Genomic DNA, 56793 nt, shown 5'->3' on the forward strand with positions numbered 1-56793 from the left:
GGGGCGTCTGCATCAGGTCGAGGAAGCGCTTGCGCTCAGCAGCCAGTCCCTCCGTCCGGTCCATGCGAGTGGCATCTTCCACCGCGTCGATGGCGGCCAGATGCGAGACCTCACCGCGATTGCGGGCACGCACCTTCTTGCGGGTGGCCTCAAAGACAGCGGCATCCGCAACGGGGCGGTGGCGCAGGCCGGTCGCCACGGGGCGGCTGACGGAGCCTTCTGCCACGGCGCGGACCTTGTCCTTTGCCGCTGACAGCAAGTCAGCCGCAGGCACCACGGCATCCACAATGCCGAGGGACAGCGCTTCGGCAGCGCTCACCTGACGGGCGGTGGTGATGATGTCGAGGGCCGCTTCCACGCTCGCAAGGCGCGGCAGGCGCTGGGTGCCGCCAGCGCCGGGCATCAGGCCCAGCGTCACTTCCGGCAGGCTGACCCTGGCCGTTTCAGCGGCAATGCGCAGATGGGCGCCGAGGCCGACTTCACAGCCGCCGCCGATGGCCGCGCCATTGAGGGCGGCTGCAATGGGCTTGGCGCTGTCTTCAATGGCGTTGATCACGTCCGGCAGATAGGGGGGCTGCGGTGTCTTGCCGAATTCGGTGATGTCGGCACCGCCGACGAAGATGCGTCCAGCGCCGGTGATGACGCCGGCAATGGCGTCACTATCCGCCGCCAGCCGCGCCACCGCCTCCAGCAACCCGGCCCGCACGGCCTGCGACAGTGCGTTGACCGGCGGGTTGGCGATGGTGATCACGGCAATGCCGTCCTGAACTTCATATGAAACGGGAGTGGTCATTGCGCCCCTCTGTTATCTCTCCGCACGCCGGCGCAACTTGCATGACCGGCGCCACAAGTTCAACCGGCCAGAGGGGGGATGCTGCCGAAAGCGCAGCCTGCCGGTGAGAGACTTGTGAAGCTGAGCTACACAAGTCTTGAATTTTTCAAGACAGCTTCTGCCGCCGCCCGGTGCTACGCCTATTGCAAGGGCTGACAAGTGCCACTGGGAGGAAACACATGAATGCCGGTTACCGCCATCGGGCGGGTGCGAATGTTTCGCTTGAATTGCGTGCCTGGAACATCCGCCGAAAGGCGCTGATGATGGGCGAAGTGCAGGGGCAGGGCTATATCGGCCAGGCGCTTGGCATCGCCGATGTGCTGGCCGCGAGCTATTTCCACGCGCTGAACTACAAGCCGGAAGAGCCGGAGTGGGAGGGGCGTGACCGTTTTCTGCTCTCCATCGGGCACTACGCCATCGCCCTTTATGCGGTGCTGATGGAGGCGGGTATCCTGCCGGAAGACGAGCTGGAAACCTATGGCATGGATGACAGCCGCATGCCCATGTCCGGCATGGCCTCCTACACCCCGGGCATGGAAATCACCGGCGGCTCGCTGGGGCAGGGCCTCGGCATTGCCGTTGGCATGGCGCTTGGCCTGAAACGCAAGAAGAACCCTGCCTTCGTCTACAACATGATGTCAGACGGAGAGCTGGGCGAAGGATCGACCTGGGAGGCCGCCATGTCCGGCAGCCATCACAAGCTCGACAATCTCATCTGCCTCATCGACTTCAACAACCAGCAGGCGGACGGCAAGTCCACGGAGATGCTGTGCTCCGAGCCGCTGGATGCCAAGTGGGAAGCCTTCGGCTGGCACTGCCAGCGGGTGAATGGCAACGATCTGGAGGCCGTTGTTGCCGCCTTCGATGCCGCCCGGGCGCTGAAGGAGCCCCGGCCCCGCGTCATCATCTTCGACACCACCATGTGCAAGGGCGTGCCCTTCCTGGAGAGCCGCGAAATCACCCATTTCGTGCGTGTGGAAGCTGATGAATGGTCCAAGGCACTGGCCGTTCTGGAAGAAGGAAAGCCCCAATGACCCTCGCCTCGATGGCCCGCAAACATGAGCCGCGCAAGGTGCAGCTGGCACCGGACGGCTCGCGTATGGCAACCAGCGCCATGATCGCCTCGCTCGCCGCTGAAGGCTATGACACGGTGATGGCTCCCTTCGGCCACGCGCTTCTTGATCTGGCAAGGCAGAACGAGCGCGTCGTCGGCCTCTCGGCGGATCTGGCGAAATACACGGACATGCATGTGTTCTCGCAGGCGATGCCCGAGCGGTTCTATCAGATGGGCATGGCCGAGCAGTTGCTGATGTCGGCTGCGGCAGGTCTGGCGCGGGAGGATTTCATCCCCTTTGCCACCACCTATGCGGTCTTTGCCTCGCGCCGGGCCTATGACTTCATCGCCATGGCGATTGCCGAGGAAAACCTGCCGGTCAAGATCGTCTGCGCCCTGCCGGGCCTGACCACCGGCTATGGCCCAAGCCATCAGGCGACCGAGGATCTGGCGATTTTCCGCGGCCTGCCGAACATGACGCTGATCGATCCCTGCGATGCGGATGACATTGCCGGAATGGTGCCGCAGATCGCCGCTCACAACGGGCCTGTCTATTCCCGCCTGCTGCGCGGCAAGGTGCCCAGCGTGCTGACCCGCCACAAGCCGGACTACAAATTCGAGCTGGGCAAGGCCCAGACAATCCGCGAGGGCAAGGATGTACTGGTGATCTCCACCGGCTTCATGACCATGCGGGCGCTGGATGCTGCCGTTGCCCTTGAGAAGGACAATGTGGATGTGGCGGTGCTGCATGTGCCGACCATCAAGCCGCTGGATACGGCCAAGATCCTTGAGGAGGCACGCAAGGGCGGACGGCTTGTGGTGACGGCAGAAAACCACACGGTCGTCGGCGGTCTGGGAGAGGCCGTTGCCGGCCTGCTGCTGACCAATGGCGTCACCCCGTCCTTCCGCATGGTGGGCTTGCCGGACGAGTTCCTGGAAGCCGGCGCCCTGCCGACGCTGCACGAGATGTACGGCCTGTCCGTGGACAAGCTGACTGCCCGGATCAGGTCCTGGCTCTGAACCAAACGGAATAGCCGAACAGGAGGAGGAATTCATGGGTCTGTTGAAGGGCCGTTTTGCCGTCATCACCGGGGCCGCCTCGCCGCGCGGTCTGGGCAAGGCAACGGCACAGCTTTTTGCCGAGCATGGCGCGACCGTTGCCATTCTGGATCTCGATGCGGCGGCTGCGGAAGCTGCTGCTGCGGATCTGGGCGCCGGGCACGTGGGGCTTGCCTGCAACGTCACTGACAAGACGGCCTGCGAAGCCGCCGTGCGCGAACTGGAAAGCCGCTGGGGCCGTGTCGATGTTCTCGTCAACAATGCCGGGATCACCCAGCCGCTGAAGATCATGGACATTGCACCGCAGAACTATGACGCAGTTCTGGATGTGAACCTGCGCGGCACGCTCTACATGAGCCAGGCCGTCATCCCCGGCATGCGGGCGCGCAAGAGCGGCAGCATTGTTAACCTAAGTTCGGTTTCGGCGCAGCGCGGCGGTGGCATCTTCGGCGGACCGCATTACTCTGCTGCCAAAGCAGGGATTCTTGGCCTGACCAAAGCCATGGCCCGCGAACTCGCCCCCGACACGATCCGTGTCAACGCAATCTGCCCCGGCTTCATTGCCACCGATATCACGGCTGGAAAGCTGACACCGGACATGAAGGAGATGATCCTTGCAGGCATACCCATGGGCCGGGCCGGAACGGCTTCCGATGTGGCGGGATGCGCGCTGTTTCTGGCCTCTGACCTTGCAGCCTATTGCACGGGCACGGAGGTGGATGTGAACGGGGGCTCGCTGATCCACTGAGCACTTGGCGCGGCGGTGGATGAAACCGGGAGGAGAACCGTTTCATCTGCCAGAGGCCGCAAACCGAAATTCAAACGGGAGGAAATCCGATGAAGGGAATGATCTATGTAGTGCTGGCCGCTGCCACCATGCTCAGCAGTGCTGCGCAGGCCGATGAGGTGATCTTCGCCCACGGTGCCAATCCTGGCAATCCGCGCTATGTGGCGGCCGAGAAGTGGAGCGAGCTTTTTGCCGCCTGCAGCAACGGGGCTCACAAGGTCAACCTCGCGCCATCGGCCACCATGGGCGATGATGTGGAACTGCTGACCTCTGCCGTTGGCGGCGTCATTCAGGTCACGGCCAACAGCCAGGGTGCCATGTCGCAGATGGTCCCGGAAATTGGCCTTCTCGGTCTGCCGTTCCTCTTCAACGATCTTCCCGCTGCCTGGGCGGTGCTGGATGGCGAAGTGGGAGACATGCTCGACAAGCGGGCGCAGGATTCAGGCCTCAAGATCCTCGGCTTCTGGGACAACGGCATCCGCAACGTCACCCACCTGACGAAGAGCGTTGCCAATCCGGCTGACATCAAGGGCATGAAGATCCGCACGCCGCCGGATCAGATGACGGTCGCCATTTTCGAGGCCCTGGGTGCCTCACCGGCGCCGCTCGCCTTCTCGGAGCTTCCCAGTGCGCTGCAGGCCGGTGTTTTCGATGGGCAGGAAAACCCGCTGACCAACATCTATTCGGCCAAGCTGCACGAGATCACGCCCTATGTGACGCTGACCGGGCACAAGTACGAATCCACCCCCGTTGTGGCGGGGCTTGCCTGGTGGGAAAGCATCGACGACGCCACGAAGAAATGCGCTCTTGATGCAACGGCAGAGGCGGGCAAGCTGCAGCGCAGCCTGTCGCAGGAAGGTGACCAGACCCTGCGGCCGAAGATGGAAGCGGAAGGCGCCAAGTTCTTTGACGCTGACAAGAAGGCCTATCAGGCGGCGACCGCCTCCGTATACGACAAGTATGCGGCCCAGTATCCGGATCTGGTGGCGGCCCTCAAGAAAGCGGCGGGCCTGTGATGAGCGCGGCTTCATCCGGCGGGGAGCGGATGAGCGGGGAGGGGCGGCAGCGCCCCTTCTCCAGCCCGCCCTTCATGAACCATCTGCGCAAGGTGGTGGTGCTGCTGGACTGGAGCGGCTGCCTGATCGCAGTGGCATGCCTTGCCATGCTGTTTGCGGCGCTGCTGGTGAACGTGATCCTGCGCTATTTCTTTGGCTCGGGCATCGCATGGGCCTATGAGATCCACGCTCTGCTGCTGCCATGGATGGTTGCTGGCGGCATGGTGATTGCCTCGGCACGGGGCAGCAACATCGCGATTACACTGCTGCCGGAGATGCTGAGCACGAGCCAGCGGCGGGTGCTGCGGTTCATCATCAACGCGGTGATTGCCGTCATCGCGGTCAGTGTCCTGTGGTCCGGACAGCCGATCCTCAAGGCCTCGAAATTTCAGTCCCTGTCTACGCTGGGGATCAAGCAGATCTGGGGCTATTCCAGCATGGTCTATGCCTTCGGTGGCATGGCCGTCATTGCCGTGATCGAGGCCACTGCGGCGCTGCTCCCCGGCAATGCTGCGCAGGAGGGGGATGGCCGGGCCAGCTTCTCCTGACGGCCGGTTCGCGCTTCTCCAGAATTCAGATCCTGAAAGGAAACGGCCATGACCGCTCCGCTCTTGTGGATTTTCATCATCCTGATGGCCATTGCCGTTCCCGTTGCCCATGCCATGCTGGGCGGTGTGGCTGCTGCGCTGTGGCTGGAAGGCAAGCCGATGGCGGTGATCATGCAGCGGCTCTACACGCCGATGCAGAGCTTCCCGATGCTGGCCATCCCGTTTTTCATCCTGGCTGGAAGCCTGATGATGTCCGGCCGTTTCGGGGTCTATCTCGTCAACATTGCCCGCCTGCTGGTGGGGCACATGAAGGGTGGCCTCGGGCAGGTGTCCATCATCGGCTCCGTCATCTTCGGCGGCGTGTCGGGCTCTGCGGTGGCGGATGCCACCGCGCTGGGCAATGCGCTCATTCCCGTCCAGAAGAAGCAGGGCTATCCGGCCGGCTTTGCGGCGGCAATCAATTCGGCTTCCTCCACCGTCTCGGTGCTGATTCCCCCGTCAATTCCGCTGATCCTCTACGGGCTCGTCGCCAATGTCTCGATCATCAATCTGTTCGTCGCGGGCATTTTGCCGGGGGTGATGCTGGCGGTGGGCATGTTTGCCGCCGTCTGGTTTGTGGCACGCCGCAAGAACCTCCCGCGCGCGCCGCTGGACGGCGGATTTTCGGCCTTCCGGAAGGAAATCATAGCTGCCATTCCGGCCATGCTGATGCCCGTCTTCGTCATCGGCACCCTGCGCTTTGGTGTTGCCACACCGACGGAGGTGAGCGTGCTGGCGGTGGCCTATGCCTTTGTCATCAGCGGGCTCATCTACCGGGATCTTTCGGTGTCCATCGTCTGGCGCGCCTGCATCGAGACGGCGGTGATGACCGGTGCAGTGATGTTCATCATCATGGCTTCGTCCACCATCCAGTGGCTTTTGACGGCCGGGCGTGTGCCGCAGGATCTGGCCTTGTGGGTGACCGCGACCTTCTCGGAGCCCTGGATGGTGATCCTCGCGCTCAATATCGTGATGCTGATTGTCGGGGCGCTGATCGATCTGCCGGCTGCCGTCCTGCTGCTGGGGCCGCTGTTCGTCACGATTGGGCAGGCCATCGGCCTTGATCTGGTGCAGCTTGGGCTGATCATGGTGGTGAACCTGTCCATCGGCCTTTACACCCCGCCCGTGGGCACGACGCTCTTCATCTCTGCGGCGATAGCCAGGGCGGGCATAGGCGAGGTGATCAAGGCGCTGCTGCCGTTCTATCTGGTCGCCATAACTGTGCTGCTGATGATCTCGTACCTGCCGTTCCTGACCATCTACTGACAGGCGGCCTGTTCAGGGTGTCGTGTCAGGGCCGGGGCCGATCAGCTCCGGCCCAAGTCCTTCGCGGAAATGGCAGCCGAGGCTGGTGAGCAGGGCACGGGCGCGGGTTTCATGCTCCTGCGCTGCCCCTTCAAGCCAGCTCGAGAACCGCGAGACAATGCGCCGGTTGAAGTGTTTCGGCGGGCAGACGAGCCAGTAGGCGGCAAAGTCGATGACGGGGAAGTCCGGGCAGAAGGGAACAAGCTCCCCGCGCTCCAGTTCCGGCAGGCATAGCGTCAGACTGTCCAGCGCCAGCCCGCCGCCCTGGCGTGCCAGTTCGATCGACATGGACGAGCGGTCGAAACGGAATTGATAGCTGAGACTTGGCAGGTTGATGCGGTTGGCCGCAAGCCACAGGTCCCAGCGGTAGAGCATCTTGACGCTGTCGATGAGCTTTGCATGCGCCAGCTGCTCCACCGGGTCCGGCGAGATGGCCTGCAGCGCACGCAGGTAATCCGGGCTGCAGAAGGGCAGCACCAGATCATTCATCACCGGATTGACGGTGAGGCCCGTCCAGCCGCCGAGGCCATAGCGCAGGTCAAGATCCACCACCTCCGTCTCGAACACGGTGAAGTCCGGCGTTGCGTCGATGCGGATGTTCCATTCCGGACTGGTGCTGGCGAAGGCGGCAATGCGGGGCCCGAGCCAGCGGACGCCAAAACTGGGGCTGACGCGGATCGTCAGGTTCCGGAGGTCCCGCTGCCGGACGATGGCCGAGCGGGCATTGCGAATGGCGGCGAAGGCCTGAGTTGTCGTCTGGAACAGGCGGTCGCCATCCAGCGTCAGCACCAGACGCCGCTTTTCCCGCCGGAACAGGCGCACGCCGAACTGGCTTTCGAGCAGCCGGATCTGCTGGCTGACGGCAGACGGGGAGACGCCCAGCTCCTCAGCCGCCCGCGTGACACTGCCCAGCCGCGCCACGGCCTCGAAATACTCGGTCGACTTGAGATTGATGTCCCGCATGGGCGGCAGACTAGATCAGTCTGGACTGGCTGTAAAAGGCAATCGCTTCAGACAGATGTGCCTTTTGCTCAGCGAGGTTTGCGGTCCGCCGGCTTGCGCTCCAGCCTTTCGTAGGCGCCCAGGATGAAGCGCTCGGCCTGCTGCAGATAGGCTTCCAGCTTTGCCGAGGCTCCGGCCGCATCACCAGCGGTCAGCATGTCGAGGATGATCTGGTTCTGGTCCACATAAGGCCCATGCAGATATTCCGGATCATGCAGAAGGCCGAAGACGAGACGCAGCTCGGCGGAGACCTGCGCATAGAAGGCGGAAAGGCGCGGGCTGTCGGCGAGCTCCACAATGGCCGAATGGAAGGCGATGTCGGCGCTGCCGACGCTGAGCCATTCCCCGGCTTCACGGTGGGCGCGCGCGGCGTCAATGGCGGCCTGCATTTTCGCCACGGCCGGGTGCAGCGGATGGGCACTGGCAAGGGCAGGGCATTCGATCAGGCGGCGGATGCGGTAGATGTCGACAATCGTCGACATGTCCGGCGTGACGACGAAAACGCCCCGGTTTGCCTCGTGCCGCAGCAGGCCTTCCTTGGTGAGCAGGCGGAACACTTCGCGCAGGGTGTTGCGGGAGACCTGCATGGTTTCGCAGAGCTGCACCTCCGACAGGTGACTGCCCGGTGTCAGCACGCCGTCGATGATCTTCTGCCGCATGCGCCCGGCAACAACATCCGCCAGAGGCTGCGCGTGTTCGTCTGCCGGAGCCGCAAGGCCAGCCGGTCCGGGTTTCTTCATGTCTGCTCCCTGCGGAATGGTTGTCAGGCCATTCTTTCCTGCCCGGTTTCCCCGGTTGCCCTTGCGGACCGGAGAATCGTGTGTCCGGGCAAACTATGAGGCACTGCGCACCGCTTCAAGCGGCATGCGTGCGCCTGCCGGTCATCCTGCTGCATGCATGTGCAAACTTGCAGTATTTGCTAAAATTGTAGGCGTCAACATGCCACATTGCAGTGCAATGCAATAAAGTTGTTCAACAATATGGACAAGCCTGTTCGCCTTTGCTACGCCTTGAAGCAAGGGGAGGGCCATGCTGTCCTCCTGTCAGGGTTGCGTGGCAAGGCAGGGCAGATGCGGGTGATCGACCTCAACAGCGATCTGGGCGAGAGCTTCGGTGCATGGACCATGGGCGATGACAGCGCCATGCTGGACATCGTCAGCAGCGCCAATGTGGCCTGCGGTTTCCATGCGGGCGATCCGGCCGGTATCCTGCGCACCCTGAAGGCTGCTGCCGCGCGCGGCGTCACGGTCGGTGCTCATGTGGGCTACCGCGATCTTGCCGGTTTCGGCCGCCGCAATATGGACCCGTCCAGCGAAGAGCTGACCGGCGACGTGATCTACCAGATCGGTGCCCTCAAGGGGCTGGCAGCGGCTGCGGGGATGCAGGTCACCTATGTGAAGCCGCATGGCGCACTCTACAACACCATCGCCTTTGATGCCCGGCAGGCCGCTGATGTGATCCATGCCATCAAGGCGGTGGATTCCTCGCTCGTGCTGGTGGCGCTGGCGGGTTCACCGCTGATCGCGCAGGCCCGTGCGGCTGGCCTTGAGGTGGTTGGTGAGGCTTTTGCCGACCGGGCCTATACGCCGGATGGCAAGCTGGTGTCGCGCCGCGAGGCGGGCGCCGTGCTGCATGATCCGGAACTCGTTGCCCGGCGGATGCTGCAATTCGTCTCCGAAGGAACCGTGGAAGCCATCGATGGCAGCCTTGCCCCGGTCGATGCCCAGTCCATCTGTGTGCACGGGGACAGCCCGGATGCGGTCGCCATGGCCCGCCGGGTGCGCGAGGTGCTGGAGGCGGCCGGTCACCGCATTGCCCCCTTTGCCGCGGCGGGCAAGGCCTGAGATGGCGGTGCACCGGTCCATGCGGGTGCTGATGCTGCGCGAGGGCGCAGTGCTGCTCGAACTTGCCAGTCTCGATGTAACGCTTGCCCTGTTTGATGCTCTGGAAGCCGATCCCGTGGCCGGGGTGCTGGAGATTGTTCCGGCGGCCCGCACGCTGCTGATCACCCATGATCCGCTGACCATTTCTGCCGAACAGGTGGCCGCCGAGGCCGTTGTGCGGCTCGGCATGCCCCGCAAGGCGGGCGCCGCCGAGGTGGTGGAGATTCCCGTCCGCTATGACGGGGAGGATTTGGGCGATGTGGCGGAGCTGCTGGGCATTTCCACACATGAGGTGATCCGCCGCCATGTGGAGGCTGATTATCTCGTTGCCTTCACCGGCTTTGCGCCGGGCTTTGCCTATCTCAGTGCGCCTGACGCCGGTTTGCATGTGCCGCGCCGCGCCTCACCGCGCACCCATGTGCCTGCGGGCGCCGTGGGGCTGGCGGGCGAATTCAGCGGCATCTATCCGAAGGTGAGCCCCGGCGGCTGGCAGCTGATCGGCACGACACCGCTCGCCATGTTCGATCTTGGCCGCAAGCCTGCCGCGCTGCTCCAGCCGGGCCAGCATGTGCGGTTCCGCGATATGGCGGGAGCCACGGTTCATCCGGTGGCGAAGATCCCCGCAGAAGATGCGAAGCCTGCCGCCGCCGCGCTGGTGGGCGGGATTGAAGGCCTGCATCTGGACGTGTTGAGTGCCGGGCTTCCGGCGCTGTTTCAGGATCATGGCCGTCCCGGACTGGCAGCGCAGGGCATCAGCCGCTCAGGCGCGGCGGACCGGGCCAGCCTGTCGCTGGCCAACCGCATTACGGGTAATCCGGCAGACGCCGCAGCTCTCGAAATCGCGCCAGCCGTCTTCTCCTTCCGCGTGAGCGGCCGTGCCGTGATCGCGGTGACGGGTGCGGAGCGGGCCATCACCATCCAGCCGGAGCGCGGGCCGCGCATTTCCGCGCCCATGAACCGGCCTCTGGCGCTGGAGCCGGGCGACCGTGTGACGCTGGAAGCGCCCACGGCGGGCCTGCGCAGCTATCTCGCTCTGCGCGGCGGTTTTGCGGTTGAACCGGTGCTCGGCAGTGCTTCGGCAGATACGCTGGCGCAGATCGGTCCTTCTGCGGTGACGTCCGGGGCGCGGCTGCGGGCGGCATCCGGGATGAAGCTCTCAGCTGTCGAGCCAGAGGCGCTTTCCGCCTTCGCCATGCCGCGCGCCGGGGAAACCATTGTGCTGGACGTGGTGCCGGGGCCGCGTACGGACTGGTTCACGCCTGTCTCTGCCGAACAGTTCCTGAAAACCTCGTGGGCGGCGACGTCTCAGGCAAGCCGCACAGGCCTGCGTCTGTCAGGGCCGGTGCTGGAGCGGGCTGTCACGGGCGAGTTGCCGAGCGAAGGTACGCTGCGAGGCGCCATTCAGGTGCCTGCCAATGGCCAGCCGGTGCTGTTCCTTGCCGATCATCCGCTGACCGGCGGCTATCCGGTCATGGCCACGGTGGCGGCGCATCATCTTGATCTGGCCGGGCAGATACCTCCCGGTGCCTTCATCCGTTTCCGGGCCGTCCGTCCCTTCACGGCCTATTCCCTTTGCGCAGGTGACACTCCATGAAAAAAGTGCTGATTGCCAATCGCGGCGAGATTGCCGTGCGCATCATCCGGGCCTGCCGGGACTATGGCCTCGCCTCCGTGGCAGTTTATGCAGATGCCGATGCAGGGGCGCTGTTTACGCAATTCGCGGACGAGGCCTATGCCCTCAACGGCGCTTCGCCGAAGGATACCTATCTCGACATCGCCAAGCTGATCGCCATCGCCCGCCAGTCCGGTGCAGATGCGGTGCATCCGGGCTACGGGTTCCTGTCCGAACGTGCGGAATTTGCCCGTGCGGTGATGGACGCAGGCCTCACCTGGATCGGGCCGGACCCGCAGGTGATCGAGGTGCTGGGCGACAAGCTGCAGGCCCGGCGCATCGCCCAGAAGGTGGGCGCACCGCTGGTGGCAGGCAGCGAGGGCGCGCTGTTGAGTGCTGCCGAAGCGCTGGCCTTCGCCCGTCAGTTCGGTATGCCGCTGGCCATCAAGGCTGCCCATGGCGGCGGCGGGCGCGGGATGAAGATTGCCCGGCATCTGGACGAGGTGGAGGAGCTGTTCGAGTCCGCCACCCGCGAGGCTGTTGCCGCCTTTGGCCGGGGCGAGTGCTATGTGGAACAGTTCCTTGACCGCCCGCGCCACATCGAGGCGCAGGTTCTGGCCGACAAGCACGGCAATGTGGTGGTTGTGGGCACGCGCGACTGCTCCCTGCAGCGCCGGAACCAGAAGCTGGTGGAGGAGGCGCCCGCGCCCTTCCTGAGCGCTGCGCAGCGCGAGACGATCCACCGGGCCGCGCGCGATATCTGCGCGGAAGCCGGCTATTCCGGCGCCGGGACGGTGGAGTTCCTGCTGAGTGCCGATGGGCTGATCTCCTTCCTGGAAGTGAACACCCGTCTTCAGGTCGAGCATCCGGTGACGGAGGAGACCACGGGGCTTGATCTCGTGATCGAGCAGTTCCGCATTGCCGAGGGGCAGCGGCTCTCCTTCACCACGACACCGGAGCCGCGCGGCCATGCGCTGGAGTTCCGCATCAACATCGAAGATCCCGGCCGCGGCTTCCTGCCGTCTGCTGGCGAAATCCGCCGCTGGCGCGCGCCGTCGGGTCCCGGCGTGCGGGTGGACAGCGGTGTGGAGACCGGTTCGCTCATTCCGCCGATGTTCGATTCCCTTTGCGCCAAGCTGATCGTGCGCGGTCCCACCCGCGACAAGGCCATTGCCCGCGCCCGCCGTGCCCTGGAGGAATTCGTCATTGAGGGCGTGCCTTCGGTGCTGCCGTTCCACCGGGCGGTTCTGGAGCATCCGGACTTTACCGGTGCCGATTTCGAGGTCCACACCCGCTGGATCGAAACAGATTTCGCCGGAACTCTGGAAGAAGCTGCCCGCCCGGATGCGCCCGCCACCCGTCCGCTGCTGCGGGGCCGGATCGAGATTGATGGACGTCTGGTCGAGGTGGGTATCCCCGATGGCTTCCTGTGCCTTCTGGGGGCGGTTTCTCCCGTTGCCGGTGATGGCGGCGGGGAGGCCGAGGACGCTGGCGCCGTGCGGGCGCCTGTCGCCGGAACGCTCGCCCATTGGGCCGTTGAGGAAGGGGCCGCTGTTGAGGAAGGGGCCGTTCTGGCCATGATGGACGCCATGAAGATGGAAACCGCCGTCACCGCGCCCTGTTCCGGGCGTATCACCGGACTTGCAGCCGCAGGCTCCACGCAGGCTGCCAATGCAATCCTTGCCCGTATCACGCCCGCAGTGGCACAGCCGGAGGCCAAGGCATGACGCTTTCAACGAGCCCGGAAACCCCGCAGGCCGCAGCGCCGCTCCTGACCATCGATGGCCTGACCGTCCGCTTCGGCAGCACAAAGGTCATCGAGGATCTGTCTTTCTCGGTTCAGCCGGGCCGCACGGTTGCGGTGGTAGGTGAATCCGGCTCCGGCAAGTCGGTCACGTCCCTCTCCGTCATGCGGCTTGCAGACATGATGGGCGCAAGCTTCGATGCGGGGCGTATTCTCTTCGGTGGCCGCAATCTGCTGGAGACGTCCCAGAAGGACATGCGCAGCATTCGCGGCAAGGAGATCGCCATGATCTTCCAGGAGCCGATGACCTCGCTCAATCCGGTCTTCACCATCGGTGACCAGATCAGCGAAGTGCTGATGCTGCATGAAAAGAGCAGCAAGGCGGCAGCCCTTGCCGAAGCGCAGCGCCTGCTGGAAATGGTGCGCCTGCCCGATGCTGCCGAGCAGATGAAGCGCTATCCGCACCAGCTCTCCGGCGGCATGCGCCAGCGGGTGATGATCGCCATGGCGCTGGCCTGCCGGCCCAAGCTGCTGATTGCCGACGAGCCGACCACGGCGCTGGACGTGACCATTCAGGCGCAGATCCTCAACATCCTGCGGGACCTCCAGAAGGAACTCGGCATGGGGATGATCTTCATCACCCATGACATGGGCGTCGTCGCGGAAATGGCCGACGACGTGGTGGTGATGTGGAAGGGGCGCAAGGTGGAAGAAGGCCCGGTGGGGCAGATCTTCAACAGCCCGCAGCATCCCTATACCCAGGCGCTTCTGGCCGCCGTGCCGCGCCTTGGCAGCATGACGGGTGAGGACTTCCCCAAGCGCCTCGCCGATCTTGCCGGAGCTGACGGCAGCATGGTGGGCAAGCAGGAGGAGCGGGTGCAGGACACCGCGCGCTATGACAGCGCGCCGCTCCTGTCGGTCAAGGACCTGTTCGTGCGCTTCGATGTGCGGCGCAACCTTCTGGGCCGCACGACGCACCGGCTGAGTGCGGTCTCCAACGTGTCGCTTGAGATCTATCCGGGCGAGACGCTGGCACTCGTGGGCGAGTCCGGCTCTGGTAAATCCACCATCGGCCGCACCATCCAGCAGCTTCAGGAAGCCCAGTCGGGCGATATCCTGTTCGGCGGGCGCAGCTTCGCGCAGATGAGCCGGGCCGAGCGCCATGCCATGCGCCAGAAGGTGCAGTATATCTTCCAGGACCCCTTCGCCTCGCTTGATCCGCGCAAGACGGTGGGCTTCTCCATTGCCGAGCCGATCCACACCCACGGCCTGATCGCCGATCCCAAGGCCGTGCGCCACCGGGTGGATGAGCTGCTGGAGCGCGTGGGGCTTGGGTCCGAGCATGCGGCGCGCTATCCGCACGAGTTTTCCGGCGGCCAGCGCCAGCGCGTGTGCATCGCCCGCGCCCTTGCCTCCAACCCGGAACTGATCATCGCCGACGAGGCCCTTTCGGCACTGGATGTGTCGATCCAGGCGCAGATCATCAACCTCTTCATGGATCTGCAGGCAGAGCGCGGCCTCGCCTATCTCTTCATCAGCCACGATATGGCGGTGGTGGAGAAGATGAGCCACCGGGTCGCGGTGCTCTTCCTCGGCCAGATCATGGAAATGGGCAGCCGCCGCCAGGTCTTCGAGACGCCGGCGCATCCCTATACCCGCAAATTGCTCGCCGCTGTCCCGGTCGCCGATCCGTCGCGTCCGCGTGGCGGTGTGCTGATCGAGGGCGAAATCCCGAGCCCGGTCCGCCGGGTGGGGGATGAGCCTGCCATCCTCACCCACGAGGAAATCAGTCCCGGCCATTTTGCCGCCCGCGGCGCCTGACCGTGACCCGCAGACCCGAAGCCAATCAGCAGAGGACTTGGAAATGAAACTGAAGACATTGGGCATGGGCGTTGCCGCCCTTGCGCTGGCCATCTCCGGCGCATCCTTCACGGCACAGCCTGCATTTGCGGCTGGAAAGCTGACGGTTTCCTCCCCGCAGGATCCGGGCAGCTGGGATCCGATCGACACTTTCCTCGTCGCCTGGGCCGCTGTCTCGACCAACATCTTTGAAGGCCTGACCTACCGCGGGCCGGACCTGAAGCTGGTGCCGGGCCTTGCCGAGAGCTGGGAAGAGCTGGACGAGGGCAAGCGTATCCGCTTCACCCTGCGCAAGGACGTGAAGTTCCACAATGGCGAGCCCTTCAACGCCGCGGCGGTGAAGTTCACCTTCGACCGCCTGCTGGGCGAAGAAGGTGCCAAGGGCCCGCAGCGCTCCAACTACATCGTCATCGACAGCGTCGAAGTCATCGACGATTACACGGTGGACCTGAAGCTGAAGAACCCGGATCCGGTGCTGCTGACCAAGCTGGCCGGCTATGGCGCCATGATCGTGCCGCCGCAGTATATCGCCGAGAAGGGCGAGGAGTTCTTCAACACCAATCCGGTCGGCACCGGCCCGTTCAAGTTCGTCTCCTACGCACCCAAGGCCTCCATCTCGCTGGCGGCAAATCCGGATTACTGGGGCGGTGCGCCGAAGCTGTCCGAGCTGGAATACCGCTTCATCTCCGAGCCTGCGACGGCCGTTGCCGAACTGCAGTTCGGCCGCGTTGATCTGGTGATCCCGCCCACCATTCCGATCGGCATGATCCCCACCATCGAGAGCGACACCAACCTGGAGATCGTCAGCGTTCCCGGACCGACCGTGGATGCCCTGCGCTTCAACACCCGTGACGGCATCACCGCCGATCCGCGCGTGCGCAAGGCCATCATCATGGCCGTGGACCGTCAGGCCATCGTTCAGTCGATCCTCGCCGGTCAGGGCGCAGAGATCGCCAGCTTCCAGAGCGCCCTGTCCTTCGGTTACGACGCTGAGCTGAAGCCTCTGCCGTTTGATCCGGAAGGCGCGCGCAAGCTGCTGCAGGAAGCCGGTGTCAAGGAAGGTACTGCGCTGCAGATCGACGTGCGCGGCAATGACGCGACCATGAACGAAGTGGCGCAGGCCATTTCCTTCTACCTGCAGTCCATCGGCCTCACCGTTTCCGTCACCCCGCATGAGACCAGCACGCTGATCAACGACATCATCCCGCAGGGCAAGACCGGCGCGATGTTCCAGCAGAAGTGGGGCGGCTGGACCTTCGATTACGACAACACCGCTTACGCCATGTACCACACGGGCGAAAAGTGGAACCCGTATGACAAGGACGAGACGCTGGACAAGCTGCTGGAATCCCAGCGCCCGATGACCGACCGCGCAGAGCGCGAGAAGGTGCTCAAGGAAATCGGTGCCTATGTGGCCGACAAGGCGCTGGAGCTGCCGCTCTACAACACCAACGCCATCTACGCGATCAACAAGCGGGTGAAGGGCTTCGTGCCGGCGCCGGACACGCGCCTGAAGCTCAACGAAGTCACCGTCGAGTGACCTCATGACAGCGGCTGCCGCCTGCCTGTGCGGGCGGCAGCTTTCCTGCCCGGAAGGAGAAGAACGTGGCCAGTTTCCTCATCAAGCGCCTGCTGCAGGCCATTTTCGTCGTCATAGCGCTGACGCTTGTCGTCTCGTTTGCCATCCGACTCACCGGCGACCCTGCCGTGATGATGTTCCAGGGTGGCGGCAGCATGACGGAGGAAGACCTTGCACGCATCCGCGCCGCACTGGGCACGGATCAACCGTTCTTCGTGCAGTATTTCAGTTTCCTGAAAGGGCTGCTTACCCTTGATTTCGGCCGCAGCTTCGTGGGCGGCACGCCCGTGTCGCAGCTGATTGGCGCGGCACTGCCGGCAACCCTGCTGCTTGCCTTCGTCTCCATGGCCGTTTCCATTGCCCTCTCGATCCCGCTCGGCATCAAGGCCGCCACCTCGCGGGGCAAAGGCGTGGATCAGGCGATCCGCATCTTCTCGCTGATCGGCCTGTCCTTTCCGAATTTTTGGCTGGCCACCATGCTGGTGCTGCTCTTCGCCATCACCTTGCGCATCCTGCCGCCCAGCGGCATGACCGGCATCGAGAGCTACATCATGCCGGCGCTGACCATGGGCGTCATCCTGACTGCCACCAACGTGCGGCTGGTGCGCACCGCCATGCTGGAAACGCTGCAGTCGCAATATGTGATGGTGGCCCGTGCCAAGGGCTTGAGCGAGAGCAAGGTGCTCTACAAGCATGCGCTCCGGAACTGCGCCATTCCGCTGATCACCTATTTCGGCCTGCAGTTCGGCGGCCTGCTTGGGGGCATCGTCGTCATCGAGCGGGTGTTCAACTGGCCGGGCCTCGGTACCCTTGCCTTTGACGCGGTGGGAGCTCGAGACTATCCGCTGCTGCAGGGCGTCATCACGGTCCTCTCGCTGATGATTGTCGGCATCAATCTTCTGGTCGATATCGCCTACGGGCTGGTCGATCCCCGTATCCGGACGGAGTAAGCGCCATGGCTTCCGCAACCTCGCGCCTGTGGCGCTTCTCCAACCTTGAATTCGTGCTGGGCGCCAGCCTGACCACGGTGATCTGCCTTGCCGTCATCTTCTCCGGCCTGCTGTTCCCCGGCGGCGTGGACAAGATCGACTTCATGGCCCGCAATCTGGCGCCCTTCACCTCCTGGGCGCATCCCTTCGGCACCGATGCGCTGGGCCGCGACGTGCTGGCGCGGGTGGTGGCTGGTGGCAAGATCTCGCTGCTGGTCGGCTTCGTGTCTGTGGCCGGTGCGGTCGTCTTCGGCGTCATCATGGGGCTGATTGCCGGCTACTACCGCGGCTTCTGGGACATGGTGGTGATGCGCTTTGCCGATCTGCAGCTCGCCATGCCCTTCATCCTGCTGGCGATCACCTTCATCGCCATCGTTGGCGGCAGCCTGACCAACACCATCATCCTGCTGATCGTCTCGCAATGGGTGCAATATGCCCGCCTTGTGCGCGGTTCGGTGCTGACCCTGCGCGAGCGGGAGTTCATCCAGTCTGCCAAGGCCATCGGCGTGCGTGACTGGCGCATCATCCTGCAGCATCTCCTGCCCAACCTGCTGGGGCCGGTGATCGTGCTGATGACGCTGAACGTGGCCAACAACATCCTGCTGGAGAGCAGCCTCACCTTCCTCGGCCTTGGCGTTGACCGCACAGTGCCGAGCTGGGGCGGCATGCTGGCCGATGGCCGCACCTATCTGCAGACGGCCTGGTGGATCAGCGTATTCCCCGGCCTTGCCATCCTGCTGACGGTGCTGGGCCTCAATCTTCTCGGCGACTGGCTGCGCGACAGCCTCGACCCCACTGGACGCAGCACGAGGTAAGCCGATGACCAGCACGACCATCTGCCTGAAAGACGCGGGCTTTTCCTCCACGCTCGACCGCCTCTCGGCGCTGCTGCGCCCCGGCATTACGGCGCTGGAGGCCTGGACCTTCGATGATCTGAAGACCCGCCGTGCCATCGAAGCGGCGCTGGCGGAAAAGGGCATCACGGCGATCATCCGCAGTGCCTACAAGCCGCTGGTCCAGGCGGTGCTGGAGGAGGTGGATCTGGACGGCGTTGCCGCTGCAGAGCTGCGCTATCCGGTGCATCCGCTGGCACCGGAAAACCGCTTCCGGCTGGAGGCCTATCCGCTTGCTGCCCTGATTGCGCCACGCCCGCTGACCTTCGCGGCGCTGACGGATGGCAGCCTGCAGTATGAGCTGGTGCTGACCCATCACGATGGCAGCACACAGACAGTCACCGTCCTTGCCCCCAACCGGGAGCATCAGGATCTTGCCGGACAGATGAACCTCTCCCCCTGCGGCTGGGTGAGGTTGAATGGTGATGCGGTGGGCGTGCCCTTTGAGACGCCCTACGAGGCGCTGTTTGCGCAAGCGCTGGATGCCGTCAGCGGCCATGACTGGGGCGTGGCCGAGCCCTGGTTCGAGGAACTGAACCTTGCCGTCCGCCTGCCTGCAGCTGATCTGCCCCTTGCCCATGCGCATGAGGTGATGAGCCTTGCCGAGGCGATGCACGAGGATCTGTATTTCTCGCTGCTGGAATTCTTCCAGATGAAGTCCGGCCGCCCGCAGGGCGACCGGGGGCTGAAGCCGGGGCAGATCGTGCCGGAAGTGCTTGGCGGGCAGGAGGGCTATCACCTGCGCATCGAGTTGCGTTCGCTCTCCAGCGAAACCCTGCCTGCGACTGTGCACAGCCCGGCAGAGCAGGATCTGACGCAGGCGGCTGCGCCCCTGTCTCCCGCACAGATCTCCGCAGAGCTGGCGCGGGTCGGCGGCGAGGCTTTCTCTGCGTCTTCACGCGCGGGCCGCAAGGTCGAGGCCCGTTTCCGGAAGGGAACTCATGTGCCGGTGATGATCAGCGCCGGCCAGCATGCCAACGAGACGACCGGGGTTGTGGGGGCCTTGCGCGCCGGTCAGGTTCTGGCCGCCCGTGACGGCGCGCATTTCACGCTGTCTCCGCAGGAAAATCCGGATGGCTATGCCTTGCATCAGCGGCTGATTGCAGACAATCCCCTGCACATGCATCACGCCGCCCGCTATACGGCGCTGGGGGACGACCTCGAGTACCGCAGGCCCGAAACGGCCGGAGATCTTCTGCTGGAGAAGGCCATCCGCATTGAGGCCGAAGCGCGCACGGGTGCCCAGCTGCACGTCAACCTGCATGGCTATCCCTCGCATGAGTGGACGCGGCCGCTTTCCGGCTATGTGCCCCGGCATTTTGCCATGTGGACGCTGCCGAAAGGCTTCTTCCTGATCCTGCGCTACCTGGAGGGCTGGGAGCGGCAGGCCGAAGACCTGATGGACCGGGTGACGCTCCATCTCGCCGCCATCCCCGGCCTGCTGGAGGAAAACGCCCGCCAGATCGCGCTCTACGAAGCCCACGCAGGCGAGACCGGGTTCCGCATGGTCAACGGCTTCCCGTGCCTGTGCTCGGTGGACGCGCGCCATACGGTGCCGGTGACGCTGATCACCGAGTACCCGGACGAAACCATCTATGGCCCGGATTTCATAACCGGCCACACCGCTCAGATGGAAACCGTCCTTTCCGCCTATGACGCCTGGCAGCAGATTATGGCTGCGGGATAAAGCTCACAGGCAGGCGGGCGCCTGCGGGCATGAACGAGGAACTGGGTTTGTCACTGAGGGACGCCCCGTTTCCCCGTTGCTTAAGATCTTGGTGGAGATGGAAGGGGCGCATGTGCCTTTCATTTCACCAGCATCAAAGGCAGGCTGTAGCCTGCTGAATGCATGTCAGCCCAGCCATTGGTGAAGTCAAAAAAATAATACATGCCGGGCAAGGCCTCGGTCGATGTCCAGAACTTGGCCCCTTCTCCAAGATTGGCAGCTTCAGTGGAGGGAAAGGCACGCGTGTCGATCTTTGGGCCTGCGCATGTGTCCAGGAGAAGCGTTTGCATTTCCTCTCCGGTGGGAACCCTCCACCCGGCCCCGGCAGACAGGGCTGCCTTTCCGCCGCTTTCCTGATTGAATGTGTCTGGCGTGCCTGTGCAGCGCCGCTGCGCCTGATCCCAGCGCATGCCCTCGGCGCAGCGTTTCCATGTCAGCCCGGTTTCCGGGTCCTGTGCTATCTCCCCCTTGAGCACAAAGCTGCGGGCCGGCTCCCTGAGGCAGGTTTCATTTGCAAGTGCGTTTCCAGAGAGAAGGGCGAAGAAAGCCAGATAACGTAACATATCTATCCCGTTACAGGTTTGCGGGGCCACGCGTCCTATGTTGCTTTTGTGACCAAAGGGTGACCCAAGACAGGCTGCGGCGAGCTGCATGACAGATATGCCGGGCGGATGTCTGTTGAGGTATTCCTCATACAACTGGATGTGATCGATCCGGTGCGCGCATGGCAGCGTAAGCTTATGGTGGTCTCTAGTTAAGAGCAGATGTGGAGAACGACGTGATCCTGTCAGAACGCCCGTCAGCCGCGCAAGGCAACAGGCCTGATGCTACCGGGCAGTTTGCTGCGGGGCAGGGAAGTGCGGTATCTCTGCGCAGAGATGCTGCCACCAGCCTTGCTCTTGTGTTTCTTGCATCGCTTTCCTTCTACGCCGCTGCATCGCTGGTCTTTCTGATCAGTTGGAAGGTTGCCGTCTCGTCCTCTGCTGTGCTGGCGGTCATGTTCGGGGGGGTGCTTCGGGGGCTTTGTCATCACCACCATGAAAAATTCGGCCCGGCCAACACCGTAACGGCGATCCGCGCGGCGATGGTCAGCCTTGTTGCCGCGGTGGTGCTATTTGCGGAAGTGCACCGGGCAGAAGCTGCGGCTCACTGGGCACTGGCCGGGCTTGCGGCACTGGCGCTGGCACTGGACGGGCTGGATGGTTATCTGGCGCGGCGTTTCCATCAGGAATCGGAGCTCGGCGCCCGCTTTGACATGGAAGTGGATGCCTTGCTGATCCTTTGCCTTTCGGCTGCCGCATGGCAACTGGGCAAGGCGGGGCCCTGGGTGCTGCTGATCGGGCTGATGCGTTACGGCTTCGTGCTGGCGCAATACGTGCAGCCGCGCCTTGCCGCGCCGCTGCCGCCGTCCTTCCGGCGCAAGCTGGTCTGCGTGGTGCAGGTGGCGACGCTTTGCGTGCTGCTGCTGCCGCCCGTCACGGCGCCGCTCTCAATCTGGATTGCAGGGGTGGCGCTGGCAGCGCTCACCTGGTCCTTTGCGGTGGACACGGCCTATCTGCTGCGCAAGCCGGAGGCTGGCCATTGACCGGAAGGATCTCAGTCCGTGCCGCGCTGGGCCTAGCCCGGTCGCTCGTCATCTACTACGGCCAGCCCTTGCGGCGCCGCCAGTTGAAGCGGTTTTACCGTCAGATTGTCGCACCCGGCGATCTCGTCTTCGATATCGGCGCCCATGTCGGCAGCCGCAGCGCCACGCTGCTGGGCCTTGGCGCCGAAGTGGTGGCGGTGGAGCCGCAGCCCGTCTTTGCCCGGATGATCGAGCGCCATCTCGCCCGCCGCTTGCGCGGCTTCGAGACGGTGGCTGTGGGGGCTGAGGAGGGGGAGACGGTGCTGCACATCTCCAGCCGCCACCCGACGGTGACGACCATTTCGGACCGGTTCATGGATGGTGTGCGCGAGACGGAAGGTTTCCGCGGCGTAGTGTGGGACAGCGAGATCCGCTTGCTGGTGACGACGCTTGACCGGCTGATCGAGCGCTATGGCCGCCCGGCCTTCTGCAAGATCGATGTGGAAGGCGCGGAGAGCGATATCCTGCGCGGCCTTTCGCAGCCCATTCCCCTTGTTGCCTTCGAATATATTCCGGCGCTGCCAGAGGTGGCGCGCGAGGCGGTGGCTCTGCTGGAAAAGCTAGGCCCCTACCGCTTTAACCGCGTGGTGGGCGAGCAGCACCGCTTTGTCAGCGGTAACTGGGTGACAGGGGATGAGGTTCTGGCAGAGATTGCAGGGCTGACGCCGGAGAGCCCCTCGGGCGATATCTATGCAAGGCTGATGAGCTGATGCGGCTGGCCGGATCAGCGTCTCTGGCGCAGGGTCTCCAGCGCCAGGAGAACGAGCCCCGGCAAGGCCGCTCCGGCCAACGACAGCATCCCGTACAAAAGGCTTGCCGCCAGCCCTTGCGCTGCGGTGAAGCCGAACAGAGGCCAAAGCGCAGCAGCCGCAGCCTCCCGTGTGCCCCAGCCGCCGACGCCTACCGGTATCAGCATGCTGAGCAGGCACAGCGGAATGATGGTGACCACTGCAAGAATGGGCAGACTGGCTCCCACCGCGTCGGAGGCAACACCGAAGGCCAGCAGGTAGCTTCCGGTGATCAGCAGGCTGAGGCCCACCTGAACGGCCAGCGCGCCTCTTGTCCAGAAGGCAGCACGCAGCGCCTGACCGGCCACGGGCAGGAAACGGCGAAGCCGGGCGCGCGAGGCGGGGAGGAGCAGCGGCAGGGCAACCACCGCCGCAAGACCGCACGCCGCCGCCAGCCACAGGGGAGAGCGGGGCAGGGCGGCTGGAAACTCCGGCAAGGCGGCAGCACCGGCTTGCGGCAGGAAGAATGCCCAGGCAATCAGCCCGCTGGCAATGAGAAGCGCAAAGCCGATCTGTCCCGACAGGCGCTCCAGCACCACGGCTGTGGCCGCCTGCTTCCACCCGCCATCCGCGCTGTCCTTCACCCGGTAGACCCGCGCCGCATCCCCCGCCATGCCGCCGGGCAGCAGCAGGTTGAGCGTGCCGCCGAGGTAATATTCCCGGATGGCCGCGCCAAGCGGAATGGTGTGGCCAAGGCGGGCAGCGGTGAAGCGCCAGCGCAGCGCCGACAGCACGGTCTGAAACTGGACGAGCAGCAGCCCGGCCAGAAGATGTCCGGGCGGGGCCTTGGCAAGGGCAGCCGCGATGCTGGCCGGATCAAGCAGGGCAATGAGACCGGCCAGCAGCGCCAGACCCGCAAGGGACGCAAGCAGCCTTACCTGGCGGTCGGATGAGGCGGGGTGCAAGCGCGGCTCCGGGACTTGAGAAGGCACAGTGAATGACAGACCATAAATGGAGCGGCAAGTCCCTGAAGGCGAGGGCAGGGGCAGATGATCTGGCCCGCGGCGGTCACGTGAAGCCCGCTCTGGCGCTGGCCGTGTTCCTGCTGGTTTTTGGTGCGGCCTGCAATCTGCCGGACCGCCCCGGCGGATTTACGCTGGCTGCCCTCGCCCATGTGCCGCTGGATGTGCCTCTGGCGGGTCTGGCGCTCATGCTTTTGCCGAGGCGGCTTGCCTATGGCGCCGTTGCCTTGACCACTCTGCTGGTCTTCATCCTGCTGGTCCTGAAACTTGCCGATACCGGCGTGCAGATGGCGTTTCAGCGGCCATTCAATCCCTACCTTGACATCAAGATGCTGGGCGATGGCTGGAACCTTCTGTCCGGCACCATCGGCACTTTCACCGCCGCGCTGGCTGTGGCGCTGGCCCTTGCCCTGCTGGCAGGGGTGATGGCCGCGTTCTTCTGGTCGGCAGTCTGCCTCATCCGCATGCGGGCCCCCTTGCGCTTGCCTGCGCTGGCTGGCTTTTCCGTCCTTCTGGCACTGGGCCTCGGGATGCTGGCCGCCGGTGGCAATGCCGGGTTCCAGAGCGCCAGCCTCGGTGAGCGGCTGAAGGTGGTGGCCCGTTCCATCGCCGATCTCCGCGCCTTTGAGGCCGAACTGGTGCAGCCTGCGGATCTGCCGCCGCCCGGGCAGCTGTTCGCCCGCGTCCGGGGGCGGGATGTGGTGCTGGCCTTCATCGAATCCTATGGACGCAGCGCCATCGAAGATCCGCGCTATGCCCCGCTCACCGGCCCGCGCCTTGCCGCCGTTCAGGCCGAACTGGAGGGTGCGGGCTATGCCATGGCCAGCGGCTGGACCCGCGCGCCCACCGTCGGCGGCCTCAGCTGGCTCGCCCATGGCACGCTGCTGTCGGGCCTGTGGGTGGACAGTCAGGCGCGCTATGACCTGTTGATGCGCAGCGACAGGCCGAGCCTCAACCGCCTGTTCCGCGATGCCGGATGGCAGAGCGTGGCGGTGATGCCCGCCATCACCATGGACTGGCCGGAATCCGCCTACTACGGCTATGACACGGTGCTGGCGGCCAAGGACCTTGGCTACACCGGCAAGCCCTTCAACTGGGTGACGATGCCGGACCAGTACACGCTCTCCGCCTTTGACAGGCTGGCGCGCCAGCCTGCCGCCGCAGAGGGCAAGCCGGTGATGGCGGAAATCGCCCTCATCTCCAGCCACGCCCCCTGGACGCCGGTGCCAAGCCTCATCGACTGGGAGGATGCCGCAGATGGCAGCAATTTCAACGCTCAGGCGGAAAGCGGCGACAGCCCGGCCGTGGTCTGGGCCGACCCGGAGCGGGTGCGTGATCACTATATCCGCACCATCGATTATGCGCTGGAAACCCTCGGCAGCTATATCGCACGCTCGGACGGCGAGGCGCTCTATGTGTTTCTGGGCGACCATCAGCCGGCGGCGATCATCACCGGGCAAGGGGCCTCGCGCGCCGTGCCCGTCCATGTGGTCAGCCGCGACCGGGCGCTTGTCTCCCGCTTTATCGAGCATGGCTTCATCCCCGGCATGATGCCGGCCGCCACGCCGCAGGCAGGCGAGGAGCCGGGCATGGATGGCCTGCGCGATGTGCTGATCCGGGCGATGAGCGGAGACTAGGGACTATGCAGCCTGCGCTGACGGCAGGCGGCATACGGGAAAACCCTCATGTTGCCATCTGCCGGACCGGGGCCTATACCCCGGCCATGGACACTTTGCCCCCTTGCCCCGAATGCCGCTCCACCTTCACCTATGAAGTGGAAGGCACCCTGACATGTCCCGAATGCGGGCATGAATGGCCGCTGGCCGCCGCCCCCGAGGCAGGCCTTGAAGTGCGCGACAGCGTCGGCAACCTGCTCGCCGATGGCGACACGGTGACCCTGATCAAGGACCTGAAGCTCAAGGGCTCCTCCAGCGTCCTCAAGATCGGCACCAAAGTCCGCGGCATCCGCCTCGCCGACAGCGACCACAACATCGACTGCAAGATCCCCGGCATCGGGCCGATTGGGCTGAAGTCCGAGTTCGTGAAGAAGGCGACGTGAGGGGCTGAGGCTGCCCGATTTACGAGGCATTGCAGGGCGAAGCCCCGGGCAGTACTCGAGCCTGACCGTCTTATTGTAATCTACGCCGTCGAGGCGTAGATTTTGTGCTGCTTCAGGTCTCTGTAAAGCAGCCATGCCCGCGTTTTATGACACAACGAAAGACATTGACGGCCGCGCAAGCGAGCGAATGAGCTTTCGTGCCAAGCCGCATGTCAAGCAGGCCATCCATCGCGCTGCGGCGCTCAGCGGCGTGGACATCAGCGTGTTCACGATGAGCGCCGCCTACCAGTCCGCGCTTGCGACGATCGCCGCGCATGAGTGCGTTATTCTTATATGAATATTACTGATTGAATTTGTTGGTTAATGTATGGCAGTATTTGATAGATTGTCGCTTGTATTCGAAAGCCGATCTATCAAGGATAGTAGCCTTATGAAAAAAGACAAAATCACGCCGATGAGTTCTCGCGAAGAGGGTGAGATATTCCAAGAGCTGCAAAAATTATGTACTTCGCCGGGTTTCATACACGTCATCGCATTTTTCTGCTGGCGTGATAATTTCATAAGATTCTCTGGTGATCAGGTCACCGAAAAGGATGTCGAGCACCAGTACTCCCACGAAAAGCTGCTCAGATCAGAGATTTCGACTCTCATAGGCCTGATGGCAAAAGGGAATGTTGATATTGGGATTCCCGAGCCCAGCACGCTCCAGAATTACATAGATCAGACAGAAGCGCTGCTGCATGAAATGCATATGAGCCTCCAGAAGCCTTGGATGGCCGCGTTTGAAGTCATGGAGCGCAATCCAGGCGAAGCAAATCGCGTTGATCCATTTAGCACTGCTGAGGGCTTAAGGGAGCCTATTTTCTATGGCGGTGAGTCTGCCTACAACTTTCAGTATGTAGAACTTGCGGCTAAAAAATACCGTGCAGATAATGACTGGCTTAGATCACGCGTTGGCTTCGCAATTGAAGAGGCTTGCATAGTTGCTCGTAAGCTTGGTGATTTGCAGATGAAAAAGCTCTTGGATCTTCGCGAGGCGATGCTGGATCTTCATCCACATCAATTGACTTTCCTGCCAGGATTCACTTTTACTGTAAATGAGCTAACGGAACCAACAGGATTGTCCTTTGAAAGAATAGAACGTGTCCTTATGGCGTTCACAGTTGATCTGAAAAAAGCGAATGCCTTCTTTTCCAGCCTGAGCGCCTTCAACGAAGCAAACGCCGCGCCGATTATTAAAGCTGCCGATGGTTCGTATATTCTCTTGCAACACTACAGCTTGTTTGAAGCGCTGTATGAAGCGCCGTTTTTCTGGATGGCTGAGGACAAAACCTACTCAGCAACAGCGTCGAAGAACCGTGGCGTGTTTGCTGAGCAATTCTTGGCAGACCGACTTACACATGTTTTTGGAAGCAAACACGTCTTTCAAAATGTGAACATTTGCAAGGGAAAGATCCGTGTCTCTGAAGCGGATGTTTTGGTCGTGTATGGTGATCGAGCAATTGTGGTACAGGCCAAATCAAAACGGCTGACAATCGAGGCGCGGAAGGGAAACGATCTTCAGCTAAAGGATGATTTTAAGAAGGCGATTCACGATGCATATGATCAGGCCTTGCTTTGTTCAGAGGCGCTCCTGGACGAGATGTTTCAGTTTGTATTATCATCTGGCGAAGTATTAAATTTTCCCAGAAGGCCCACCAAGATTTTTCCAGTATGTGCTGTATCGGATCATTTTCCCGCCTTAGCTGCACAGACGCGGCAGTTCTTAAAAATCAGATCCACGGAAAATGTGCAACCGCCCATAGTTACCGACGTATTTCTCGTGGACGTCCTAACAGAAATATTAGAGACGCCATTGCAGCTCTTAAACTACTTGGCGCTGCGAGCGAAATTCGACAAGCAGCTCTTAGTAAGTCAAGAGCTTACAGCTTTAGGCTATCATCTGAAACAGAATTTGTGGTTGGATGAGAAGTACGATATGGTGAACTTGGGTGAGGATTTCACCAGTTCCCTCGACATAGCGATGTGCGCCCGCAGGTTAGGAATTCCGGGGGAGCGAACACCCAAAGGCATTCTAACTCGCTTTGACGGAACGCCAATTGGCAGATTGATTTCTGAATTTGAGGCCAGCGCAATTCCCGAACTTGTGGGGCTTGGAATGCTATTCCTTCAGTTCGGATCCGATACAGCCAAGCACATCAATCGGGGTATTGATCGATTAGTGCGTTCCGCAGCGGAGGATGGGCGACAACACGACATTTCTGTTCCATTGGATGGCGGTGGTTCAGGCTTCACCATTCATGTGAACTCCCTCCCCGAGGAAGTCGCTCAAACGTGTTTGCAGACACATTGCCAAATTAGGAAGTACGACACAAAATCAGACGTCTGGTATGGGCTTCTCCTTGCGCCCGGAACTGGGGAGATCAGAGGCGCGCTGGCAATCGAAGGTAGGTGGAAAGCCGATTCTGACATGGAGAACGCGCTCGCTGCATGGCCGAAAAAGCCGATGGTGCCAATTGGGACGTTATCACGGGGAGCTACACGCCGGAAAATTGGCCGGAATGATTCATGCCCATGTGGTAGTGGAAAGAAGTACAAGAAATGCTGTCTAAGTAGATCATAGTTGCCCGTCCAATCGCTTTCAAGTGCGTGCACTTGAAAGCCAGAATTTACCCCCGGGGCATTCCGCGCCAGACCGCCCCGGTGGGTGCAAGATCTAACTATCAGTAAAGTTTGGAAAATTTGGTAGCGGAGGAGGGACTCGAACCCCCGACACGCGGATTATGATTCCGCTGCTCTAACCAACTGAGCTACTCCGCCATCCGTCCGTCTGCCGTTTTGGAGTACCGGAGCGGTTGGTGCTGTCCGGCGGGCAGAGGCTTGAGCGCGGCGCGGTGGCGCCGGTGTGGGGAGCTTATAGGAAGGGGCGGGGGCTCCTGTCAAGCGGGGTTTGACGGGATTTTGACAGGCGGCACAAGCGGCTGTCCGGCCTGTGGATGACGGCAGTGAAGCTGTCTGGCAAACGCTGGCAAACTGGCAGATTTCTGGTGCCTTGGGGCGGGTGTTCCCATGGCGTTGCCTTGCTTTTAATGCGGCAGGCGCGATGTGGCGCCGTATGCATGATTAACTCAGTTTATTGTATGGATGACCCTCCTGCGCGGTTGGTGCGGCGGATGAGGGCTTTGCGCCTATGACAGGTCCCGGCACGGAGGCCGGGACGGCGCGGGGGAATGCACTGGAGAGAGCCTGACCGGCAGGTGGCGGCAGCGTTTTTGGGGTGCAACTGGCTTCCGGCGATGGGAAGGGTGTCAGCTGCAGAGCCCGGCGCGGCACAAAGCGCACGCCGTCCAGCAGATCTTGCAGGTTTCCGGATGAGGTCTCCCGGTGAGGCCGCTCACCGGGAAGACAGACTCACGCTGCCGGCAGCGTCCGGTTTTCTTCGCGGGTGAAGGCGGGGCTGGTGAGGCCGAGGGGTCTGGCGCGGGCGATCCAGCCGCCGCCCAGAACCTGCGCGCTGCTGTCGTCGCTGTCATAGAAGACGCAGGCCTGCCCCGGCGCGACGCCGGTTTCCCCATCAGTCAGTTCCACCTTGGTTATGCCATCTGTAATGGTCAGCACCGCCGGGGTCGGCGGGCGGGTGGAGCGGACCTTGGCGAAGACTTCCGCGCGCATGCCTTCCGTGGCAGGCGTTGCGCCCAGCCAGTTGAGGTCGCGCAGCTCCAGCGTGCGGGTGGCGAGCGCCTCCTTGGGACCGACGAGCACGCGCTTCTGCGCCGCGTCCAGATGCACCACGTAAAGCGGCTCACCGGTGGCAACGCCAATGCCGCGCCGCTGGCCGATGGTGTAGTGGATGATGCCCTCGTGCCTGCCCAGCACGCGCCCGTCCAGATGCACGATGTCGCCCGGCTCCAGCGCATCGGGGCGCAGCTTCTGGATCACGTCGGAATACTTGCCCTTGGGCACGAAGCAGATGTCCTGGCTGTCCTGCTTGTCGGCAACGGACAGGCCGAATTCGCGGGCCAGCTCGCGCACGTCCGCCTTCGGCATGCCGCCGAGCGGGAAGCGCAGGAAGTCCAGCTGCTCCTGCGTGGTGGCAAAGAGGAAGTAGCTCTGGTCGCGGTCGAGGTCCGCCGGGCGGAACATCTGGTGGCGGCCGTCAGCGCCCGGCGCGGTGCGCACGTAATGGCCCGTGGCCAGCACATCGGCGCCCAGCGTACGGGCGGTGGCCAGCAGGTCGGAGAACTTGACCGTCTGGTTGCAGGCAACACAAGGCACCGGCGTTTCGCCGTTGAGATAGCTGTCGGCGAAACGGTCGATCACCTGCTCCTTGAAGCGGCGCTCATAGTCCAGCACGTAATGGGGAATCCCAAGACGCTCGGCAACGCGGCGGGCATCGTGAATGTCCTGCCCGGCGCAGCAGGAGCCTGCCCGGTGCACAGCGGCGCCATGGTCATAAAGCTGCAGGGTGATGCCGATGACATCATAGCCCTCGCGCTTCATCAGGCCGGCGACGACGGAAGAGTCGACGCCGCCGGACATGGCGACAACGACACGGGTCTCTGCCGGGGGCTTCGGCAGATGAAGGGTATTCAGCATTTTGCGTCCTCTCGTTCCGCCGGGGTCAAGGGCCGGGGGCGGGATGGGCGTTGGCCGGAAGGGCATGACAGCGGAAATGCCGCGGGTCAGGCTGTCCCGCATGTGCCGCAGGCAGCCCGGCGGAACTGCGGTCAGGCCGTCCGGGAGATGGGGGGAGTATACAGGTAAGGCGCGCTGCTGCCAATCGGCCCGGCAAAAGGTGCAAGTGACCGGGCAAGCCTTGCCGTGCCGGGCAGGATTTGCCGGGTCTGGCGTGCTGCAGAAATGGCTCTTGCCTTGCATTTTCTTGATTCAAAACAACAATTTGCGGGTGCTGAAACTGGCCCCGTCCTTGCTTTTGACTGGCAAGGACAAATCCGCCCCTTGTGGGCAAGCGTCGAGGGTTGCCGTGCAGGCATTTCAGCTTCGGATCGATCTTGGTGGCATGGGCGCGCCTGCTGGGGCAGGCGCCGGGCCTTCGGCTGGCGGTCAGGCGGCGGAAGGTGTCTTCGCCGGTGTTCTGGCAAATGCGGGCCTGGAAGACGCCGGTGCGCCGCTTCCGGCTGCGCAGCCTGTGCCGTTGAATGCATCTGCTTCCGGCAGCCTTCCGGTTCAGAAGGCCATTGATGCGCAGGGTCTGCAGGTGCTGCAGCCCGGCGCCGTGGTGGAGCCGGTGGCCATTGATGGGAATGCAGCGCTGCCTGTGCCCCTGCCTCAGGTGCCGGTTGCAGCTCCGGGCGAGCTGCCGTCCCCGGTTCCCGGCACTGCGGCTGGCGAGGCCGTGGCTGATGATCTGCCGGTTGTGGATGCGCCGGGCCTGGATGGCGAAGACGGTGCTGAAGCGGCCGCGATGGTGGTGGCATTCGTCATGCCTGCCCCTCTGCCGGCGCCGCAGCCGGTTGTCTCTCCTCCCGTGCAGAATGGCCTTCTGGATGGTGCACTGAACGGGGTGGACGGCCTGCGTGGCAGCATCACTCCGGCTTTGCCGGACCTGCCGCAGCCGGGTGGTCAGCCGCAGCCGGCCGCGCCCGGCATGGCCCAGCCGCAGGTTGATGCCTCCCTGTCCGCGCCCTTTGGTCCGGCTGGTGGGGATATGCCGTCCGCTGAGGCTGGCAAGGCGCCTGTGGTTGCGCAGCCGGGTGTTCCTGCAGCTCCTGCCTTTGCCGATTCTGCATCTGCTCCCGCTTCGGGTGCTGCGCCGCAGGTCTTGCCGCAACTGACAGCGGCCTTGCCGCAGGCTGGCGCTGGTCTTGAAACGGCGCTTGCCGCAGCGGGGCTGACCCCGGGCGAGGCTGAAGCTCTGGAGCCGGACGTTCTGGCAGCGCTTGCTCGCTCTGCAAGCGCCGCCCAGGCAGAAGCCGCCGCCGTCAAGGCAGGCTCCGCTGCGTCGGCTGATGTTCAATCTACGTCTCAGCAGCAGGCAGCTGCGCCTCAGCTTCAGTCTCAGATTGAGCCGCTGGCGCGTCCACAGCCGGTTTCTGCGGCTGGCGTGCCTCTGGCCGCTGAGAGCGCCCCGTCTCAGCCGGTGGCAGTGGCGTCTGCCCCTGTGGTTGATGCTCAGCCGGATGGGGTGGAGACACTGCGCTTTGCCATCGCCGCCAGTGCGGATGATGTTGCCGGTGCTCCCGCTGCCCGGCCTGAAGTTGTGGCCCAGCAGGCTGTTGCCACCTCTGTTACCGGTTCTGTAGCGGCCAGCCTGACTGAAGCAGCTGTTACCGGAGCTGCGGACCAGACAGTCCAGGCTGACAAGGCCATGCAGCTCGCGGCCCTGAAGCAGGCTGCGGAAAAGGACGGCGCCGGCAGCCGGTATGCCTCTGCAGGAGAGGCTTCTTCTGAAAAGCCGGTGGTGCAGCCTGTGGCCACGAAGGGCACGCAGGCGGCTGATCTGGCGGGTGTTTCTGCTGCCGTCAATGCTGGTCAGGCTGCTGCAAACGCTGCTGCGCCGGATGGAAACGAAGCGGACAAGGGAACCGACCCGGCGGTGGCGCTGGACGCCCGTGCCGGACGGATGGACTTTACCGGCTTTGGCCGGGCTGATGGACAAACGGCCACGAGCGCTTCGCAGGCGTCCGTCTCCGGGCAGGTGCCCACGCAGGCGCAGGCCCAGGCTGCCGCCACCCAGATCGCCGGTCAGATCCAGCTGCAGTCCCGCGCCGGGCAGAGCCGCTTCCAGATGCGGCTTGATCCGCCGGAGCTGGGCCGCATCGAGGTGCATATGAGGGTCAAGGCCGGCGGTGAAGTCGAGGCCCATCTGATCGTCGACAAGTCCGAAACGCTGGACATGTTCATGCGCGACCAGAAAGGCCTGGAACGGGCGCTGGAACAGATCGGTCTGAAGGCCGAGCAGGGCGGCCTGCAATTTTCGCTGCGCGATGAAGGCAGTGGCCGCCAGTTTGCCTTCTCCGGGGACGGGCAGGGCAATGGCTCCGGCCAGTCCGGCCGTCAGGATCAGCAGCAGGGACAGGACGGGCAGGCAGCAGAGCGCGGCATCAGCGAACGCGTGGTGCAGCTTTACCGCCAGAACGGGCGCAGCGGCGTCGATATCCGGATCTAGTATGCGTGCAAACTCCGGTTTGGCTGCAGGCCGCCGGTGTCAGGAGTGAAGAGAATGGCGACGGTTTCCACGAACAACGCAGCCGCTGCGGCCCAGGGCTCCAGCGCAGCCAGCAAGCAGACCCTGCTCGGCAGCTATGACCTGTTCCTGACGCTGCTGACCACGCAGATCAAGAATCAGGACCCGCTCGAGCCTCTGGATGCCTCGCAATACACTCAGCAGCTGGTGCAATATTCCAGCGTTGAACAGGCCATCAAGAGCAATGAGTATCTTGAAAACCTAATGGCCATGATGCAGGCGGGGCAGGCGTCTTCCTATGTTAACTATCTTGGCTCGCAAGTGACCGCGACCGGCGCAAGCACAGTACTTGCAGATGGTAAGGCAACCTGGAAGGCCAATGCGCCGGAGGCTGCCTCCGGCATGGTTGAAATCCGGAATTCCGCCGGTGCCAAGGTTTATGAAGGCAAGGTGGACTTTTCGAAGGGCAACAACACTTTCGTCTGGGACGGAAAGTCCTCCACCGGAGTAGGTCTGCCTGATGGCAGCTACACAGTGTCATTCCAGCTGACCAATGCTGCAGGAAACAAGGTGACGCCGACCACGCAGATCTCCGGCAAGGTTGACCGCGTCGACCTGTCGAGCGGCACGCCTTATCTCGAGATTGGCGGCGTCTCGATCCCGGTCAGCTCTGTTACGTCGGTTTCCAAGGCGAGTTAAGACCAGCTGCCGATGAGAATGGCTCATCGGCAGTTGCTCAAGCCCATGCGGCGCCTGAGCAATTTCAAGGCGTGATGCGTCAGCATCTCAGAGCCTTGCTGCAAGACCGGTCTGCTCCGGGGGGGCAGGTGCAATATGTGTTGATCTGAAGCGCGGGAGTTTTCTCCTGCGCTTTTTTGTTTGCCGTCAGAGGGGGCGGGGAGGGGCGGGAGTGGTCCACAGATTACCGTATGGTAAACAAATTCTCAATTTGGCTAAACAAAGGCGAACTATTTTGAAGCGCTTTCTTAAACACCGCCTCAAGAAATCGCAATTTCATAGTTAATACAATGTAACTGAGCGCTTAGGTAAATTTTAAACTCCGCTGTCTATTCTCTCTTCAAGACCTGGTCATGGTTTGTGTGAGAGTAAAATGACCGAGCAAATTCGTTCGCGTGTGAAATATGTGATTGGGCCGGATGGAAGCCCCCTCACCATCGCCGATCTGCCGCCGCCTAGTACAAAGCGGTGGGTCATCCGGCGTAAGGCCGAAGTCGTTGCAGCAGTGCGCGGCGGACTCCTTTCTCTGGAAGAGGCTTGCCAGCGTTACACGCTGACGGTCGAAGAGTTCCTGTCATGGCAGAGCTCGATTGAGCGCCATGGGCTGGCGGGTCTGAGAGCGACCCGAATCCAGCAGTATAGAAACTGACGGTTCGGCGCGCGGCTTGCCGCACGCACGGTCTGTACCTCCAAAAAACTGGCCGGCCTCGAAAGGGGCCGGCCTTTCTGTTTTTGCCCTTGCTCAGGCAGGGGGCTGAGGCAGTGCTGCAACCATCTGTGGTCAAACCGTTCCGGCGCTGATTCCCGGTGGCGCGATGCGGCTGCAGGCCGCTAGAAGCGGAGTCAGCTGGCGCGCCCCCGATGGCTTGCCTCGCCAAAAGTTACCCACTGATTAACGGAAACCGGCAGAATTTCGCTATTTGCAAGCGGTGCCGGTAAGGATTGATGGCGGAACTCCGCCGGTTTTCCGGCTCACGTCAATATTCGTTAATAACTTGTTTACCTTCTGGCGGGCAAATTTTGCCTATCGGACAATGGGGCTCGGGTCAGAGTGGGCCGTGATTCCCTCAACTGCCGGGTAGGGCCAACGAACGCGAGCGGGCAAACGTGAACGGATTGATCGAATTCATCAGAACACTGGGTGCAGCGCGCGTGGCCGCCATGGGTGCGGTTGCGGCGATCCTCATTGGTGTGTTCGCCTTCATCATCCTGCGGGTAACGGCACCGCAGATGGCGCAGCTCTATTCGGATCTGTCGCTGGAAGATTCGTCGGCCATCATCAACTCGCTGGAGCAGCAGGCAATTCCCTTCGAGCTGCGGCGCGAGGGTTCGACGATCCTGATCCCGCAGGAGCAGATTGCCCGCGTCCGCATGCGGCTTGCCGAAGATGGCCTGCCGACCGGCGGCTCAATCGGCTACGAGATCTTTGACCGTACCGACACGCTGGGCGCCACCAGCTTCGTTCAGAACATCAATCATCTGCGCGCGATGGAAGGGGAGCTGGCCCGTACGATCCGCTCCATCGACCGGATTGTCTCTGCGCGTGTCCATCTGGTGATTCCCGAGCGCCAGCTCTTCCAGCGCGACGCCAGGCCGCCGTCGGCCTCGATCGCGGTCAAGGTCCGCGGTTCTCTTGGCGGCGGTGAGATCCGCGCAATTCAGCACCTGGTGGCTGCCGCTGTGGATGGTCTGAAGCCTGAGCGGGTGTCGATTGTCGACGATACGGGCCGGCTGCTTGCCTCCAGTTCGGACGACAATGCCGAAGCCATGTTGTCCACCCAGTTGCAGGAGCGGACGGGGGAAGTCGAGACGCGGTTGCGCAATCAGGTTGAGGAAATTCTCAACAGTGTGGTCGGGCCGGGCCGCGCCCGTGTGCGTGTTGCTGCGCAGATCGATCACAACCGGGTCACGGAAACGCAGGAGCGCTTTGATCCGGAAGGGCAGGTTGTCCGTTCCACCCAGACCAAGGAGGAGGCGAGCTCCCGTGGTGCCGGTCAGGACGCGGTGACCGTCGGCAATCAGCTGCCGAACGCGGATCAGGGTGGCGGCGGCACCGGCGATGTCGAAGCGTCGAACCTCAATGAGGAAATCGTCAACTACGAGATCTCCAAGGCGACCCGAACCGAAGTGGTTGAAGCGGGCAGCGTGAAGCGTCTGTCCGTGGCAGTCCTGGTGGATGGCGTCTACACTCCCAATGCGGATGGCGTGCTCCAGTATGAGCCGCGCACGCAGGAAGTGCTCGACCGGATTGCCGTGCTGGTCCGCTCGGCGGTTGGCTTCGATGCCGCACGCGGTGACGTGGTCGAGGTCGTCAATCTGCGCTTTGCCCAGGCGCCGGAGGCCGAATTCGAGCCTGTATCGGACGGCCTGTTCGACTTCACCCGTGCCGACATCATGCGCTTTGCCGAGCTTGGCGTGCTGATGCTGATCGCGCTTCTGCTGCTGCTCTTCGTGGTCCGCCCGCTCCTGCGCCGCATTGTGACGCCGGACGAAAAGCAGCCCCAGGAGCTGGTCATTGCGCCGGATGGCACGCTGGTCGCCGAGAGCGAGCTGCCGCAGCAGCAGGATGAAGAAGATGACGGCGTGGTCATCGAGTGGCTTGAGGAGGCCAAGCGCGAAGGCGCCATGCAAGCCTCGTCCATCGCCAAGGTGGGCGCAATGATCGAGGATTATCCGTCTGAGGCCGTCACGATCGTGCGCGGCTGGCTGGAAGAGGCAGCGTAAACCATGGCGCAAAGTCAATTGCAGAACCAGCTGACAGTCAGTGACGACGGTGTTGAGCGTGAGCTCAAGGGGGCCGAGCGTGCTGCGGTTCTGATGCTGGCCCTTGGTGAGGTCCATGGACGGCAGATCTGGTCCCGTCTCGACGAGATCGAGGTGCGGCAGATCTCCTCCGCCATGGCCAAACTGGGGCCTGTCACGCCGAACATGCTGCAGGATCTTTTCGCCGATTTCGTGCGGCGCCTTAGCTCGCGCGGTTCGCTGATGGGCAATGTGGATGCGACGGAACGTCTGCTGGCGGCCTTCCTGCCGCAGGACAAGGTGTCGGTGATCATGGAGGAAATCCGTGGTCCCGCAGGACGCAACATGTGGGAGAAGCTCTCCAACGTGCAGGAGAACGTTCTCGCCAACTATCTGAAGAACGAATACCCGCAGACCGTTGCCGTGGTGCTGTCCAAGATCAATTCGGACCATGCGGCGCGGGTGCTGTCGATCCTGCCGGAAGATCTGGCGCTTGAGGTGATCAACCGCATGCTGCGCATGGAGGCGGTTCAGAAGGAGGTTCTGGAAAAGGTCGAGCTGACGCTCCGCAAGGAGTTCATGTCGAACCTGACCAACACCAGCCGCCGCGACAGCCATGAAATGATGGCGGATATCTTCAACAACTTCGACCGGCAGACGGAAGCCCGCTTCCTGGCCGCGCTTGAAGAAGAGAATCGCGAATCGGCGGAGCGCATCAAGAACCTGATGTTCACCTTCGACGATCTGATGAAGCTTGATGCGGCCAGCTGCCAGACTCTGCTGCGCAACGTGGAGAAGGACCGTCTGACCATCGCGCTGAAGGGTTCGACCGATCAGGTGCGCGACTTCTTCTTCGGCAACATGTCTTCGCGTGCGGCGAAAATGCTCAGGGACGACATGGAAGCCCTTGGTCCGGTGCGTCTGCGCGATGTGGACGAAGCCCAATCCGCCATGGTCGCAACAGCAAAGGATCTGGCTGCGCGCGGCGAAATCATGATCGCGAAGTCGAAGAGCGACGACGAGATCATTTACTGATGACAAGCGAGGTCTAGAGCGGAAGCATGTCACGCTTCACGACACCGTCGAAATTCCTGTTCAGCACGGACTTTGCGGCTCCCGCGGCTCCTGCCGTCGAGGTGCCGCAGGAACCGGTTGTTCCGATGATGCCAGTTGCCCAGCATGAAGCCTTGCTGGCGGCCGCCATTGCGGATGCGCGGAGCAAGGGCCGGGCGGAAGGCATGGAAGAAGCGCGCGCCGGTGAGGAGCGCCGTCTTGCGGATGAGGCGGCCCGCCTTGTGACTGTGGCTCAGCAGGTTTTCGATGAGATTGACGGCTTCCGCGAAGAGGTTGAGCGGGATGCGATTTCGCTCGCCTTTCTGGTCGCACGGCGGCTTTGCGCGCATCTGATCGCGCGCAGCCCGCTGGGAGAAGTCGTGGCGCTGGTGTCCGAATGCCTTGGTCCCTTGCGCAAGGCGCCGCACCTGGTCATCCGCGTTGCGGCCAAGGACGTGGATGGGCTGAAGAAGCGCATGGACCCGCTCATTGAGGAAAAGGGCTTCGTGGGGCGTCTCGTCATTCTCGGCGAGCCCGAAGTCGAGCGTGGCGATTGCCGGATCGAGTGGGCCGATGGCGGCATCATGCGGGACCGCAAGGCCATCGAGAAGCAGATTGACGAGATTATTCGCGGCTATTTCCAGGCCAAGGCTGCTGCGCGTGCGCGGCCTCAGGCCCGCGAGGCGGCTGCAACCGGGGAGACTGAGGCATGAGCAACACAGGTGATGGCGGCATTCCGCTGGATGAACTTGAAAGCCCAGGCCGGCGCCGGGAAGACCGGAGCGATATCGGCCACGCGTCATCGGCTGCCGATCTGGAAGCCGTGTTCGATGTTCCGGTGCGCATCTCTGCCGTGCTGGGCCATTCCAAGATGCATGTTGCGGATTTGCTCAGGCTGGCTTCGGGCACTGTGCTGGAACTGGACCGCAAGGTCGGTGAGGCCATCGACATCTATGTGAATGACCGGCTGGTCGCCCGCGGGGAAGTCGTGGTGGTCGAGAACAAGCTCGGCGTGACCATGACCGAGATTATCAAGACCGACCGCTGAGAGCGGGCAGGAGACGAAGATGCGCTTGCTGATTGTTGGGACGCTTGGCGGCCAGCTTACGACAGCCTCGAAAATCGCGATGCAGCGCGGCGCTCAGGTCACCCATGCGGATGACATCGAAGGGGCGCTGAGGGTGTTGCGCTCCGGCCGTGGCGCCGATCTGCTGATGGTCGAGGTGAAGCTGGACATCGGCTCGCTGATTGCACGGCTTGCGGACGAGCGTATTCACGTGCCGATCGTTGCCTGCGGTACGGATACCGATGCCCGCGCAGCTGTGGCTGCCATCCGGGCCGGCGCCAAGGAATATATCCCGCTGCCGCCTGATCCGGACATGATTGCGGCGGTTCTGTCCGCTGTTTCGGAAGAGCGCGGCGACCTGATCTACCGCGATGAAGCCATGGCCGCCGTGGTGAAGCTGGCGGAACAGGTGGCACCCTCCGATGCTTCGATCCTGATCACCGGTGAATCCGGCACGGGCAAGGAAGTCATTGCCCGCCACGTGCACCGCAGCTCGTCGCGTTCGGGCAAGCCGTTCATCTCCATCAATTGCGCGGCGATTCCCGAGCACCTGCTGGAATCCGAGCTTTTCGGCCATGAGAAGGGCGCCTTTACCGGGGCCGTTGCCCGCCGGGTCGGCAAGTTCGAGGAAGCTGATGGCGGCACGCTGCTGCTGGACGAGATTTCCGAGATGGATGTGCGCCTGCAGGCGAAGCTTCTGCGCGCCATTCAGGAACGGGTGATCGACCGGGTCGGCGGCACGCGGCCGGTGCCGGTGGATATCCGTATCATTGCCACGTCCAACCGGGATCTGGCGGAAAGCGTGCGTCAGGGGAGCTTCCGCGAGGATCTGCTCTTCCGCCTCAATGTGGTGAACCTGAAGCTGCCGCCCCTGCGCCAGCGCCCGGCGGACATTCTGGAACTCGCCGACTATTTCGCCCGCCATTATGCGCAGGTGAACGGTGCTCCGGTGCGGCCCATCAGCCCGGATGCGCGCCGGGCGCTGACCACCAGCCCCTGGCCGGGCAATGTGCGCGAGCTGGAGAACACCATCCACCGCGCGGTGCTGCTCGCCATCGGGCCGGAGATCGGGGTTGATGCGATCCGCATGCCCGACGGGACACCGCTGGCTTCCGCGGCGCGCGGGCCGGTGGAGCGGGCTGCGCAGGCCGCAGAAGCCGTCAACCGCTCGCTCGTCGGGCGGACGGTTGCGGATGTGGAGCGGGATCTCATTCTTGATACGCTGGATCACTGCCTTGGAAACCGCACCCACGCGGCCAAGATCCTCGGCATCTCGATCCGTACCCTGCGCAACAAGCTGAACCAGTACACGGATGAGGGCATCCACGTGCCGGCACCGGGCGAAGCGCGGGTCTGAGGCGCTTGCAGATTTTGAGGACGCTGCATGAGTGAAGCATCAGCAAATGGCTCCGGCACCCCCCCGCCGCCCGGTGGGCGCGGGCCGGGGACTGGCGTCCAGCTGCCGAATATAGGGGATATCTGGCGTGCGCTGAGGCAGGGCGATCTGGGCCTTGCCATCGGCGTGATGGTCATCCTCGTCCTGCTCATCGTGCCGATGCCCTCGATGCTGCTGGACATGTTCCTGGCCATCTCGATCATCTTCTCGGTGATGATCCTGATGACCGGCCTGTTCATCCAGCAGCCGCTGGAATTCTCGTCCTTTCCGACGGTTCTGCTGATCGCCACCATGCTGCGGCTGGCGCTCAACCTTGCCTCGACGCGCCTGATCCTCGCCAACGGCCATGAGGGCACGGCTGCGGCCGGGCATGTGATTCAGTCCTTCGGCAACTTCGTGATGGGTGGCAATTTCGTCATCGGCATCATCGTCTTTGCCATTCTGGTGATCGTGAACTTCATCGTCATCACCAAGGGTTCGGGACGTATCGCGGAAGTGGCAGCGCGTTTCACCCTGGATGCGATGCCCGGCAAGCAGATGGCAATCGACGCCGATCTGTCCGCCGGCCTGATCGACGAAGGTGAGGCCCGCCGCCGCCGCAAGCAGCTGGAAGAAGAATCCACCTTCTTCGGTGCCATGGACGGTGCGTCCAAATTCGTGCGCGGTGATGCGATTGCGGGCCTGCTGATCACCTTCATCAACGTCATTGCCGGGATCATCATCGGCGTGGCGCAGATGGGGCTGACATTCGGTGAAGCCGCGCAGAATTATACCCTGCTGACGGTGGGTGACGGGCTGGTCTCGCAGATCCCCGCCCTGATCGTCTCGACTGCTGCCGGTATTCTGGTGTCCAAGGCAGGTGTGGTCGGTTCGGCTGACAAGGCCATGGTGGCCCAGTTTACGGGCTATCCGAAGGCGCTGGGCATGTCCGCCGCCGTGATGGTGACGCTGGCCTTCCTGCCGGGCATGCCGATGATCCCCTTCGTGTCGCTGGCAGCTCTGGCCGGATGGCTGGCCTTCAAGACCGGGAATGTGAAACAGCAGAAAGCTGCGGAGGAAGTCGCCAAGAAGGTGATCGAGGAAGCGCCAAAGCCGCCTTCCGAACCGCCGATCACCGATTCCCTCAAGATGGATGAACTGCGGATCGAGCTGGGCTATGCCCTGCTGCCCCTGATCAATGGCAGGGAAAGCGGCGGAGCGGATCAGCTGACCGAGCAGATCAAGGCCCTGCGCCGTCAGGTTGCGGCGGATATGGGCATCATCATGCCGCCCGTGCGCATCCTCGACAACATCCAGCTCGGGGCGAATGACTATGTCCTCAAGGTCAAGGAAGTGGATGCGGGCAAGGGCTCCCTCTATCCGAACCGCTACATGGTCATGGATCCGGCTGGCGGTCAGGTGAAGCTGCCGGGCACGCACACAATCGAGCCGACTTTTGGCCTGCCTGCCACCTGGGTGGAGGCTGCCTACCGCGAGGACGCTTCACTGCGCGGCTATACCGTGGTGGATCCGGCAACCGTGCTCTCGACCCATCTGACCGAGACAATCAAGGCCAACGTGGCGGAACTGCTCACCTATGCGGACGTGCAGAAGCTGTTGAAGGAGCTGAAGGGCGATCAGGCCAAGCTGGTGGACGATCTCATTCCCTCGCAGATCAACGTGTCGGGCGTTCAGCGCGTGCTGCAGACCCTGCTGGGCGAGCGTGTTTCCGTGCGCGATCTTGGCACCATTCTCGAAGGCATTGCAGAGGCGGTCGGCTTTACCCGCAACACCAATACGATTGCCGAACACGTGCGCAGCCGCCTGGCGCGCCAGCTCTGCGCGGCCAACATGGCGCCCGGCGGCTATCTGCCGCTGATTGCGCTCAGCCCGCGCTGGGAGCAGTCGTTCCTGGAAGCCATCGTTGGAGAAGGAGAGGAGCGCCAGCTCGCCATGCAGCCGTCGAAGCTGCAGGAATTCGTGACGCTGGTGCGTGATGCCTTTGAACACGCGGCAACCCAGGGCGAGGTGCCGGTTCTGCTGACGTCGCCGCAGACGCGGCCCTTTGTGCGTTCCATCGTTGAACGCTTCCGGGCTCATACCACTGTGATGAGCCAGAACGAGGTTCATCCCCGGGCGAAACTGAAGACGGTCGGTTCAATCTGAAACAAAGCCGGAGAGGTGAAAGTCTCCGGCTTTGCGCGTGTCATCACACCAGAATATTCAGCCGTGACATGGCTGTGGCAGCGCTGATGTTGTTGCCGCGAATGGCGTTGGACGCCTGTTGCTGCGCGACCCCGGTGTTGATCTGAAAAAAAGCCTGATTGAGCTGGGCGTTGAGATTCATTGTCTGTTGAGCAGAGCGCCTGCGTACGGCCGCCCAAGCGTCATTGTAGTCTTTGAGACTTGGCTTTTTATCGTTGCGGTTTGGGTTGTTTCCGATCTTAGACATGGGAGCAGTGTTGGTACATATGGTTAATGAAAGGTAAATTCGCGGCAAATTGCCTGACTTTCGCTCCTTCACAATGCCGTTACGGCAGATGCCTGAGAGCGCGCAGGAGGGCCTTGCATCCGGCCCGTTTTTCCCCGACACCATGCCGGCCCTTCCCCGTGCCTGCTGATACTCAGCTGCACCGGGGCGCCATGATGCCTGCCGCGATAAGGACCCTCTGATGACCCCACTCAACATGAACGGCTACACCGACCTGCCGGAGAGCAAGATCGCGCTGGTGGTCACCTATCTTGAGATGAGCGGAGCGTCTGCAGGGCTTGCTGCACCAAAGGCGCCTGCCGGTGTGTCGCTGGAGCGGTTTCCGGCTGACGATCTGGATGGGTTCCTCAAGCTCTTCCGCAAGGTGGGCGAGGAATGGCTGTGGTTCTCGCGGCTCATCATGCCGCGTGAGAAGCTGGCCGCAATTCTCAGCGAACCCTCGCGTGAGGTCTGGGTTGTCCGCAAGGACAGGGTCGATGCCGGGCTTCTGGAACTGGACTTTGCTGATCCCCAGAACGTGGAACTGTCCTACTTCGGGTTGACGCGGGAGGTCACGGGGCAGGGGCTTGGCCGCTGGCTGATGCAGGAAGCGCAGTGGCGCGCCTGGTCACGTCCGCAGACGAAGCGCTTCTTCGTGCACACCTGCACCGGTGACAGTCCCGTGGCCATCGGCTTCTATCAGGCGAGCGGCTTCCGGCCCTACAAGCGGGCGGTTGAGGTGATCGATGATCCGCGTCTTGCCGGTCACCTGCCCGAAAGCGCCGCTCCGCATGTGCCGGTGCTGGGGCGCCTGGCGGACTGATCCCGGCGTCAGTGCCTGATCTTGTCGGAGAAGGCGGTGGCAAGGGCTGGGCGTGAGGCTTCGATCACGCCGCGCTCAGTGATGAGGCCCGTTACGAGGCGCGCCGGCGTGACATCAAAGGCCGGATTGGCAACTTCCGAGCCTTCCGCCACGATTGAGACGCGGCGGATGGCGCCATCCGCGCCGCGCCCTGCGATCGTGGACACTTCTCTGCCGTCCCGCTCTTCGATAGGAATGCCCGTCAGGCCGTTGCTGATGGAAAAGTCCAGAGTGGAGGAGGGCAGGGCGACGTAAAAGGGAACATTGCAGTCCTTCGCTGCGAGCGCCTTCAGATAGGTGCCGATCTTGTTGCAGACATCTCCATTGGCCGTCGTCCGGTCGCTGCCGACGATCACCATGTCCACGGCGCCGTGCTGCATGAGGTGTCCGCCTGCATTGTCGCAGATGACTGTGTGCGGCACGCCGTGCTTGCCCAGCTCCCATGCGGTGAGAAAGGCCCCCTGATTGCGCGGGCGGGTTTCGTCCACCCAGACATGGACGGGAATGCCTGCATCATGCGCCATGTAGATGGGGGCAGTCGCCGTGCCCCAGTCTACCGTCGCCAGCCAGCCGGCATTGCAATGGGTGAGGATGTTCACCGGCTCGCCAAAGCTCTTGCGGGCGAGCGCCGTCTTGATCAGCTCCAGCCCATGCAGGCCGATGGCCATATTGGTGGCCACATCCTCGTCACAGATCCGCCCCGCCACCTGCAAGGCCTTCTCGGCCCGCAACTCCGGCGCAAGATGGATGAGAGACCGGCGCACGATATCAACCGCCCAGGCAAGGTTGACGGCCGTGGGCCTTGTATCGACCAGCATGGAGGCCGCGCTGTCGAGCGAGGCATCGCCCGGATCTGCCTGCATCGCCAGCCACATGCCATAGGCAGCAGTTGCGCCGATGAGGGGAGCGCCGCGCACGCGCATGGTGCGAATCGCTTCGGCGGCCTCGGTCACGGTGGTGAGTTCCCGTGTTTCGAACGCATGCGGGAACAGGGTCTGGTCCAGAATGGTTACACTCTTGCCGGATTTGCTCCGCCAGATGGTCCGGTAGGGGATGCCATTGACTTTCATGGGTGAAATCCTGCTGTTCCGGTTTTTTGCAGCGCGGCGTCTGGCCGTGCAGACCTGAATATATTAATACTTGTTAACCACAGCTGCGACATTGCCAGTGGAAGAGCGGTTTCCAGCCGGTTGCCCCGGTTTCCAGTAGGACGCTGATCCGTAAAAGTCCGCTTAAGGCAAAAGCAGCAAACGACTCGGGACAACACATGGCAGATCAGAAGACCACAAGACCGGCCGCGACAGTGGTGCCCCATTCCAAGGTTCGCAGCCTGCGCGAGACCCTGCGCAAGGTGCGCCTTGGCGAGGCCGAGCGGGCCGATGTGGTCATCGATCTGCAGGACACCGAACGTGTCCGCCTTAAGATGCTTGCAGAGGAACTGCAGGATGTCTTCAAGGAGGTTCCGGAGGATGATGACCAGTTTTCCTTCCAGATCATTCCCGGCTCGACGCCCCGCCTCTGGATCGATGTGACCAGCCATATCGTTGTTGCCGGTGATCTGAAGACCTACCGCTTCCTGAAGGACACCCGTCTCGGACGCCTCGTCATTCTGGAAACCTCTGACATTGACGACATGGCGGACTGCGTCACGGAATATATCGCTGAACGCATCATCGAGCGGGAACGGGCGCTGGAAGGCGACTGGCTCGACAAACGCATGAAGGCCGCCATCGCTGGCAATTCGGCCCGTCCTGCCGGTTCATCCGTCTGGGCGTCTGTTGCCCTGTCGTTCCTCGTGGGATCTCTCGCCGGAGCCGCTGGCCTGATCGCCTTCGCCTGGTTCGCCTATCCGATGCTGTGACGGGCGGTCTGCTGCTGTGACTGGGGCTGGTTTTGCGCAGGCGCCGTATCCGGCCGGGTGAGAGGCCGCAGATTTGCCCGCAGTCTGAAGGCGGCTTTAACGCCCCGCCGGAATCGCGATTTCCCGCTCTGCTACCGTGCTGATGCCTTCGCCGGCGCGCAGAAAGCCGCGTTCCTGCATGGTGCAGCGCCAGCCTTCTTCTGACCGGGCAATGCTGAAGAGATTGTAGCGGGCGCCGGGATGGCGGCCGCCGGGAGCGTGGCTGGCGGACGGCACGCCGATGACCGGGACCGGGCCGTTCAGCCCGTCAATGGAGGTCAGGCTGTCGATATGGGTATGGCCATGCAGCACGAGTTCTGCCCCGCTGCGCTTGACGGCAGCGCGCAGGCGCGAGGCATCTTCCAGCCGCTTGTGCCAGCGGGTTGCCCCCTTGAAAGGCGGATGGTGGATCATCACCACACGGAACAGGCCTTCTTTGCCCGTTTCCTCCAGCATCTCCTGCAGCCGGCGTGACTGCGGCACACCGATGCGGCCGGTGGCAAGGCCCGGAGCGCTTGCGCGGGCGGTCGAGACACCGATAAGGGCCAGTTGCCCGCGCCGGCGCAAATACGGGAAATGTGCCTTGATGCTGTTGCGGTCGTCTGGTTCTGCGGGATGGTCACCGGTCATGTAAGGGCGCCAGGCCTTGAAGGCGGCCTTCAGCGCGCCCGGCACATAGGCATCGTGATTGCCCGGCACCAGCGACATGAGGTCTGGCGGCGCCACCGCATCCAGCCAGACTTTTGCGGCTTCGATTTCCAGGGGAAGGGCGATGTTGACGAGATCGCCCGTCAGGGCAATGTGATCCGGCGCCCCTGCCAGCATGTCCTCGATGAGGGCGGCCAGATAATCCCCGCCCATGGCCTTCTTCCGGTTCCGCCGCCAGTTCACGTAGCCAAGGATACGCTTGGACAGGAGCTGCAGCAGTTCAGGCTCCGGGAGCGGGCCGAGGTGCGGATCGGAAAGATGGGCAAGGCGGAACATGCCTTTCCTTCCCCCGTGTGCCTTGACCCGTCAAGCAAAAAGCGCCCCGGAGGGCGCTTTCGGCAGGTTCGCTTCTGGTCTGCGCTGGGTCCGGGCTTGTTAAAGACCGGCCGCGCAACGCCCAGAGTGCCAGTATCAGTTGGCAGCGAAAGTGGTCAGAGCAGCGCGGATGCGCGGGTTGCTCATGTCAACGGCAGGCTTCCATGCGAAGCGGCGGTTGCGAGTGCGGCGCGCGAACAGGGCGGTGAACATGTCGGTCTCATCTGGTTTTCCGGCGGGAGCCTCGCACAGACATTGCGCAAGTGGCTGCCTATTTCTTCATCGGAATGACCTGAATATAGCCACTCTTCGCGGGCGCACAACTCATGGAAGTGGCGGGCTGCCCTGCGTTTCCTGCATGACAGGTGAACAGGTTTTTACCGCGTTTTCGGGGAAGGGCTTGCCCTGACCACAATGTTCAGCATACTGCCGCGCATGTACAAGGTTCTGCGCATTTTGCCGCCAGCTCTGCTGCGCCGCGTCATTCATTCCGCCAATCTTTTCCGCAGTGCTCATACGCTCGGCGTCCGCGTGGTCATCCGCGATGCCAATGGCTATGTCCTGCTGGTCAAGCACACCTACATGTCCGGCTGGTATCTGCCGGGAGGGAGTGTGGATGTGGGCGAGACCCTGCAGCAGGCAGCCGTGCGTGAGGTCTTCGAAGAGACCGGGATCGTGGCCCAGGCTGAGCCGCACCTGCTCGGGATCTATCACAACCGCGAAGGCTCCAGCCGCGATCACGTCGCGCTGTTCGAGATTCCCGAATGGCAGCCGGGCATGTCGTCGCCCGTTCCCAACAAGGAGATCCAGGAGGCCCGGTTCTTTTCGCCCGATGCGCTTCCGGTGGATGTGACCGGGGCAACGCAGCGGCGGGTGGACGAGATTTCCGGGCGGCTGCATCCCAGCGCCTACTGGTGAGCCTGCTGCTTCCGGCAGCCCTTGCAAAAACTGCTGGACCAGCGCGCCAGCTTCATGATACTCGCGATTCATTCCGGCTGCAGTTGCGCCGGAGACGGGACGACTCACGATGATTTCGAGCCACGAACAGCGACGACGACGGAGCGCACGGGACTTTTTCCCGATCGCACGCGCGCGTCTTGTATCTGGCTGCTGACAGGTCCGTCCGTTGGCATCTTCAGGGCAGGGCGCCAGAACGCCATACCATGCACCTGAGATGTCATCTGCCATGAAGACCGAGAACTGGTTCGTCCGTCTTGAAGCGCCCTCCGACGAGGCCGCCGTTGAAGCCCTGCAAGCTGAAGCCTTTGGTCCAGGGCGGTTCGCCCGCACGGCCTTCCGCATCCGCGAGGGCGTGCCCCATTCTGCAGATCTGAGCTATGTCGGCACTGCAGATGGATCCATCGCCGGGTCTGTGCGGCTGACGCCGATCCGCATTGGCGAAACGCCTGCCATGCTGCTTGGGCCGCTCACGGTTGCGCCCGAGTACAAGAACCGGGGCCTTGGCAAGCTGCTGCTGCGCACGGCGCTGGATGAAGCCCGGCGGCTGGGTGAAACGGCAGTGCTGCTGGTGGGCGATCCTCCCTATTACGGCCCGCTCGGCTTTGCCCCGGTGCCCTTCGGGCAGATCACCCTGCCGGGACCGGTCGATCCGGCGCGCCTGCTGGTGGCCTGCCTGACAGATGCTCCCATGCCCTCCGGCGCGGTTCGCGGCGGCAGGTAAGCGCTGCCCCGGTAAGGGGCTTATCTTTCATCTTGATAGACAGACAGCGCGCGCCTTTGCGGCTGCGGCTGGCTGAACAGGAGAGTTCAGATCATGACGGTATCTGACGGCGTTGCAGCGCTCGATCTGCATGTGGGTTCAAGCCTCAACAGTCTGCTCGAAGAAGATGGTCTGCTGGAAGAGGTGACGGCGGTTGCGATCAAGCGCACGCTGGCGCTCCAGCTTCTGCACGCCATGAAGACGCAGAAGATCACCAAGTCCGAGATGGCCCGCCGGATGCGCACCAGTGCTTCGCAGCTGGAGCGCATTCTTGATCCGTCGAATGACCGGGTGCAGCTCGACACCTTGTTGAAGGCCGCTGCTGCTGTCGGCCGGAAGCTGACCTTCAGTCTGACTTAAGCCAACTCCCGGTGAGCATCACTCATCGACAGTTGGACAAGCCTGTGCGGCGCTTGAGCAATTTCAAGGCGTGATGCGTCAGCATCGAAAGCCTTGGTATCAAGCCCCTTACCTTCCCTCGCGGTACCAGGCGAGGGACAGGGCGCCGAGGAGAAGGGCGAGGCCGAGGAGGCCGTTGAAGACCGGATAGCGGTCGATGCCCTTCAGCACGCTTGCCTCGGATGTCTTCAGTCCCATCCAGCCGCTGCCGGAGAAGCCGTCGGCCCGGTTCATGGGCACGATACGGGGCAGGTTTACCTCGCCGCCCGCATCCGCCAGCCGCACCGCCGCACCGCCTGTCTGAGAGGCAAGGGGCGCGAGTTTGGCCGTCGTGGAGATGACATCGGCAAACTCGCGCGGGTTCTGCGGGCCAACATGGATCAGCGCCGTGCGCTCGCCGTCGGTCACCGTGTAGAGGCCAAGCTCCGTCACGCGCAGGCCTGCCGTCCACAAGCCCGGCTCTTCCTCGGAAAGCTCCAGCTGGCGCTGGATGCCGGAAGGGTCCGTAAGGGTGGCAGGTGCCGCGCTTTCGCCCAGGGTCTGGCGCTCGATCCGCAGCATCGGGCCGCGCAGGGAGAGGCGTAGCGCCTCTTCCTCCAGATCCGGCTCCTTCATCAGCCAGTGGCCAAGGCGGCGCAGCAGAGGCACATAGGGGCCGCCGCCTTCATAACCGCGCGCCCAGAGCCAGACGTGGTCGGACAGCAGCGTTGCCACGCGGCCTTCGCCCTGACGGCTGAGGACCAGAAGCGGCAGATCGCTCGGGCCGGTCATCAGCTGTTCGCCCGCATCAACCTCAGCCTCGACGGCGCGGAACCAGCGGCTCCACTGCGGCGGCTCAGCGCCGGCGCCGGGCAGGCCACGGGTCACCGGGTGACGGCTGCCAAGCTCGGAAACCTCCGGATAGAATGGGCCTTCAATGACGTTGCCGGTGGGCCGCGCCGGCAGAACCGGAGCCATGGGCGTGCGGTAGATGGTGGCCGCTTCCGCATAATCCGGACCGCCTGCAATCAGCAGCGCGCCGCCTGCCTGCACATAGCGGGCGATGTTGTCGAAATAGAGCATCGGCAGCACGCCACGGTTCACGTAGCGGTCGAAGATGATCAGGTCGAACTCGTCGATCTTTTCCGAGAACAGCTCGCGCACCGGAAAGGCGATCAGCGACAGCTCGTTGACCGGCGTGCCATCCTGCTTTTCCGGCGGGCGCAGGATGGTGAAATGCACCAGATCCACCGAAGCATCCGATTTCAGCAGGTTGCGCCAGGTGCGCTCTCCGGCATGGGGGGAGCCGGAAACCAGCAGCACCCGCAGATTCTCGCGGATGCCGTCGACGGTCACCACCAGCCGGTTGTTCACCGGCGTCAGTTCGCCGGGAAGCGTATCCGTCTCGAATTCAAAGATGTTCTGCCCGCCGTGGGTGATCTGCACGGGAATGTCAGCCGCCTGTCCGGGCTGCACCCGCTGTTCGGCCACCGGTTGCCCGTCGCGGCGTACGCGGATGGTGGCAGGCTGACCGGCACCTTCCAGCGCGCCCGTGTCGCGCACTTCCACGCGGACGGTCTGTTCCGAGCCGACAAGGCCGAAGCGCGGGGCGCGGACCAGTGCCAGCCGCCGGTCGCCCTCATCGGGCCGTCCGGTCACCAGCGCATGCAGTGGCGCCTTGAAGCCGAGCGCATCGGCCGTGGCGGGAATGTCGTGCACCTGACCATCGGTGATCATGATGGCCCCGGCCACCCGGTCGGGCGGCACATCCGAAAGGCCGCCGGAAAGCGCGCTGAACAGCGCCGTGCCGTCATCCTGCGTGCCGGGGTTCACCTCGATGCGGCGGAGTTCAAAACCGGGCAGGGCGGCCAGCCGCTCTTCCAGCTCACGGGCAGCGTCATCGGTGACGGTGGCGCGGTTTTCCAGCGTCTGGCTCTGGCTCTTGTCCACCACCAGCGCAACGACGCTTGAAAGCGGCTCGCGGTCTTCCCGGTCCAGCGCCGGATTGGTGAGGGCGGCAAGGGCAAGGGCCAGCGCCAGCGCCCGCAGCCATGTGCCGCGCACCCGCATCAGAAGGCCTGCCACCAGGAAGCCCAGCACCAGCACGGCAGCGCCGCCCAGCACCGGCCAGGGCAGGAAGGGAGCAAACGAGAGGGACCAGTTCATCGCCGCGTTCCCCTCACTGTCCCAGCCGTTCCAGCAGCGCCGGAACATGCACCTGATCGGCCTTGTAGTTGCCGGTCAGGCTGTACATGACGATGTTGACCCCGGCGCGGAAGGCATATTCGCGCTGAAGCGGATCATCCGGCACCGTGGGGTAAAGATAGGTGCCATTGGCATCCACGGCCCATGCAGCGGCCATGTCATTGCCGGTGATGAGGATGGGCGAAACGCCATCGCCCGCACGCACCGGCCGCCCGTCATCTGCCGGGGCGTCTTCGCTGGCCTCCACCCAGAGCGGGCTTGTGGCATAGCGGCCGGGGAAAGTTTCCAGCAGGAAGAAGGTCTTGGTCAGCACGTGGTCGAAGGGCACGGGCTCCAGCGGCGGCACGTCGAGGCCATCAAGGATCTCGCGCAGCTTGGCCGTTGCTGGCGTGGTGCCGAAGCCGCTGGCGGAACTCGCCAGATTGTCGCGCGTGTCGAACAGGATGCTGCCGCCATTGCGCATGAAACTGTCGATCCGCGCCATCGTACGCTCATCGGGTTTGGCGGCGGAAGGATCGACCGGCCAGTACAGCAAGGCGTAGAAGGCCAGCTCGTCCCTGGAAATATCGACAGCCATCGGCGTGCCGGGCTCCAGTGCGGTCCGGTCGGCAAGATAGCGCGACAGGCCTTCCAGCCCGGCAGCGGATGCCGCATCAATCTCGGCATTGCCGGTCACCACATAGGCGAGCCGTGTCTCCAGCGTTGCTTCCAGCGCCTTTACATCGTCAGCGCTGTCCTGCGCCCCGGCTGGTGACGGCTGTGCCACAAGCGAAAGCGCGAGGGCGGGCACCAGCAGCGCGCCTGCCGTGCGCATCATCCGGCGCAGGCGAAGGCGGCTGATCAATCCGGCCAGCAGCAGCACGATCAATGCATCCAGCGCCATCAGCCCAAAGGCAGAGAGGAACAGCGGTGCCCTGAGGTCTGCCGGTTCGCTGTCCGCATAGGGGCGAAGTTCTGCGCTAGGGCCTGAAAGGGACATGTCGAGCGGCACGAGCTTGGCCCCCTGATCCAGAAGATTGAGCGCCCGGAAGCCATCATCCGCGCCATAGAGGCCCGGCGGCGTGGCGCGGCTGGCTTTTGTGCGGGCAAAGTCTGCCACGGCAATCGGGGCCACATCGGCACGCGGGCTGGAGAGTATGCCATAGCCATCCAGCAGGCGCAGCGGTGGCAGAACGTTGCGCACGGACGTGTCGGCTTCAAGCGCGGCAGAGGTGTCTCCCGCCTCCGCAGACGGCGCTGCGGCTGCCGGATTGGACAGGGCCACGATCCGCCGCAGCATCTCCACATAGACGCCGGAGAGCGGCAGGTTGGACCAGCCGGTGTCGGCGGTGACGTGGAACAGCACGATGGCGCCGGTGCCGCGCGACTGGGCGGTCACGAGCGGCGTGCCGTCGCTGAGCATGGCCCAGCTGTGGTCCGGCAGATCGGCGGTGGGCTCGGCCAGCACCTGACGGGTCACTTCCACCTCTTCAGGGATCGTGAGCCCGGCAAAGGGCGACTGCTGCGGGAAAGGCGCCAGCTTCTGCGGCTCTTCCCAGGAAAGGCTGCCGCCCAGCGTCCGGTCTCCGGCGCGCAGGCGCACCGGCAGCAGGCCATCCGTGCCGCCTGCGGTTCTGGGCCCGGCAAAGCGCACCAGCAGCCCGCCGCCTTCCACCCAGCGGCCAAGCTCGGCGGCGGCATTGTCCGGCAGGCGGCCGACATCGGCCAGCATCACCACCGAGACGCCTTCGGCCAGCAGTTCCGGAATGGCTTCGCTGAGGTCCGCCGTGCGCGGCGTCTTGAGGTCGGCAAAGGGGGCAAGGGCGCGCTGCAGGTAGTAGAGCGGCGAGAGCAGTGGCTGCGACTGGTCGGCACCCGCGCCGGAAATCAGCGCCACCGTGCGCCGCCGCCAGCTGTCATCCAGCAGCTTGACCGCGCCCGATGCCCTTTCACCGGTGATGTCCAGCCGGGCAATATCGTTGCGCAATTCGCTCGGCAGGGAGAAGGCGGCCGTTGTCTCCGTTGCACCGTCTGCAAAGGCGGCATCCGTCTCGCCAATCGTCAGGCCGCGCATGTCTGCGGCGCGCACGCGGACGGTTGCCGGACCTTCGCCGGGCTTGCGGATCACTGTCACTGTCAGCGCATCGGCGTTGCTGCTGAGGCCTGCAAGGCCCATGGGTGTTCTGAGGCCGGTGTAGACTGTGAGGGGCTTGGCTCCCAGCATCGACCCGAGATCGCGCTGGAAAGCACCCGGCGCGTCATCTTCCAGCCCGTCCGAAATCCACACCGCCTGCTCCACCGGGTTGTCCTGCAGGGCCTTGCGCAGGGCGGTGATCAGTTCAGCGCGCTGGTGGGCGTAGGCGCGGGGCTCCAGCGCCCGCAGCCGCTCACCTGCGGCAGTCGCGGTGGAGGGCGTGAGCGTCTGGTTGGGGCCTTCGGCGGTGGCGAGCAGCATCACGGGCGTGCCGGATTCCGCCGCCGTATCGAGGATTTGCTGGGCCGTGGCGGTCTGCCGCTCCCAGTCCCGTGCGGAGGTCCAGCCATTGTCGATGACCAGCAGCAGCGGCCCCCCCTCAAGCGTCAGCTGCTCCGTGGGGCGCCATACGGGACCGGCGAGGGCGAAAATCAGCAGGGCTGCAAGCAAGAGGCGCAGTGCTGTCAGCCACCAGGGGCTTTTCTGCGGGGTTTCCTCGTGCTTCTCGATTTCCAGCAAGAGCCGGGTGGGCGGAAAGGTGACCTCACGCGGGCGCGGCGGGGTCAGCCGCAGCAGCCACCAGATGACCGGCAGAAGAGCAAGGGCGGAGAGGATCAGCGGTGAGGCAAAGCCAATGGGAAGGCCGAACATGGATCATACCCCTCCCATAACGCCCGGCTGGCCGGACAGGCGGCCATGCAGTGCCAGCAGCGGCTCGGTGGCGGGCCTGTCGGTGTGGTGCAGAATGTGGCTCCACCCGGCGCGCCCGGCAATCTCGCGCAGCTGCGCCTTGCGGGCGGCAAGCTGTGCCTGATAGGCCTCGCGCCAGCCTTCCGCCCGGCCTGTCGTCAGCCGCAGCCCGCCTTCCGGATCGCGGAATTCCACACGGCCGTCGAAGGGAAAGCTCTCCTCGATCGGATCAAGGATCTGCACCAGATGCCCGCGTGCGCCGGTTGATGCCACACGGCCCACCCATTCGGTGATTGATGCGATGGGATCAAGGAAATCGGCGATCAGCACCACATCGGAGAACCGGCGCACGGCGGTGGTGTCCGGCAGGGCATCTGTGCGGGGGGAGCGGGCAAGGGCTGCGGCCATGCGTTCCGGTGCATCGCGGCTGGTGAGGGGGCGGGTGAGGCCGGGCAGGCCGACACGCTCGCCGCTGCCGGAAAGCATGCTGGCGAGAGCCAGCATCAGCACCAGAGCCCGGTCACGCTTGACCACCGGAGCAAGCTTCGAGCCGAAATTCATGGAGGGCGACAGGTCGGCCCAGAGCCAGATGGTGTGGGCGGCCTCCCATTCGCGCTCACGCACATAAAGGTGCTCGTCACGGGCAGAGCGGCGCCAGTCGATGCGGCGCGCAGGCTCACCCATGGAAAAGGGGCGGAACTGCCAGAAGGTTTCGCCCGGTCCGGCGCGGCGGCGGCCATGCCAGCCGGTGGCAACCGTATTGCCCACCTGGCGCGCTTCCACCAGCAGCTCGGGCAAGGCTTCGGCCACGGTGCGGGCGGAGGCGAGCATGCCCGGCCCCAGCCCGCTGGTCTGCGTTGTGTCTGCTGCCGTTGCCGTGCTGGTGCCTGCCATTCAGGTCCTCCCGGCTCAGCCGATACGGGTCTTGAGGCGGGAAATCACCTCGCGCACGGTGTGGCCATCGGCCCGGGCGGCAAAGGTCAGCGCCATGCGGTGCTGCAGCACCGGTTCGGCCAGTGCCAGTACATCGTCAATGGAAGGCGCAAGGCGGCCCTCGATCAGGGCGCGGGCGCGCACGGTCAGCATCAGCGCCTGACTGGCGCGGGGGCCGGGACCCCAGGCGATCAGCCGGGACAGCTCATCGCCTTCGCCCTGTTCTGCCGGGCGGGCGGAGCGGACCAGCTTCAGGATGGCATCGACCACGCTTTCACCCACCGGCATCTGACGCACCAGCGCCTGCAGGGCGATCAGCTCTTCCCCGTTCAGTACGGCGGTGGGCTTGGCTTCGGCAGAACCGGTCGTCTCCAGCAGGATGCGGCGCTCGGCTTCCAGCGTCGGATAATGCACGTCAATTTGCATCAGGAAGCGGTCAAGCTGGGCTTCCGGCAACGGATAGGTGCCCTCCTGCTCCAGCGGGTTCTGGGTGGCAAGCACGTGGAAGGGGCGCGGCAGATCGTGCGGCTGGCCGGCCACCGTCACGTGATATTCCTGCATGGCCTGCAGCAGGGCAGACTGGGTGCGCGGGCTGGCGCGGTTGATTTCGTCGGCCATCAGCAGCTGGGCGAAGACCGGGCCGGGGATGAAGCGGAAGCCGCGCGTGCCATCGGCGGCCTGCTCCATCACTTCCGCGCCGAGAATGTCGGAGGGCATCAGGTCGGGGGTGAACTGGATGCGCCGGGCGTTGAGGCCGAGCACCGTACCCAGCGTTTCCACCAGCTTGGTCTTGGCAAGGCCGGGCACGCCGACCAGCAGTCCGTGGCCGCCTGCAAGAATGGTGACGAGCGCGCGGTCCACCACAGCTTCCTGGCCGAAGATCACCCGGGCCACATCGGCGCGCGCCGCACCAATGCGGGCGACGGCCTTTTCGGCCTGCTCAACAATGTTGACGGAGCTGGCGGGCGTGGTGGTGATTGCGCTCATGGAAACCTCTTCAAGCCGTTGTCCGTGTCCTTGCCCGGCGGGAAAGGGAGGGCGTTCCGTCTTTCATATACCGGCCATCCTTGCGGCGGCCTGATGCGGCAGGCAGATCGCTGCTGCATCCGTTCACTCTGACAGTTTATCCGGGCCGGTATAAGCCTTTTTTCCGTGCGCCGGGTTGTGCACAGGCCTACGATGCTCCAGATCAGTGTGGATCACACAGTGCCCTGGTGGCGGAACCATGGCAGAAACAGCAAGGCGGATGCAGCGGCCCGATTGATGACAGACGAAACCCGGATTTCCACTTCTGCAGGCCCGGCGCGTCCCGCTGACGCGCTGGCGGCGCTTATTGCCCGTGCGGGCGGTGGTGATGGAAAAAAGCCGCCGGTCGAGCGCTGGAATCCGCCATTCTGCGGCGACATCGACATGGCGATCCACGAAGATGGCTCCTGGTCCTACATGGGTTCCCCCATCGGCCGTGAGGCGCTGGTCAAGCTGTTTGCCTCGGTGCTGCGGAAGGATGAGGACGGGTGTCACTATCTTGTGACCCCTGTGGAAAAGGTCCGCATCCGCGTCGCAGATGCGCCGTTCCTCGCTGTCGAGATGCACAGCCTCGGACAAGGCGACTCACGGACGCTCACGTTCCGGTCAAATGTTGGCGATGTGGTGGCCGCGGGGCCGGAAAATCCGCTGCGTTTCCGGCTGGACGAAGAAAATGATGGTCTTGTGCCCTATGTTCTGGTGCGAGGGCGGCTGGAAGCACGGCTGACACGTCCGCTGCTCTACGATCTGGCGGAGCTGATCGAGGAAAAGGACGGGGTGCCTGGCGTGTGGAGCGGCGGCGCGTTCTTCCCTCTGCCGGAGGGGGCATTGGGCGGGACGGAAGGGGGAGGCGCAGACCAGTCATGAGCGTGATGGACGCAATCGGGTCCCGGACCGGAAGAACGCCAGGCGCGGCAGACGATTTGTTTTCCCTTGAAGGCTTCCGCTCCCGCGCGCTGCGGCGCCTGCCCTTTGCCGCCGAGCGGGACACGGGCGACCATAATCTCAATCCGGACCTTGGGCCTTATGCCAAGTGGACGGGGGATCCGCGTGAGGCTGCGGTGCTGATACCCGTCCTTGCCAAGCCTTTGCTTCAAGGGCTGGAGCCGGGCGAGGCCTCGGTGCTTTTCACACTGCGCACGCCGCATCTCACGGCCCATGGCGGGCAGATTGCCTTTCCCGGCGGCAAGATCGACCCGGAAGACGGCAGCCCGGAAGCTGCTGCCCTGCGCGAGGCGCAGGAGGAGATCGGGCTGGATCCGTCGGCCGTCGAGCCCTTCGCCCGCCTGTCGCCCTATCTGACCGGGTCCGGCTACCGGATTACGCCGGTTGTGGGCCTTGTGCATGAACTGCCGCCGCTGACGGCCAATCCGGGCGAAGTGGCGGATATCTTCGACGTGCCGCTCGGATTTCTGATGCGGCCTGAAAATCACCAGCGCCAAAGCCGTGAATGGCAGGGCCGCCCGCGCTACTTCTATGCCATGCCCTATGAGACCCGGTACATCTGGGGTGTCACGGCCGGCATCGTGCGCTCGCTTTATGAAACGGTCTATGCCTGATGTTCCGCATTACACTCACCCAGGTCGGTTTCTTCCTGCTGCCTTTCGCGGTCTATGCCCTGTGGCTATGGCTCTCGAAGTCCACGGAGACGGCCAAGGCCTGGAGCCGGGGGCATATCTTCTGGCTGACTGTTGCGGGCGGGCTGCTGGTCATTGCCAGCTTTGTGGTGATGGCCAGCTTCAAGGACGGGCATCAGGGCCAGACCTACCGTCCGGTGGAATTCCGCGATGGCGTTCTGGTGCCGGGCCGCTATGAATAGGGCCTGAAACGCGGACGCTGAAAGCGACTGACATCATGACCTTGCCCCGCAAGCTCCCCGATTCTGCCGTGCC

51 protein-coding genes and 1 tRNA gene (2 of these 52 running past the window's edge) are annotated in these 56793 nt (G+C 63.5%); 38 read left to right on the top strand and 14 right to left on the bottom strand.

Annotated elements, in window-relative coordinates; genetic code table 11:
- Positions 1–793: the 5' end (the start) of a 3-hydroxyacyl-CoA dehydrogenase NAD-binding domain-containing protein gene (locus tag H163_RS0107085; RefSeq protein WP_019963865.1), read on the bottom strand. 1316 nt of this gene lie to the left of the window's left edge; only the first 793 of its 2109 coding nucleotides appear in the window; the start codon lies at positions 791–793; its stop codon lies beyond the left edge, outside the window.
- A gap of 218 nt (positions 794–1011) precedes the next feature.
- Between H163_RS0107085 and H163_RS0107095 the strand changes: the two genes are divergently transcribed.
- The 6 genes from H163_RS0107095 (at position 1012) to H163_RS0107120 (ending at position 6640) form a co-directional block, all read left to right on the top strand.
- Positions 1012–1866 carry a transketolase gene (locus H163_RS0107095; RefSeq protein ID WP_019963867.1) on the top strand — a complete coding sequence of 285 codons (855 nt, stop codon included), beginning with the start codon at positions 1012–1014 and terminating at the stop codon, positions 1864–1866.
- A complete protein-coding gene (locus tag H163_RS0107100; protein WP_019963868.1) occupies positions 1863–2906 on the top strand; it encodes a transketolase family protein in 1044 nt (347 codons plus the stop codon). The genes H163_RS0107095 and H163_RS0107100 overlap by 4 nt, the downstream gene beginning before the upstream one ends.
- 34 nt (positions 2907–2940) lie before the next feature.
- On the top strand, positions 2941–3693 hold the full coding sequence (locus H163_RS0107105) for an SDR family NAD(P)-dependent oxidoreductase (RefSeq protein WP_019963869.1): 753 nt from the start codon (positions 2941–2943) through the stop codon (positions 3691–3693).
- A gap of 89 nt (positions 3694–3782) precedes the next feature.
- The gene (locus H163_RS0107110; protein WP_019963870.1) at positions 3783–4748 is read left to right on the top strand and encodes a TRAP transporter substrate-binding protein; all 966 of its coding nucleotides are present in this window, start codon (positions 3783–3785) and stop codon (positions 4746–4748) included.
- Complete coding sequence (locus tag H163_RS0107115; protein ID WP_026355553.1) at positions 4748–5335, top strand: TRAP transporter small permease; 588 nt, start codon at positions 4748–4750, stop codon at positions 5333–5335. The genes H163_RS0107110 and H163_RS0107115 overlap by 1 nt, the downstream gene beginning before the upstream one ends.
- A gap of 48 nt (positions 5336–5383) precedes the next feature.
- The gene (locus H163_RS0107120) at positions 5384–6640 is read left to right on the top strand and encodes a TRAP transporter large permease (RefSeq protein ID WP_019963872.1); all 1257 of its coding nucleotides are present in this window, start codon (positions 5384–5386) and stop codon (positions 6638–6640) included.
- 12 nt (positions 6641–6652) lie between these two features.
- Here the strand turns inward: H163_RS0107120 and H163_RS0107125 are convergent, their stop codons facing one another.
- Positions 6653–7642: a LysR family transcriptional regulator gene (locus H163_RS0107125; RefSeq protein ID WP_019963873.1), complete on the bottom strand. Its 990-nt coding sequence runs from the start codon at positions 7640–7642 to the stop codon at positions 6653–6655.
- 68 nt (positions 7643–7710) lie between these two features.
- Entirely contained in the window at positions 7711–8421 is a 711-nt protein-coding gene (locus H163_RS0107130) for a GntR family transcriptional regulator (protein WP_019963874.1), read from the bottom strand.
- A 330-nt stretch (positions 8422–8751) separates the two neighbouring features.
- Here H163_RS0107130 and H163_RS0107135 point away from each other — a divergent pair, with 330 nt between their 5' ends.
- From H163_RS0107135 to H163_RS0107170, 8 genes are all read left to right on the top strand, one after another.
- Complete coding sequence (locus H163_RS0107135) at positions 8752–9525, top strand: LamB/YcsF family protein (RefSeq protein ID WP_019963875.1); 774 nt, start codon at positions 8752–8754, stop codon at positions 9523–9525.
- Position 9526: 1 nt separating this feature from the next.
- Positions 9527–11158 carry a 5-oxoprolinase subunit B/C family protein gene (locus H163_RS0107140; protein WP_019963876.1) on the top strand — a complete coding sequence of 544 codons (1632 nt, stop codon included), beginning with the start codon at positions 9527–9529 and terminating at the stop codon, positions 11156–11158.
- Entirely contained in the window at positions 11155–12903 is a 1749-nt protein-coding gene (locus H163_RS0107145) for an acetyl/propionyl/methylcrotonyl-CoA carboxylase subunit alpha (RefSeq protein ID WP_019963877.1), read from the top strand. Before H163_RS0107140 ends, H163_RS0107145 begins: the two co-directional genes overlap by 4 nt.
- Positions 12900–14741, top strand: coding sequence for an ABC transporter ATP-binding protein (locus H163_RS0107150; RefSeq protein WP_019963878.1), 1842 nt, complete (start codon positions 12900–12902; stop codon positions 14739–14741). Before H163_RS0107145 ends, H163_RS0107150 begins: the two co-directional genes overlap by 4 nt.
- Before the next feature lie 43 nt (positions 14742–14784).
- Positions 14785–16320 carry an ABC transporter substrate-binding protein gene (locus tag H163_RS0107155; protein ID WP_026355556.1) on the top strand — a complete coding sequence of 512 codons (1536 nt, stop codon included), beginning with the start codon at positions 14785–14787 and terminating at the stop codon, positions 16318–16320.
- A 65-nt stretch (positions 16321–16385) separates the two neighbouring features.
- Positions 16386–17309: an ABC transporter permease gene (locus H163_RS0107160; RefSeq protein ID WP_019963880.1), complete on the top strand. Its 924-nt coding sequence runs from the start codon at positions 16386–16388 to the stop codon at positions 17307–17309.
- Positions 17310–17314: 5 nt separating this feature from the next.
- Entirely contained in the window at positions 17315–18163 is an 849-nt protein-coding gene (locus tag H163_RS0107165; RefSeq protein ID WP_019963881.1) for an ABC transporter permease, read from the top strand.
- Between the two features lie 4 nt (positions 18164–18167).
- Positions 18168–19928 (top strand): M14 family metallopeptidase, encoded by a 1761-nt coding sequence (locus H163_RS0107170; protein WP_019963882.1) that lies wholly within the window; start codon positions 18168–18170, stop codon positions 19926–19928.
- A gap of 119 nt (positions 19929–20047) precedes the next feature.
- Here the strand turns inward: H163_RS0107170 and H163_RS22365 are convergent, their stop codons facing one another.
- A complete protein-coding gene (locus H163_RS22365) occupies positions 20048–20620 on the bottom strand; it encodes an Lcl C-terminal domain-containing protein (RefSeq protein ID WP_115336475.1) in 573 nt (190 codons plus the stop codon).
- Positions 20621–20745: 125 nt separating this feature from the next.
- On the opposite strand from H163_RS22365, the gene H163_RS22370 reads away from it, so the two are divergent.
- Together H163_RS22370 and H163_RS0107185 are read left to right on the top strand one after the other, a co-directional pair.
- Positions 20746–21552: a CDP-alcohol phosphatidyltransferase family protein gene (locus tag H163_RS22370; protein ID WP_244296149.1), complete on the top strand. Its 807-nt coding sequence runs from the start codon at positions 20746–20748 to the stop codon at positions 21550–21552.
- Positions 21549–22301 carry an FkbM family methyltransferase gene (locus H163_RS0107185; RefSeq protein WP_026355558.1) on the top strand — a complete coding sequence of 251 codons (753 nt, stop codon included), beginning with the start codon at positions 21549–21551 and terminating at the stop codon, positions 22299–22301. The genes H163_RS22370 and H163_RS0107185 overlap by 4 nt, the downstream gene beginning before the upstream one ends.
- A gap of 14 nt (positions 22302–22315) precedes the next feature.
- On the opposite strand, the gene H163_RS0107190 is transcribed toward H163_RS0107185, so the two are convergent.
- Positions 22316–23284 carry a lysylphosphatidylglycerol synthase transmembrane domain-containing protein gene (locus tag H163_RS0107190; protein ID WP_019963886.1) on the bottom strand — a complete coding sequence of 323 codons (969 nt, stop codon included), beginning with the start codon at positions 23282–23284 and terminating at the stop codon, positions 22316–22318.
- Between the two features lie 32 nt (positions 23285–23316).
- On the opposite strand from H163_RS0107190, the gene H163_RS0107195 reads away from it, so the two are divergent.
- The 4 genes from H163_RS0107195 (at position 23317) to H163_RS0107210 (ending at position 28023) form a co-directional block, all read left to right on the top strand.
- Positions 23317–24978: an alkaline phosphatase family protein gene (locus tag H163_RS0107195; RefSeq protein WP_019963887.1), complete on the top strand. Its 1662-nt coding sequence runs from the start codon at positions 23317–23319 to the stop codon at positions 24976–24978.
- Between the two features lie 86 nt (positions 24979–25064).
- On the top strand, positions 25065–25400 hold the full coding sequence (locus H163_RS0107200; protein ID WP_026355559.1) for a zinc ribbon domain-containing protein YjdM: 336 nt from the start codon (positions 25065–25067) through the stop codon (positions 25398–25400).
- Between the two features lie 133 nt (positions 25401–25533).
- Positions 25534–25737, top strand: coding sequence for a type II toxin-antitoxin system TacA family antitoxin (locus H163_RS22375; protein WP_019963889.1), 204 nt, complete (start codon positions 25534–25536; stop codon positions 25735–25737).
- Positions 25738–25830: 93 nt separating this feature from the next.
- Complete coding sequence (locus H163_RS0107210) at positions 25831–28023, top strand: nuclease-related domain-containing protein (RefSeq protein WP_026355560.1); 2193 nt, start codon at positions 25831–25833, stop codon at positions 28021–28023.
- A gap of 120 nt (positions 28024–28143) precedes the next feature.
- Here H163_RS0107210 and H163_RS0107215 read toward each other — a convergent pair.
- Positions 28144–28220: transfer RNA gene (locus H163_RS0107215), tRNA-Met, on the bottom strand.
- A 591-nt stretch (positions 28221–28811) separates the two neighbouring features.
- Positions 28812–29996, bottom strand: a complete 1185-nt coding sequence (mnmA, locus tag H163_RS0107220; RefSeq protein WP_019963891.1) for a tRNA 2-thiouridine(34) synthase MnmA — start codon at positions 29994–29996, stop codon at positions 28812–28814.
- Between the two features lie 388 nt (positions 29997–30384).
- Between mnmA and H163_RS23625 the strand changes: the two genes are divergently transcribed.
- The 9 genes from H163_RS23625 to flhA all read left to right on the top strand — a co-directional run bounded on the left by H163_RS23625 (position 30385) and on the right by flhA (position 41687).
- Positions 30385–32529 carry a flagellar hook-length control protein FliK gene (locus H163_RS23625; protein ID WP_160118272.1) on the top strand — a complete coding sequence of 715 codons (2145 nt, stop codon included), beginning with the start codon at positions 30385–30387 and terminating at the stop codon, positions 32527–32529.
- Positions 32530–32583: 54 nt separating this feature from the next.
- Positions 32584–33246 carry a flagellar hook assembly protein FlgD gene (locus H163_RS0107230; RefSeq protein ID WP_019963893.1) on the top strand — a complete coding sequence of 221 codons (663 nt, stop codon included), beginning with the start codon at positions 32584–32586 and terminating at the stop codon, positions 33244–33246.
- Between the two features lie 412 nt (positions 33247–33658).
- Complete coding sequence (gene sciP / locus H163_RS0107235) at positions 33659–33934, top strand: CtrA inhibitor SciP (protein ID WP_019963894.1); 276 nt, start codon at positions 33659–33661, stop codon at positions 33932–33934.
- Positions 33935–34392: 458 nt separating this feature from the next.
- A complete protein-coding gene (fliF, locus tag H163_RS0107240) occupies positions 34393–36009 on the top strand; it encodes a flagellar basal-body MS-ring/collar protein FliF (protein WP_026355561.1) in 1617 nt (538 codons plus the stop codon).
- Between the two features lie 3 nt (positions 36010–36012).
- Positions 36013–37062, top strand: a complete 1050-nt coding sequence (gene fliG, locus H163_RS0107245) for a flagellar motor switch protein FliG (protein WP_026355562.1) — start codon at positions 36013–36015, stop codon at positions 37060–37062.
- Between the two features lie 26 nt (positions 37063–37088).
- Entirely contained in the window at positions 37089–37793 is a 705-nt protein-coding gene (locus H163_RS0107250) for a FliH/SctL family protein (protein WP_019963897.1), read from the top strand.
- Positions 37790–38128 (top strand): flagellar motor switch protein FliN, encoded by a 339-nt coding sequence (gene fliN, locus H163_RS0107255; protein WP_019963898.1) that lies wholly within the window; start codon positions 37790–37792, stop codon positions 38126–38128. Before H163_RS0107250 ends, fliN begins: the two co-directional genes overlap by 4 nt.
- A gap of 19 nt (positions 38129–38147) precedes the next feature.
- Positions 38148–39503, top strand: a complete 1356-nt coding sequence (gene flbD, locus H163_RS0107260; protein WP_019963899.1) for a sigma-54-dependent transcriptional regulator FlbD — start codon at positions 38148–38150, stop codon at positions 39501–39503.
- Between the two features lie 27 nt (positions 39504–39530).
- On the top strand, positions 39531–41687 hold the full coding sequence (flhA, locus tag H163_RS0107265; protein WP_019963900.1) for a flagellar biosynthesis protein FlhA: 2157 nt from the start codon (positions 39531–39533) through the stop codon (positions 41685–41687).
- A 43-nt stretch (positions 41688–41730) separates the two neighbouring features.
- On the opposite strand, the gene H163_RS24310 is transcribed toward flhA, so the two are convergent.
- Entirely contained in the window at positions 41731–41973 is a 243-nt protein-coding gene (locus H163_RS24310; protein ID WP_147290447.1) for a hypothetical protein, read from the bottom strand.
- Between the two features lie 220 nt (positions 41974–42193).
- Between H163_RS24310 and H163_RS0107275 the strand changes: the two genes are divergently transcribed.
- On the top strand, positions 42194–42814 hold the full coding sequence (locus H163_RS0107275; RefSeq protein WP_019963902.1) for a GNAT family N-acetyltransferase: 621 nt from the start codon (positions 42194–42196) through the stop codon (positions 42812–42814).
- Positions 42815–42822: 8 nt separating this feature from the next.
- Here the strand turns inward: H163_RS0107275 and mtnA are convergent, their stop codons facing one another.
- Positions 42823–43923, bottom strand: a complete 1101-nt coding sequence (gene mtnA, locus H163_RS0107280) for an S-methyl-5-thioribose-1-phosphate isomerase (RefSeq protein WP_019963903.1) — start codon at positions 43921–43923, stop codon at positions 42823–42825.
- A 197-nt stretch (positions 43924–44120) separates the two neighbouring features.
- On the opposite strand from mtnA, the gene H163_RS0107285 reads away from it, so the two are divergent.
- The gene (locus tag H163_RS0107285; RefSeq protein ID WP_019963904.1) at positions 44121–44714 is read left to right on the top strand and encodes a hypothetical protein; all 594 of its coding nucleotides are present in this window, start codon (positions 44121–44123) and stop codon (positions 44712–44714) included.
- A gap of 96 nt (positions 44715–44810) precedes the next feature.
- Here the strand turns inward: H163_RS0107285 and H163_RS0107290 are convergent, their stop codons facing one another.
- Positions 44811–45737, bottom strand: a complete 927-nt coding sequence (locus H163_RS0107290; RefSeq protein ID WP_019963905.1) for a metallophosphoesterase family protein — start codon at positions 45735–45737, stop codon at positions 44811–44813.
- 474 nt (positions 45738–46211) lie between these two features.
- Here H163_RS0107290 and H163_RS0107300 point away from each other — a divergent pair, with 474 nt between their 5' ends.
- From H163_RS0107300 to H163_RS0107310, 3 genes are all read left to right on the top strand, one after another.
- A complete protein-coding gene (locus tag H163_RS0107300; RefSeq protein WP_040678296.1) occupies positions 46212–46694 on the top strand; it encodes an NUDIX domain-containing protein in 483 nt (160 codons plus the stop codon).
- Between the two features lie 268 nt (positions 46695–46962).
- Positions 46963–47457: a GNAT family N-acetyltransferase gene (locus tag H163_RS0107305; protein WP_019963908.1), complete on the top strand. Its 495-nt coding sequence runs from the start codon at positions 46963–46965 to the stop codon at positions 47455–47457.
- A gap of 93 nt (positions 47458–47550) precedes the next feature.
- Entirely contained in the window at positions 47551–47856 is a 306-nt protein-coding gene (locus H163_RS0107310; protein ID WP_019963909.1) for a helix-turn-helix domain-containing protein, read from the top strand.
- 108 nt (positions 47857–47964) lie between these two features.
- Here H163_RS0107310 and H163_RS0107315 read toward each other — a convergent pair whose 3' ends face one another.
- From H163_RS0107315 to H163_RS0107330, 4 genes are read right to left on the bottom strand one after another with little or no spacing between them, the layout of a single operon-like run.
- Positions 47965–50040: a membrane protein gene (locus H163_RS0107315; RefSeq protein WP_026355565.1), complete on the bottom strand. Its 2076-nt coding sequence runs from the start codon at positions 50038–50040 to the stop codon at positions 47965–47967.
- 13 nt (positions 50041–50053) lie between these two features.
- The gene (locus tag H163_RS0107320) at positions 50054–52903 is read right to left on the bottom strand and encodes a DUF4159 domain-containing protein (protein WP_019963911.1); all 2850 of its coding nucleotides are present in this window, start codon (positions 52901–52903) and stop codon (positions 50054–50056) included.
- 3 nt (positions 52904–52906) lie between these two features.
- Positions 52907–53836, bottom strand: coding sequence for a DUF58 domain-containing protein (locus tag H163_RS0107325; RefSeq protein WP_019963912.1), 930 nt, complete (start codon positions 53834–53836; stop codon positions 52907–52909).
- Between the two features lie 15 nt (positions 53837–53851).
- On the bottom strand, positions 53852–54862 hold the full coding sequence (locus H163_RS0107330; RefSeq protein WP_019963913.1) for an AAA family ATPase: 1011 nt from the start codon (positions 54860–54862) through the stop codon (positions 53852–53854).
- 276 nt (positions 54863–55138) lie between these two features.
- Between H163_RS0107330 and H163_RS22390 the strand changes: the two genes are divergently transcribed.
- The 4 genes in view from H163_RS22390 to H163_RS0107350 are tightly spaced (at most 35 nt apart) and all read left to right on the top strand, a layout consistent with a single transcriptional unit that may run on beyond the window.
- Positions 55139–55768: a DUF1285 domain-containing protein gene (locus H163_RS22390; RefSeq protein ID WP_051105339.1), complete on the top strand. Its 630-nt coding sequence runs from the start codon at positions 55139–55141 to the stop codon at positions 55766–55768.
- Positions 55769–55773: 5 nt separating this feature from the next.
- Positions 55774–56460 (top strand): CoA pyrophosphatase, encoded by a 687-nt coding sequence (locus tag H163_RS0107340; protein ID WP_019963915.1) that lies wholly within the window; start codon positions 55774–55776, stop codon positions 56458–56460.
- Positions 56460–56720 carry a DUF6111 family protein gene (locus tag H163_RS0107345; RefSeq protein ID WP_019963916.1) on the top strand — a complete coding sequence of 87 codons (261 nt, stop codon included), beginning with the start codon at positions 56460–56462 and terminating at the stop codon, positions 56718–56720. Before H163_RS0107340 ends, H163_RS0107345 begins: the two co-directional genes overlap by 1 nt.
- Before the next feature lie 35 nt (positions 56721–56755).
- Positions 56756–56793, top strand: partial view of a CCA tRNA nucleotidyltransferase gene (locus H163_RS0107350; RefSeq protein ID WP_019963917.1) — the 5' end (the start) only. 1204 nt of this gene lie beyond the right edge of the window; the window shows 38 of its 1242 coding nt (coding positions 1–38); its start codon is at positions 56756–56758; its stop codon lies off the right edge, out of view.

The organism is Pannonibacter phragmitetus DSM 14782 (assembly GCF_000382365.1).
Lineage (GTDB): Bacteria > Pseudomonadota > Alphaproteobacteria > Rhizobiales > Stappiaceae > Pannonibacter > Pannonibacter phragmitetus.

What these genes read in the sequence shown, in the direction of transcription:
- H163_RS0107095 (WP_019963867.1), top strand. Translation starts at nt 1,012, where the DNA reads ATGAATGCCGGTTACCGCCATCGGGCGGGTGCGAATGTTTCGCTTGAA.
- H163_RS0107100 (WP_019963868.1), top strand. Translation starts at nt 1,863, where the DNA reads ATGACCCTCGCCTCGATGGCCCGCAAACATGAGCCGCGCAAGGTGCAG.
- H163_RS0107105 (WP_019963869.1), top strand. Translation starts at nt 2,941, where the DNA reads ATGGGTCTGTTGAAGGGCCGTTTTGCCGTCATCACCGGGGCCGCCTCG.
- H163_RS0107110 (WP_019963870.1), top strand. Translation starts at nt 3,783, where the DNA reads ATGAAGGGAATGATCTATGTAGTGCTGGCCGCTGCCACCATGCTCAGC.
- H163_RS0107115 (WP_026355553.1), top strand. Translation starts at nt 4,748, where the DNA reads ATGAGCGCGGCTTCATCCGGCGGGGAGCGGATGAGCGGGGAGGGGCGG.
- H163_RS0107120 (WP_019963872.1), top strand. Translation starts at nt 5,384, where the DNA reads ATGACCGCTCCGCTCTTGTGGATTTTCATCATCCTGATGGCCATTGCC.
- H163_RS0107125 (WP_019963873.1), bottom strand. Translation starts at nt 7,642, where the DNA reads ATGCGGGACATCAATCTCAAGTCGACCGAGTATTTCGAGGCCGTGGCG.
- H163_RS0107130 (WP_019963874.1), bottom strand. Translation starts at nt 8,421, where the DNA reads ATGAAGAAACCCGGACCGGCTGGCCTTGCGGCTCCGGCAGACGAACAC.
- H163_RS0107135 (WP_019963875.1), top strand. Translation starts at nt 8,752, where the DNA reads ATGCGGGTGATCGACCTCAACAGCGATCTGGGCGAGAGCTTCGGTGCA.
- H163_RS0107140 (WP_019963876.1), top strand. Translation starts at nt 9,527, where the DNA reads ATGGCGGTGCACCGGTCCATGCGGGTGCTGATGCTGCGCGAGGGCGCA.
- H163_RS0107145 (WP_019963877.1), top strand. Translation starts at nt 11,155, where the DNA reads ATGAAAAAAGTGCTGATTGCCAATCGCGGCGAGATTGCCGTGCGCATC.
- H163_RS0107150 (WP_019963878.1), top strand. Translation starts at nt 12,900, where the DNA reads ATGACGCTTTCAACGAGCCCGGAAACCCCGCAGGCCGCAGCGCCGCTC.
- H163_RS0107155 (WP_026355556.1), top strand. Translation starts at nt 14,785, where the DNA reads ATGAAACTGAAGACATTGGGCATGGGCGTTGCCGCCCTTGCGCTGGCC.
- H163_RS0107165 (WP_019963881.1), top strand. Translation starts at nt 17,315, where the DNA reads ATGGCTTCCGCAACCTCGCGCCTGTGGCGCTTCTCCAACCTTGAATTC.
- H163_RS0107170 (WP_019963882.1), top strand. Translation starts at nt 18,168, where the DNA reads ATGACCAGCACGACCATCTGCCTGAAAGACGCGGGCTTTTCCTCCACG.
- H163_RS22365 (WP_115336475.1), bottom strand. Translation starts at nt 20,620, where the DNA reads ATGCAGCTCGCCGCAGCCTGTCTTGGGTCACCCTTTGGTCACAAAAGC.
- H163_RS0107195 (WP_019963887.1), top strand. Translation starts at nt 23,317, where the DNA reads ATGACAGACCATAAATGGAGCGGCAAGTCCCTGAAGGCGAGGGCAGGG.
- H163_RS0107200 (WP_026355559.1), top strand. Translation starts at nt 25,065, where the DNA reads ATGGACACTTTGCCCCCTTGCCCCGAATGCCGCTCCACCTTCACCTAT.
- H163_RS22375 (WP_019963889.1), top strand. Translation starts at nt 25,534, where the DNA reads ATGCCCGCGTTTTATGACACAACGAAAGACATTGACGGCCGCGCAAGC.
- H163_RS0107210 (WP_026355560.1), top strand. Translation starts at nt 25,831, where the DNA reads ATGAAAAAAGACAAAATCACGCCGATGAGTTCTCGCGAAGAGGGTGAG.
- mnmA (WP_019963891.1), bottom strand. Translation starts at nt 29,996, where the DNA reads ATGCTGAATACCCTTCATCTGCCGAAGCCCCCGGCAGAGACCCGTGTC.
- H163_RS0107230 (WP_019963893.1), top strand. Translation starts at nt 32,584, where the DNA reads ATGGCGACGGTTTCCACGAACAACGCAGCCGCTGCGGCCCAGGGCTCC.
- sciP (WP_019963894.1), top strand. Translation starts at nt 33,659, where the DNA reads ATGACCGAGCAAATTCGTTCGCGTGTGAAATATGTGATTGGGCCGGAT.
- fliG (WP_026355562.1), top strand. Translation starts at nt 36,013, where the DNA reads ATGGCGCAAAGTCAATTGCAGAACCAGCTGACAGTCAGTGACGACGGT.
- H163_RS0107250 (WP_019963897.1), top strand. Translation starts at nt 37,089, where the DNA reads ATGTCACGCTTCACGACACCGTCGAAATTCCTGTTCAGCACGGACTTT.
- fliN (WP_019963898.1), top strand. Translation starts at nt 37,790, where the DNA reads ATGAGCAACACAGGTGATGGCGGCATTCCGCTGGATGAACTTGAAAGC.
- flbD (WP_019963899.1), top strand. Translation starts at nt 38,148, where the DNA reads ATGCGCTTGCTGATTGTTGGGACGCTTGGCGGCCAGCTTACGACAGCC.
- flhA (WP_019963900.1), top strand. Translation starts at nt 39,531, where the DNA reads ATGAGTGAAGCATCAGCAAATGGCTCCGGCACCCCCCCGCCGCCCGGT.
- H163_RS24310 (WP_147290447.1), bottom strand. Translation starts at nt 41,973, where the DNA reads ATGTCTAAGATCGGAAACAACCCAAACCGCAACGATAAAAAGCCAAGT.
- H163_RS0107275 (WP_019963902.1), top strand. Translation starts at nt 42,194, where the DNA reads ATGACCCCACTCAACATGAACGGCTACACCGACCTGCCGGAGAGCAAG.
- mtnA (WP_019963903.1), bottom strand. Translation starts at nt 43,923, where the DNA reads ATGAAAGTCAATGGCATCCCCTACCGGACCATCTGGCGGAGCAAATCC.
- H163_RS0107285 (WP_019963904.1), top strand. Translation starts at nt 44,121, where the DNA reads ATGGCAGATCAGAAGACCACAAGACCGGCCGCGACAGTGGTGCCCCAT.
- H163_RS0107290 (WP_019963905.1), bottom strand. Translation starts at nt 45,737, where the DNA reads ATGTTCCGCCTTGCCCATCTTTCCGATCCGCACCTCGGCCCGCTCCCG.
- H163_RS0107300 (WP_040678296.1), top strand. Translation starts at nt 46,212, where the DNA reads ATGTACAAGGTTCTGCGCATTTTGCCGCCAGCTCTGCTGCGCCGCGTC.
- H163_RS0107305 (WP_019963908.1), top strand. Translation starts at nt 46,963, where the DNA reads ATGAAGACCGAGAACTGGTTCGTCCGTCTTGAAGCGCCCTCCGACGAG.
- H163_RS0107310 (WP_019963909.1), top strand. Translation starts at nt 47,551, where the DNA reads ATGACGGTATCTGACGGCGTTGCAGCGCTCGATCTGCATGTGGGTTCA.
- H163_RS0107315 (WP_026355565.1), bottom strand. Translation starts at nt 50,040, where the DNA reads ATGAACTGGTCCCTCTCGTTTGCTCCCTTCCTGCCCTGGCCGGTGCTG.
- H163_RS0107320 (WP_019963911.1), bottom strand. Translation starts at nt 52,903, where the DNA reads ATGTTCGGCCTTCCCATTGGCTTTGCCTCACCGCTGATCCTCTCCGCC.
- H163_RS0107325 (WP_019963912.1), bottom strand. Translation starts at nt 53,836, where the DNA reads ATGGCAGGCACCAGCACGGCAACGGCAGCAGACACAACGCAGACCAGC.
- H163_RS0107330 (WP_019963913.1), bottom strand. Translation starts at nt 54,862, where the DNA reads ATGAGCGCAATCACCACCACGCCCGCCAGCTCCGTCAACATTGTTGAG.
- H163_RS22390 (WP_051105339.1), top strand. Translation starts at nt 55,139, where the DNA reads ATGACAGACGAAACCCGGATTTCCACTTCTGCAGGCCCGGCGCGTCCC.
- H163_RS0107340 (WP_019963915.1), top strand. Translation starts at nt 55,774, where the DNA reads ATGGACGCAATCGGGTCCCGGACCGGAAGAACGCCAGGCGCGGCAGAC.
- H163_RS0107345 (WP_019963916.1), top strand. Translation starts at nt 56,460, where the DNA reads ATGTTCCGCATTACACTCACCCAGGTCGGTTTCTTCCTGCTGCCTTTC.